The organism is Leptothoe sp. ISB3NOV94-8A (assembly GCF_043421595.1).
Taxonomy (GTDB): Bacteria; Cyanobacteriota; Cyanobacteriia; order Phormidesmidales; family Phormidesmidaceae; genus Leptothoe; species Leptothoe turfae.
Genome location: NZ_JAXSQW010000001.1, coordinates 5,939,797 through 5,997,467, shown reverse-complemented (window position 1 = coordinate 5,997,467; position 57,671 = coordinate 5,939,797). Strand labels below are relative to the sequence as shown.

The window sequence follows — 57,671 nt, the reverse complement described above, 5'->3', positions numbered from 1 at the left end:
GCGCCTAATACAGGATATTGAGCATTTTGCCTATCTTTCGAAGGGCAAACATCAGCGCGCCCTTACAACAGATCAACAACAACTAAAAAGATTCTTCTTCTTGAGGTTGCAAGTTGGCACAAAGCCACAGTTTCTAAAAAATTATGCATTGTTTTTGAGGATCTTTACTATGCTAAAAATGCGACAGTTTCAGACAACAACTGCTTTATTACTGATGCTGGGCATGGGTGCAGGAACACTCTCACCCCTCGTCACACCAGCTCCAGTTGTCGCCCAAACTCAAACCCAGTTTACTGATGTTTCGTCTAACTATTGGGCCAGCCAGTTTATTATGAGCCTAGCGGAAAGAGATATTATCGCAGGTTTCCCCGATGGCACCTTTCGCCCTGATGAACCAGTAACCCGTGCCCAGTATGCTGCCATGGTACGCAAGGCATTTAACCTCACCAACATTCGTAGCAGCACTAACTTTGTGGATGTACCCGCTAACTATTGGGCCACAGCCGCCATTGACAATGCCTATCGCATGGGCTTTTTATCTGGCTATCCCAACAATGTGTTTCAACCCAACCAAAATATTCCCCGTGCCCAGGTATTGGTTTCATTAGCGAACGGCCTTAACTACGAGGCCACAACCGTCGCCAGCGCAGACGTTTACCGTGATTCTCGGTCCATCCCCAGCTATGCCACAGCTAGCATTGCCGCTGCAACTGAACAGAGACTCGTCGTTAACTATCCTGACATCGAAGTCTTACGCCCCAATCAAACCGCTACACGGGCAGATGTCGCAGCCTTTATTTATCAAGCGTTAGCCAGCCGTAACCAGGTAGCAACAGTACAGTCTCCTTATATTGTTCAAACAAGAACAACGACAACGACTTCCCAGTCATCGGTTGCAGCAGGCACGACGATTTCAGTTGACCACGCTGATGGTGACAAGATTGTCATATTACCGGATGAGACATTACCTCTCACACTTCAGGTCGCTGAAGCTGTCACCAATCGTCAAGGTCAAATACTCATTCCCCGTAATAGCCAAATTATTGGCGAGTTGCGTCCTGCGAGTGCGGGGAGTCAGCGAGGTTCTCAGTTTATGGCACAAACGTTGGTGCTAGATAATGGTCGTCGGCTTGACCTCCAGGCACAATCTCGGATTATCACGACAACTGAAACTATTCGTCGGGGAGCCAGCGTTGGTGAGATATTTGCTGGAGCTGTATTAGGTTCTGGCGCATCCACTGCCGTTGCCTCCGTCACAGGTGATGATGAGCCCCAAACTTGGGAGGTATTAACGGGTACTGTTGCTGGAGCAATCGGTGGTTTGATCTTAGGACGTGAACGCGTAGAGGTAATTTCGATTAATCCTGACAATGACCTGATGTTAACCGTTAGTCAGACATTAGCATTATCAGAATAAAGGTATTCTGATCCACTGTAGGGGCAATCGGGGATTCCGAAACAATCCCTCGTGGTTGCCCTCCAGCATTGACAGGCTTCTAATTGTAAACCCGTAGGTTGGGTTGTCACAAAACCTAGCGTATCGCCTTAACACCAAAACCTCATAAACCCAACATATATCGTCTCAAGAGATTTCGGTTAATTGCGATAGTGTTGCAGGGCTGGCACAAGGCGCAGCCCCTACGAGTTAACCATTATAAACCCGTAGGTTGGGTTGTCACAAAACCTAGCGTATCGCCTTAACACCAAAACCTCATAAACCCAACATATATCGTCTCAAGAGATTTCGGTTAATTGCGATAGTGTTGCAGGGCTGGCACAAGGCGCAGCCCCTACGAGTTAACCATTGTGCCTTTGATATCAGAATCTCTCAGAATAATACAAATACATGAAAGGGTAGGTTGAGTTGCCACAAAACTATCATCATTATTCATATCGCTTTGACTAAAGCTGTCAGGATAATGGCGACTGTCGTTGACATAGGGCAAATGCTTTGCAGGATCTTAACTCACTATATTCAACAATTTTTCTTGATGTCAGTCCGCATATTGACTGAATTAGCTGAGGACTGATAGCCTACAAAGCTAATAGCTACGGAACACCTCTGTCAGCTATTTCGCACCCAAAAATTTAGCTACGCGAGATGGCGGTGCGCCAACACCCCCACCCCGCTAACCCCTCCAACTGCACAACCAGTTGGTGAGCTGTGAGCATTTTACAGCCACCCTGAGACGTTGCAGGGTGGCTAACTTTTTGGGCGCTTTCCTGACCCTTACGAAAATACAAGGAAAACGCCCCATGACTGCGCCAACCAAACTGCCTGCCGACCTATCCATCGCCCTACCCACTGGCGAAACTATCCGCCATATTCTCCTGGGCAGCTCCGGCGGCATCCGCCAAACCATCCACCTGTTACATAACCTGAAGTACGTCGAGCAAAGCCAGTGGAGTCCCCTGATAGAAACTCCCGACAATCGGCTAATCCTTACCCCTGAACCAGGCGACGTCATCAGCATCCTCGTCAAACGCCTGTAAGCGAGAAAATCGCCTGATGCCTTCGACTCTGCTCAGCCACCAGGCATTCACTGAGCGAAGCCAGACGGTCACTGAGCGAAACCAGACGGTCACTGAGCGAAGCCGAAGTGACCGTTCCAACGAAACCCAGCCCGATGCACTGTTGAGGATTGAGCAAAGGGGCCAATCCATTATCAGTTATGATGATTAGGTCGAAGGAGCGCCAGAGCTGATCGTCGAAATAGCTGTCAGCAGTGCTTCCCTGGATCTAGGGGCCAAGCTCCATGTCTATCGCCGCAACCAGGTGCAAGAGTATCTGGTCTGGCGAGTACATGACTATGAGTTCGATTGGTTCAAACTACAAGACAACCAATACGTTCAGTTCAACGCTGACAGTCAAGATATTCTGCGCTCTCACATTTTCCCCGGTCTTTGGCTAGACCGCACAGCACTCCTCAATAAAGATTTAGTAACAGTATTACAGGTACTAAAACAAGGCCTAAACACCTCGGAGCGGCAGTCATTTAAACCTTAGGCTGGGTTAAACCAACATCCCCCCTGCCTTTAAATTAAATTCTCATCAATCCAGATTACGTCTGCGCATCGCAGCCAGTCCCATACCCATTAGCCCTAGCAGTAATGCAGGTGTGGGCACATCTGCCGCACCATCCGGAGACACCTCAAGATTGATAACAGCATAAAAAGTGTCTGAATCGGAGTTAATTTTTCCGGCCTCTACCCAGCAATTCCAAATTCCAATGTACGGACAGGAGTGGTATGTAAGAGAGACTCCTGTTGAGGATGTCAGTCACGATGAGAATCAAGAGGTATTTCGAAAGGGACCCGTCGGCTTGGTATCATCGAGCATGAACTCAATCAATGCGTTCCAACTCTCAAACCAGAGGTACTTGGTCAAGGCGACAATATCTTGAAAAAAGCCTTTTCGGGTACCTCGAATCTGTCGAATTCGTTGATAGCGTTCGTCTACATATCCCAAGATGGTATGAAACAGGAATGCTAACAGATTTAGGGTCAATAAGAACGAGGCTAGATGCTGTTGCCCATGGCCAAAATTGTGCTCTAAATGATAGCCCTTCGTTTTGAGGACATTGTGGTTTTCGTTTTCAGTTTTCCAACGACTGCGAGCCGCCTCAACTACAGCAATGACCTGCTGCGGGGTATTGAGCTCTAGTGGAGTGATCCAACTGTTGTGATAGAGTCGCTTGCCGTCTCGTTGTCGAGTGACGGTGACCTCACACCAATTCAGTACCCGGTCCGACGGGGTGCCACCTAATGGAACATCGGTTAAATATCGGTACCGATAGTGGACGTTCTCCTTACCCTGAGTTCGCGTTTTCTCGATGGTTTTGACCTGACCCTTGGCCGCATTGAACTCAATCCAATCGTAGAGCACTGGATGCGACTCCGGTAAACACACGAAGATGAAACTCATTCCCTGAGCTAGGACTGTTTCACACATCGGTAGACGACTGTATAGATCATCGCCGAGCAAAATCACATCTCGCTGAGCGAACATCTGTCCATGAGTCGCTATCCAACGCTTAGCTGCAGCCTGCTCACAATCTTGCTTCTCATGACCATCTTGAGGATAAATAAATTCAGGGGACAACGAAATCACCGATGATTGGCTCGGCGACACCACCACTGGCAAGATAGCTTTATGACTGTAGGTGACCTGGCCATTGCGATGCGTCTGGATTGAACAACACGGACAACTTACCTCATGCGAACTGTAGTATTGGGTTCCATCTAGGGTGACCAATAGATGCTTGCCAAGTACCTCAAACCCACGCAGATATCCCTGTTTCTCTAAATCCTGATAATTCAAGATGAACACACCCGATAGCCCCCTCGCAGGAAGCGGGTCGAGAATATTACGAATTTGTTCGACACTCGGAATGTTGGTCAAGCCAAATAGACTCTGGGCATTGTCTTGACCATGACGGCTTTGCAACTGTCGTTGGTACTCTAAGAATGACGGGCTTTGCATGAAAAACGCACTAAATGCTCCTAAGACCGCATCTTGAAGGCTATAACGAGTCGCGTTACTAGGCTGACGTCCATCCTTCATCATTCCTATGCATGAGGTCAGACTTCCGAGCACACTGTCGAATCCGAGCACACTTGAGACCATGACGACTATCTTGCCAAGGGCAAGACCCATTCGAATGAATTGACTGTATCGGATAGGGGCACGCTGTGCACAACTCGATTGCTAGCTCCAGGACACAGACACCTGTTCTTAAGTCGGAATTTGGAATTGCTGCCTCTACCAGACGTCTCTCATTATTAATGTAGGTAGTAAAATCAATACTCCCATTTATATCCACATCAAACGCAAAAGAGGGGCCAAAAAAACCATCAGGCACTCCCAACTCGTTGTTGCCATCAGCAAAAGCCTCACCAGCCGCCGATGCTACTGCCTGCGCTAAATCCTCATCACCGAACCACGGGACTAAATTCTCAAAATCTTCCCTTGCACGCAAATCATCAAACGTAGTTTCCTCTACCGTTAACTCATAGATCGAGTCTTCTGACGTAATAGACAGAGCAGACACAGGAGCAGCAGCTAAAACGACAGCAGAGACAGAAGCAATACCCAAAGAACATGTGATAGAAGCAGCAATTTTGTTCATTCTCACAATAGGATCTAGAAAAACAGCAAAATCAGCTGGATCGACACACTTATCGCTATACACTATATAAAAATTGTTTCTAGAGGAAAACGTAACCTAGAACATTAAATATTAGAAAGTTCACTCTTTTATCAAGACTTTAAAAAGATAGCGGACAACGGTGAACAGTCATTGGCCTGACTATACGAAGCCAAAATACACAGTCAGGCGAAAAACTCAGAACAGGGCCTGAAGCAAGCCCCAAAAAAGGTGGGCATGCCCACCTTTCGAATGTCGGAATTTAATCGCTCATCAAATTGCAACTTTGGCCTTAAAAACCAGTCGCTCATTCTCTACGTCAACCACAACGGTGTCGCCACCTTTATAATCTCCCCGAAGAATGCTCTTTGCGATCGCAGTTTCCAACTCACGCTGGATTGCCCGTTTCAGAGGCCTTGCCCCATAAACCGGGTCATACCCCACATCCGCCAAGAAATCTAAGGCTGATTCTGACAACGATAGTCCAATCTTCTGATCCGCCAACCGTTTCTCCAGCGCCTGCACCTGTAGCTTAATAATCTCTCGCAACTGAGACTTCTGCAAACTGTGGAAGATAATCATCTCATCCACCCGATTTAGAAACTCAGGACGGAAGTTTGAGCGCAGGGCATCCATTACACGGGTTCTCATTTCCTCGTAACGACTATCATCCCCCGCCACATCTAGAATAAACTGGGAGCCAATGTTGCTAGTCATAATGATCACCGAATTCTTAAAGTCCACAGTGCGACCTTGAGAATCTGTCACGCGGCCATCATCGAGAATCTGCAACATAATGTTGAACACATCTGGATGCGCCTTCTCAATCTCATCAAATAGAATCACTGAATAGGGACGGCGGCGCAATGCTTCCGTTAGCTGACCACCTTCGTCATAGCCCACGTATCCTGGAGGTGCACCGATCAAGCGAGATACCGCATGTTTCTCCATGTACTCTGACATGTCGATGCGAACAATCGCTTCCTCTGTATCAAACAGATAGCTTGCCAGGGCTTTAGCTAACTCGGTTTTACCCACACCAGTAGGGCCAAGGAAGATAAAGCTTGCTGTGGGCCGATTCGGGTCTGCCAGACCCGCTCGTGATCGCTGAATTGCATCTGCAACAGCGGTAACCGCTTCCTCTTGTCCAATCACTCGTTTATGGAGTTCATCCTCCAGCAGCAACAGCTTTTGCATCTCTGACTGCACCAGTTTACTGATGGGAATTCCCGTCCACTTAGAGATAATCTCGGCAATGTCTTCTTCAGACACTTCTTCTCGCAACAAAGTACGACCGCTAGCCTGAGATTCAGCTAACTGTTTTTCGGCTTGGGAGACTTTTTCTTGAAGTTCGTTGAGCTTGCCATATTTTAGTTCAGCGGCTCGATTATAGTCATAGTCTCGCTCTGCCTGCGCAATCTCAATATTGACACGATCAATCTCTTCTTTAATGACTTGAATTTGATCAATTCCATCTTTCTCAGACTGCCATTGAGCGTTAAGCGTACTTTGTTCTTCTTTAAGATTTGCGAGTTCTCTCTCTAAACGTTCTAGGCGTTCAATGGAACCAGCATCGGTCTCATTTTTGAGAGACAGACGCTCCATCTCTAGCTGCAGGATCTTGCGGTCGACTTCATCCAACTCTTCTGGCTTGGAGGTAATCTCCATTTTGAGCTTGGCCGCTGCTTCATCGACTAAGTCAATGGCTTTGTCGGGTAAAAAGCGATCGCTAATGTAGCGAGTTGATAACGTAGCCGCTGCCACCAATGCATTGTCCGCGATGGTGACACCATGGTGCAGCTCATAGCGTTCCTTTAAACCCCGCAGAATAGAAATAGTGTCAGGAACAGTCGGCTGATCAATATAAACCTGTTGGAAACGACGCTCCAGCGCAGCATCTTTTTCGATGTACTGGCGATATTCATCCAGTGTCGTCGCCCCAATACAACGTAGCTCACCCCGAGCCAGCATCGGCTTGAGTAGGTTGCCTGCATCCATGGCTCCTTGAGTTGCGCCAGCACCCACCACGGTATGGATTTCATCGATAAACAGAATGATCTGTCCCTGGGAGTCGGTCACCTCCTTAAGTACGGCTTTGAGACGCTCTTCAAATTCACCACGATATTTGGCCCCGGCAATTAGCGCACCCATATCCAGGGCTATCAGTTTGCGATCGCGTAGCGACTGGGGTACGTCATTATTAATAATTCGCTGAGCCATTCCTTCGGCAATGGCCGTCTTACCCACCCCTGGTTCACCAATAAGGACAGGATTATTTTTTGTACGGCGAGACAAAATTTGAATGGTCCGACGAATTTCATCATCTCGACCAATGACTGGATCGAGACGACCCTCGCGGGCATACTCAGTCAGGTCACGGCCATATTTCTCTAGCGCTTCGTATTTACCTTCAGGGTTTTGATCGGTCACCTTTTGATGGCCTCGTACTTGTTTAACAGCATTTTTGAGCTGCTTGGCGTTGATACCCGCCTCCCGCAGCAAAGATTTACCAAAGCGGGCGTCCTCAGGATAGGCCAGCAGTAAATGTTCAATGGAAATGTAATCGTCGTCAAACTCTTTGCGAAACACGTCTGCATTGTCCAGCAAAGTATTTAGCGAACGCCCTAAATATATGTTGTCGCTTTGCCCCGTTACCTGGGGTTGTTTACGTAAAAATGCCTCAGTTGCACTGCGCAATGCATCGATGGAAGCTCCGGCTTTTTGGAAAATGCGACTGGCTAATCCATCTTGCTCTAGTAAAGCCAGCATTAAATGCTCGGTCTCAATTTGTTGATGCTGCCACTGCTTAGCCAGATCGGTAGTAGCTGCGATCGCAGCCCATGCCTGCTCCGTAAACTGATTTGGATTAGATGGTTGCATAGCCAAGCCTCCTCGTATGCGCCTATTTGCATTCTAGGCAAAGGGTCAAATACCTGATGATCGGTGTTCCCCCAGTGAGTAGGTAGGTATTGCCGCCCATGCTAAGAATTTGCACACTTCGTTCGTAGCGGCCAATGGCAAGCGGGTATGTTACAAATAGGTGCTGAGGGGTAAAAACGTAAGGTTTCTACGATTGTTACTTGATATATAAGTAGAAATCTGTATTTTGAAGAAGTGTTTTGATTAGCTAGACGTTTTGCCAAACCTTCCCCGACGAGAGACTGGTCAGCTGCATTCTACGCTGCGTCAGACGTTGTATACGACCTATTGTGCACAGCAACCGCTGCGACGATTGTCGCGAACCTTCTCGCCGCTCGAATTTATTCGATTTTTAAGCTATATCAATCTGCACACCGTTCGTGCTGTTGTACACGCCACCCTCAGGCGACGGTTACCAAGTTTAGCGTCAGAAATGGCCTACAACGCTATGCTGGGCCTTTTCCCCGGCATTTTAGCCATGCTGACAGCCATTGGTTTAGTTAATTCATTAGAGAATACATTTAATCGCCTGGCCATGCGGTTAAGTGAAATCGCACCAGGCGCTGTTAATGAACTGATCCAAAACTTTGCCGATGAAGTTACCGCTGGTGGTAACCGAGGATTATTTTCCTTGAGTTTTGCGATCGCCTTATGGGCGTCTTCAGGAGCCATCAGCGCCGCCATGCGTGCCCTGGATGAAATCCACCAGATTCCCGTTGAGCAGCGTCGTCCCTTTTGGAAAGCCAGGCTCTTATCCATTGGCTTGACCATTGGCACCATCCTATTGCTCATGACCGCATCCTACCTGGTGTTTCTTAGCGATGGCGTTATCCAACTGCTAGCTGATATTGGGGCAGAGCAAAGCGGTGAAAACGTCAGAGAGTGGGTACTCACCATTTGGCGACTTTTTACATGGCCTTTAGCGTTAGGCATTGTTTCATCTGCATTTGCCTTTGTCTATCGTTTTGGCCCCAGCCGTTGGACCCGTGGTAAACCCCTCATGCCTGGTGCAGTGCTGGCAGCCCTATCCTGGGCCATTTTATCCGCAGCATTCCGCATGTATGTAGCCCAATTTGGTAACTACAACAAGGTTTATGGTGCCATTGGTACGGTGATTGTCCTGCTGCTCTGGTTATTCCTCACATCACTGGTCATGCTCATTGGCGACCAGCTCAATGTTATCGTCGGCGAACTGATGATCCACAGCCCACGGATGCCATTGATCAGACGCAGACGCCATCCGCCATCATCAACGCCCGGTTACCGCACCTCGAATCAGCTGCCTAGCCTGGGCAAGTCAACCATTAATAAAGATCGACATCGGTAACGCCCTACGGGGGTTTATATTCTGCATTCTTAGGCCAAAATCTCCACCGTGTCCCCCACAGCCAACGTCCCTTCACCGTTGGCAATCAGGTTCTGACCAAACCAAATCGCATGATCCCAACGACGATAGGTAGCCAGGGTCTTCAATGGCTCCTTGCCCTGTTCTCCTGTGGACTGCTCCACACCAGGAATAGAACAGCGGGAACAGGATTTAGCCACATCAAACAAAATGTCGCCAATTTTGATTTGCTTCCAGGTATCTTCAGCAAATGGCTCACAGCCCCTGACCACCAAGTTAGGCCGAAATCGATTCATCGGCACTGGCTGCTCTAGACGGCCATTCAAATCCGCCAACGAGGCTTCGGAAATCAGCAAAAACGGATACGCATCTGAAAAACTATTCGGCGTCTCAAACCGTCCATGGTCCACGGGGCGATGGGTGCTATCTGGCATGTAAACAAGCTGAGCATCCACGCCTAAGAAATGATGGAGCCATTGAGCCGCTTTATCTCCCATGGACCAGGCAGTACAAGCATCACCCCACACATTCACATGCAGCAGCTGGGCCGTAGCTGGCACCGCTGGGAGCTCTAGTGAGGAATCCGGTACTCCAGCAATGCTGAGATGTAGCGTCTCATCAACAGTCACTTGAATCAGCGCCATTTTAGGGAGTTTACGTTGAGTCAGGAATTTGCCATTGCGATCGCACACCATCCAGCGTCGGTCATGCAACAGCCCCCGGCTAGTCACCTGAGCCTGATGCAAACCAATACCTGCCGCCGACTTAACTGGATATGTGGTCAAGCCACTCAGTTCGATCAAAGACATCGCAATGCTCCTAAAAGACGGTTATCCGATCGGCGACTCCCCTAGTTCAATCGCCGCGAAATTATCTATAACTAAGGATAGGGCGTTGGTATAGATATCGCCGCTTTAGACGGTGGAGCCTGCCCAAATCACCCCAATCCCCGTAGACAACCATGGACAAGCTCTACCGAATGGAAGACGCTCAGCGGATCTTGCAACTTGCGATCGAACAAGAGACCGAATCGGGTGAACTCTCCCATCAACAGTTGGTAGAAATTGCGGAAGAACTCAACATCAGCCCAGCCGCGCTGCAAACGGCTGAACAAGAGTGGAAAATCATGAAGGGGGAGGCCGAAGATCACCGCCTGTTTCAACGTCAGCGCATACAACGTTTGCAGAGTCAGGCCATCCGCTATAGCATCGTCATTATCTTTTTAGTCGTAATAGACTTTCTCACTCCAGGCGGCACATTTTTAGGTCACCTTGGCTTTTCGCTCTACGTTGCATTATTTTGGGGACTGGGTTTATCCCTCAAAGCCTGGCGGACATTACAAACGTCAGGCGAACGCTACGAACGTGATTTAAACCGGTGGCGACGCAAACGCAGCATGCAACAAACAATTAACGGTGTCGTCAACCGCTTTTTAGGATCTGTTTAGTGACGTTTTTTTAAGATGTTATAAAGTCTTGCGAAAACATCTGGCAGCCCACAACAACTGTTACAAGCCTTACAACCAGGGTTTATCAAGAGTCACTATCGCAACAATATGATTTCGCATGACCTTAAGCACACCAATAGTCAGGCCAATTTTTATGAATTTTCCTTATAGATAGCAAGATAGTTTGCACTTTATGGTCAATCCTGCAATGATACGAAACACAAGGCTGGTTGTGTGTCCTTGATTTTCACTCAATAGCTGCGGGTGTGATTTTTTATGCTCATACTTGCAGCTGTCCAATTTAGGCCTTTTTTTGGTCATCATTCCTGATGGAAGAACTTCCAGCTAACCGAGCGGCTAGCAAATCGTCACCCCAACGCCGATTTATTCAAGTTTGCCAGTACCGCAGTTGCACTCGCTTCAATTCAGCAGCTGTACTCAAGACTTTAAAGCAATATGCAGGTCCCGATTTGATGGTGGCAGCCAGTTCTTGTCTCGGCCAATGCGGTTCAGGACCTAACGTCAGAGTGGCTCCTGATAATGTTTGGTACTGCCGTGTTCATCCCCATGACGTCAATGACATTCTGGAGCAGCATATCCAACAGGGTAAACCCGTCAAGCGTTTGCTCCATCCTCGATTTCATCCCGATTACAACCATCTGCTAGAAAAGCTCAAATCTCAGACTTAGATGAGGCACACATTATTAGCTCCGAGCATATAACCCGAGCATATAAATAGTAAATGTCTGACCCATAGAGCTGGCACCCCAGTTCGGCATGGTAGAAATAATCATAAATATATAATTATCCATTCCCCAGTGGAGAACCGGAGTATACTATAAGGGTTGCAGCTATGCCGCCCCGTGGAACTCTCTTGCAAAAGTGAATACGCCCTGCTTGCACTGCTAGAACTCAGCTTGCACTATGAAAAGAGCGAGCCTCTGCAAATTCGTCAAATTGCAGCTCAACAAAATATTCCTGATCGATATTTAGAGCAACTTTTAGCCACATTACGCCGCGCAGGTTTTGTAAAAAGTCAACGCGGTGCCAAAGGAGGCTATTTATTAGCACAGGCTCCGTGGAATGTATTGCTATTGGACGTTGTAAATTGTATCGAAGGTCTAGAAAAGAAGGACAATGCAAGCGATGCTGTATTGACAACAGAGCGGCAGGTTGTCCGGAGCTTGTGGCAAGCAGTGCAGGAAGCGGCTAGAGAAGTGCTATCTGCTCACACTTTGCAAGATTTGGTAGAGCAACGCAACGCCAAACATCAGGTTGATTTGATGTATTACATTTAGCGCATTGGGAAATAGCTGGCCATGCGGATCGCCCAAAATATTACTGAACTGGTGGGTCGAACACCGCTAGTAAAGCTCAATCGCATTCCTCAAAGTGAGGAATGTGTGGCTCAAATTGTTCTCAAACTTGAAGGCATGAACCCGTCGGCTTCGGTTAAGGACAGAATTGGCGTCAATATGATCGCCGCTGCCGAGGCCGCAGGCAAAATTCAACCTGGTAAAACCACGTTAGTGGAACCAACTTCTGGGAATACTGGCATCGCTTTAGCCATGGTATCGGCAGCTAAAGGCTATCGTTTGATTTTGACCATGCCAGAAACCATGAGCGCCGAGCGTCGGTCCATGTTACGTGCCTACGGTGCCGAGCTAGAACTGACCCCAGGCAATGAGGGGATGGCAGGGTGTATTCAGCGGGCCCAGCAGTTGGTAGCATCAACACCAAATGCTTACATGCTGCAACAGTTTCGCAACCCGGCCAATCCAGATATGCACCGCAACACGACAGCGGAAGAAATCTGGCAAGATACCGAGGGGCAGGCAGATTTTTTAGTCGCTGGCGTGGGCACTGGTGGCACGATTACCGGAGTCAGTGAAGTCCTTAAGCAACGCAAACTTGAGTTTCAAACCATCGCCGTAGAACCCGCCAACAGTCAAGTACTAACTGGCGGTCAGCCGGGTCCCCATAAGATTCAAGGTATCGGTGCCGGTTTTGTGCCCGAAGTATTGCAAGTAGAACTCATTGACGAAGTTATTCCCGTGACGGATGACGAAGCGATTTCTTTTGGTCGTCGTCTTGCCAAAGAAGAAGGAATTTTGTCTGGTATTTCCAGTGGTGCAGCACTCTGTGCGGCTATCAAAGTAGGTCGCCGACCTGAAAATGCAGGCAAATTGATCGTCGTGATTCAGCCTAGCTTTGGTGAACGCTACCTCAGCACTCCCTTATTCCAGGATCCTACCCTGACAGCCTCCCTAGTTAGCGCACGCTAAGCTCACCAGAACAACAACCTCAACCCACTCGACAACGGCCCCATAGGTATCCCCTGTATGTCCCCCTAATCTGCGATTGAGCCAGTCTGCCACCAACCCAGCACTGCTTAATCCAGCTGCGATCGCAACAACACCATAACGCCAGGAAATACCTCCCGCAACAACACCTAAACCGGTCAATAGCACCAGTCCTATCGCCCAGGGTAGAGCGTACCAACAGGATGGTAGTGCTTGCTTATGAAATGCCCCCTTACCCCTGGGTTTTAGATAGGAATAAGTAGCAATAGCCCACTGCTGACCCCACCGTCCCCAGGCAGCCGATGCCATCAGGGCAAACCATCGCCCCTGAGTAATCGCTGCTAAGGCAACTGTTTTGAGCAGCAGAATTGCGATCGCAACCATCACTCCAAATGCCCCGGAACAGCTATCGGCCATCACGTCTAACCGTCGGTTATCCTGCACTGCAAGGCCATCGGCGGTATCCATGGCACCATCTAAATGCAATCCTCCGGTCAGTCGGACCCCTACCAAAATGAGCACAGCACTACGGAGCAAAAGCGGCATCCCAAGGCTGAGCACAGCATCAAGCACCGTCAAAAGCCCCCCCAATCCAAGACCAATAACAGGAACGATGCGGGCGACCTGCCCTAACTCTGCTGGCCATTGCCGAGGTAACGGCACACTCGTGTAAAACAACAAAGCTCCATTTAACAAAGCCCATTGTTGCTGTCCAGCTCGGGCAAAAGCTTTAATCCACTGCTCCATAAATTTCCTTCAAAAGCTTGTCATCAAATAACTTGAGCAGTCAGCAACGTACTCTGACCACACGATTAATCTGAGACGTAAGAATTAACGTTCAGTATTCTGGCTGAAGGCAGTACGAAAAATTGCTGAAATAATGTGAAGTTAAAAGGATACAAACAAACAGAAAGATTATTTTTGTCTTGGACGTTCCAAATAATCAGATTTCATCTATCTTGAGTATAGATTGTTAAAAACTTCGGTGTTTCACGGGCCCACTGCTGACTATAAGTGCCCATCTACCGACCCTGTTATGAGCTATCAACCTTCAACAACTTCCTTACCAGCCCCATGTCTTGTCGATGTAGGCATCGTAGTCAACCCAAAGGACATGGTGCGAATCTTGCAGCATCTAGGACGTGTTCGGTATATCCATCAACAAGAAGAACAAGTTCTCAGAGAAGGCGAGGGTTATGTCGTCGAAGTCTTTAGCGATCCTCAACAAGCAACGCTGGTGGCCAACAGAAGTCTCTATCTCAACGTCGCTAGCTTTGACTACTTGGAGATGGGGCAGCTAGCGGATAACCAACCTTATTTTGATTTAATCCAGGACAACCGTTGCCTTCGCATTTTGCCCCAATCAAATCCTCTCACAGAGCAGAATAGCTGCAACATTAATGACGCTACGCTAGAAGCTATGCTGGCTGAGGCATTAACAGCTCGGTGGGATGCTTGTCTAGACGATGACAGCAATAACTTTACGAGTTAGTCACTTGTATCCATTAGCTTAAATCTAGTAACGTTGCCAACAGTATTACTTGAGGACAACACTAACTGTTGGGTACTGACCATTTTTCATTCGAACATCAAGCCTCCTGCTGCCACACTAAGGCGAGAGCAGGAATTTTTCATACACCCCATGGCCCAGTCCACACGCCACGTTTTATGCCAGTGGGCACCTTAGCAAATGTTAAGACCATAACGCCATCACAGCTCAAAGATACTGGCGCACAAATGGTGCTGTCCAATACTTACCACCTACACCTACAACCTGGTGAAGATTTAGTGGCTGAGGCCGGTGGGCTACACAAGTTTATGGGCTGGTCTGGCCCTATGTTGACCGACTCAGGGGGTTTCCAGGTCTTTAGCTTGAGCAAAATCCGTACAATTTCTGAAGAGGGGGTCACCTTCCGCTCACCCCGCGATGGTCGTGTTATTTATATGCCGCCGGAGGAATCCATCCGCATCCAAAATCAGTTGGGAGCTGATGTGATTATGGCCTTTGACGAATGTCCCCCCTATCCCGCCCATCGAGAGGCAGTCGAAGCAGCCACCCAACGTACTTATCGCTGGCTGACGCGCTGTATAGAGGCACATCAACGCAACGATCAGGCTCTGTTTGGCATTGTACAAGGCGGTGTTCATCTAGATTTACGCCAAGCCGCTGCAGAACAGCTAGTGGAGTTAGACTTACCCGGCTATGCCATCGGCGGTGTCAGCGTCGGTGAACCGCCTGAGCTCATAGAAAAAATCGTTCAAGCCACCACGCCGCTACTGCCACCCGATAAACCTCGATATCTCATGGGTGTCGGCACCTACCGAGAAATGGCTCAAGCAATTGCCGCTGGCATGGATCTATTTGACTGTGTCATTCCAACTCGTTTAGCTCGCCATGGAGCAGCCTTGGTTCAAGGTGAACGATGGAATTTAAAGAATCAAAAGTTTCGTCGGGACCTCACTCCCCTGGACTCAACGTGCACCTGCTACACCTGCAAGAATTTTACGCGGGCTTATCTTTGCCATTTGATCCATGCCCACGAACTTCTGGCATATACGCTGTTATCTATTCATAACATCACTGAGCTAATTCGATTTACCCAGGCCATTCGTAAAGCAATTTTACAAAATCAGTTTGTGGCAAAGTTTCAACAGTGGCTAGAACCCTCTACTTCTAGTAGCTAGACAAAATATGAACAAACCTTAGCATGCACCACAGCATGTTAAGATGTGAGTCAATTATTAAGCAAACTGTCGCCAACGTAGAGAGGTTTTCATGGACGCGGTCCTACTGTTAGCTAAACTCCCCGAAGCATATCAAGCATTTGCTCCCCTGGTAGATATTTTGCCTATTCTACCTATATTTTTCTTGCTACTAGCTTTCGTTTGGCAGGCATCTGTTGGTTTTCGTTAAGTCACATTCCTTAAGTAATTAACCCCAGTGTCAAGTGCCTTTCGGTTGGTTAATCAGGATGTGATCATATTGTTGCGATCGCAATTCCACTTATATTAATCGACCTCTCGTCAATTCAGTTTTCTCAAATTCTCAATGTTTTTTAATAAAGAGGGAGCGGTCTATGGACTGCTCCCTCTTTATTTTTAATATTGCCCCCAAACAACGTATGCCTGAAGTCCGCAGCTCTATAGTCTATTGCAAGGCTAAAGTGTCATATGAGTATATTTGTGCTGCTTCACATTGTCTTCAGCAGTCACATTGTTAGTCGAATTTAAGATTCGCTTCTTCTCACTAGAGAAATTTACATCCGAAAATGATTGACCATAGGGCATCTTCGCCTGAATATCGTCTCTCGTTTGATAGGTTCTTGCAGCCGCTAATGCCCGCTCTACAAAATCCTCACAAAATTGAACATTTTTTGGATCAACGGGTAAATGAGTTACGATTGGCTGCTTATCTTTTACTAGCTCACCCAGCTGCAAACTGTAGAGGGTCCTATAGGACGTGGGCACCCCTTTAACAAGCGCTTCAAAATAAGCAGAGGGAACAGGCTCTAAAATTTTTACCGGCACCACATCACCGTCTTGCTTCATAAAACAGTGAGCTAAACCAACAATCACGTAGTCATTGTCTGATAGCACTGTCGACGGAGAAGAGAGAGTCATAGTAGCTCAAAACGATTTTTGCTAGCTTTACCGCTTCCAATCGTAACTGTCTCAAGGAAGTAGCAAAGAATTCCGCTGAAATCCGTTATAAAACCCCACGAGCTGTAATGTTTGGCAACTGTCAGGGGATTCGGTGTACGTAAAAACACCTATTAACTTTGTGATTTTACGAGCAATGCTCCGTTATTTCCCGGTTGGGTCAGAAACAACAGCCATGCAACGATTCAGTTAGTGGTGTTGTCAGGCATGAACAACGCGCTATTACCTCGGTTAGTGGCTAACTCTATCCATTAGCCTGAAACGATAGGGAGTGCAATTAACATGCTGCTATCTAGACCCCCATCATCTGCCAACAGCCTTTCAGTTAGCCATACAAGGAAAAACACCCACAAGTTACTGCATCAAGCCATACAGCAGCAGGATTATTCCACGGCAATTCATCTATTGAGCTATCTGATTGCTCAGGAGCCTCAAACCTCAAAGCACTATAGCAACCGGGGCCTAATGCACTATCACAGAGGAAAGTGGCCTCAAGCAATACGCGATTACAACCAGGCGCTTCAGATTAATCCCAACGATGATCGGATTTATGCGTATCGTGCCCGGTGCAATATCGCACTAGAGCATTGGGATGCAGCCATTACCGACTACGACTTCGCTATCGATATCAACCCACATAACACTCAAGCAAGGCTCCATCAGGGTGTACTGTTCAGAGCCCTCCAGATGTATGACGATGCCATCGTTTGCTTCGATTTAGCACTATTTTTAGGTCAATTAAACGCTCACATCTACGCAGAGCGAGGACGTACTTATCAATTAATTGGCCATTGGAACTGTGCCTTTGGAGACTATCAAAAGGCTCTGGAACTCCTGTGTAAAGCTCCTAGCTCACCCTTAAAATCTCAAATACAAGCCTGGATTTCAGAATTACTGCCTAGTCAATAGAAATAGTTTGAGGACCTTTGCCAGAATTATCATCATCATCTGCCTGGTCTGCAACACTGGCTCCCTGATCCACCAACCAGCTTTTGACTGGATCATCATTCAAGTTGAGCTTTAGAAGACCAGATGCAAATCCGCCAACAAAGGCCATAGGATTTCCCAAGAGTTCTTGCACAAGAGGTGTGAGCTCATCAAGAAACATAGAATTAATAGATCGTCACAAAAATTACCTTAGTTATCCTAACGCGGCTCAGGAAAAATCGGGTGTAAGGTAGAGGCAAATCTCTTAGGTCTTTAGCGTAGCCCTCGACGCCCATTGGGGTAGATCGTAGACCAGTTTGTTTTAGCTGCCGCTAACTGACTCTCAGTTAGATTAGCGCCTGTTAAATCAGCACCACACAAGTTGACCCCTTTGAGGTTAGCGCCTGCCAAATTACTACGACTCAAGTTAGCCCCACGCAGATCGCTATTCTCCAAATTTACTGCTCCCATATAAGCATTGGAAAGCTTGGCATTTTTCAAATTACATTGACGCAAGTCAGCCTTGCTCAAGTTGGTATTCGTGAGGTCAGCCCCTTGTAAATTACAGTACCTCAGCTGCGCACCAGCAAAACTCGCACCGCTAAGGATCATGCGTTGTAAATTGAGCTGAGCCAAAGGCTGCAACGAAAAATCACGATGACCTCGACTATAAGCCCTTTGCACCGCTTCAGGCGTAATTTTCTTGCCATGCCCAGAAAAGGGACCCGATTGGCTTGAACTACTAGACAACAAATTACCGGAAGGGCGACGGGGTGCAACTGGAGATGGTTTTGTATTTTGGCGTCGTTCTTTGCGCGCCCGAATAGCTGCCGCCATCCGAGCGGATGGGGAAACTACAGATTGGGAATCATCTAACCCCAATACTGTAGCCGTATCGTCACTATTGAAGGTCGGCTGACTCACAGGCCCGACATCTTTAGGTGCAGTGGTAGGAATCGCCATATTTTGCGCCAGGCTATCTAAATATGGCTCTAAATCAAGATCTCGCAAAATGGCATCAGCTGAACTATAGCGATGGCGCACTGAAATTTCCAGCATTTTGCTCAAAACATTTGCGAAGTGATCGCTCACTTTTACATGCTGCTGCCAAAGAATCTCCCCAGACTGGGGATCATAGGACATCTCCTTCGGCGACTTTGCCGTTAGCAGATAGAGACAGGTAACCCCAATTGCATAGATATCACTGGCATATACCGGTCTCATTGCCATTTGCTCAGGCGGTGCATAACCTGGAGTACCTACAGCATAAGCAGTTAAGGCTGTATGCCCCGACTCTTCATTCGCCTTAACCGGGTTCACCTTATCTTTGACGGCACCAAAATCAATCAGTACTAAACGCTTATCGGCATCCCGACGAATCAGGTTAGCTGGTTTAATGTCACGATGAATGACTTGGTTACGATGAATGTACTGCATGACTGGCAACACTTCACTTAGAAATTGTTTGGTACCAGCTTCGCTAAACGCCCCATTGGTTTTTACCTCTTTCTGAAGTGTGAAACCATGGATATATTCCTGCACTAAGAAGAAATCTGTGCGGGCTTCAAAGTAATCTAGCAGACGTGGCAGTTGAGGATGATTGCCAATTTTGCCAAGGATTTTAGCTTCACGCGCAAATAGATCGCGGGCCATCTGCATCACATGGGGAGCTTCTGCAGTGGGTCGCAATTGCTTAATTACACAAGGCGGACAGCCAGGTAAGCCCTCATCATGGGCCAGAAATGTAGTGCCAAAACCACCCTTACCTAACGCGCCGCTGACACGATAGCGATCGCGTAATAGTAAATCTGCCCCACATGCAAGACACTGTCTTGCCGTGGACGGATTTTTAGGGCTAGGACACTCTGAATTGATGCAGTAGGTCATGTAGCTTTAGCCACCCTGCTCACATGATATGAATGGGGCTATGGTTTAACTATGGCACGACATCTCAAAACACTGGGCAGGGAACGACCCTTTACCACTGAATCCATAGAGAATGAAATCGATTGGAATTTGCTCCAGTAATTTCTAATTACTTCGCATTTCTCAACCATCAGCCATGAGTAAGAGAATAACCAAGATTCTTTTAATAGCTTAATTTTATTCCTTACCCATTTAAAGAATTCCCTTGGCTTTGCCCACATGGAGATTAGATCAGTATTAAAGCAATATTGCTTATCAAATAATCACAATGTATTTGTTTATTATCTTTATTATCTTATCCAACTGTTAATGGTGCCAGTGTCAATTTAAGAATTGGTGTCTTAAGGATAAAGCGTTGAGCCTATTTTAGGGAATTGATATGAGAGAATATTCAGACTCGCGCAACACAATTAAACAGGCGGCTTAAATCGGGGCTTCAACGGTAAAATGATTTCGGTCTATTGCCATTACCGTTTAACCCAGTTTCCATGCGCATTTCTGTCAACTGGCTCAAAGAATTTGTCGATCCTAAGCTAACACCTGAAGCCATTGGCGACGCTCTAACAATGGCAGGGTTTGAAGTAGAAGATATTGAAGAACGCCGTAGCTGGGCTGATGGTGTAGTTGTTGGCAGGGTAACTGACCGCCAGCCTCACCCAGACGCTGATAAGCTGAGCGTTTGTACCGTGGATATCGGTGAAGTTGAACCGTCCACCATTGTCTGTGGCGCAGCCAATGTGCGGGCCGATATTTTGGTCCCTGTGGCTAAGGTGAATACTTATTTACCCCAGGTAGACCTAAAAATTAAGTCACGTAAGGTACGCGGCATCCTTTCCTCAGGCATGATTTGTTCTTTAGCCGAGCTGGGTTTGGCCAAGGACTCAGCAGGCATCCATGTCTTTGGGGAATCCACCTTGGAATTGGGGCAAGATGTACGCCCATTGTTAGGTTTAGATGACACTGTCCTTGATTTATCGTCAACGGCCAATCGGGCCGATGCACTCAGCATGGTGGGCATTGCCCGTGAAGTTGCTGCCATTACTGGCGCAGAGCTCAAGCTGCCCATTCAAGAGGTGGCTGTGCCGACGACTGCGAAGAGTCAGATTGAGATCGCACTTTCAGATCCCAAAGCCTGCCCCATTTACATCGGCACAGTATTAGAGCAGGTGAAAATTGGCCCATCCCCCACCTGGCTCAAGCAACGCTTGGAAGCTTCGGGTACTCGCTCCATCAACAATGTGGTGGATATTACCAACTATGTACTTTTGGAATGGGGCCAGCCCCTCCATGCCTTTGATCTTGATCGTCTGACGCAAGGAAAACAAACAACGATTAGCGTCCGCTTTGGCAAACCTGACGAAACCCTCAAAACTCTGGATGGCCAAGATCGACCGCTGAAAGACCAGACCTTAGCCATTACCGCCAATGATGAGCCCGTAGCGCTTGCTGGTGTCATGGGTGGCGAAGACTCTGAAGTTTACGACGGCACTCAAAACGTTTTTCTTGAGGCCGCATTCTTTGATGCGGCTGTGATTCGACGTTCAGCTCGGAGTCAGGGGTTGCGCACAGAAGCATCAGCTCGCTATGAGCGAGGTGTCAATCCAGCTGAACTAGAGCTGGCTGCTGGCCGAGCGATTCAGCTCATGGTGGAGCTAACGGATGCTAAGGCAACCCACCTACAGGACGAACGCACCGAGATCGGCAAAATCACGCCCACTCGCACAGTGGGCTTAAGGCTGGAGCGAGTACGGCAAATCCTGGGCAATTACATCGCCGAAGATAGCACTGTCACCCCCCTCAACGCTGCTGATGTGGAAGATACGTTGGCTCGTTTAGGCTGCGGTCTGACGAACGATGGTGATGGTGCCTGGATCGTCACCGTCCCTGCCTATCGCTATCGTGACCTGGAACGGGAAATTGACTTGATCGAAGAAGTGGCCCGCTTATTTGGCTACAACCGCTTTGGCAACACCTTGCCCCAGCAGACATCCCGTGGTCGACTCTCCCCTGAAGCAGCCTTGGCACGTCAGCTAAGGGCCGCCTTCCGGGGAGCTGGCTTGACTGAAGTGCTGCACTATTCACTAACGAATCCAGCCCCTCAGCGCGTAGTGCTTGAAAATCCCCTATTTACAGAATATTCTGCTCTACGCTCCGATTTACTCTCCGGTTTGATCGATGGGTTTCAATCCAACCTGGAGAAGGGCAATGGTCCTCTCAATGCCTTTGAGATTGGCCATGTATTTGCTAATGAAGATGGTCAGCTTAACGAATATGAGCGCATAGGCGGCATTCTGGGTGGCAACGCGGCTGAAGGTCAGTGGAGTGGCACAACAGCGCCTATGACCTGGTATGAAGCCAAAGGAATCCTGGAGACTGTATTCCAGCAGGTCGGTCTGGCTGTCGATTACCGACCTGATAGCGAGGATGAGAGATTACATCCTGGCCGCACCGCGTCTCTATGGGTACGGGGTCGTACGCGTTTGGGCACCTTTGGTCAGCTCCATCCCCGGCTACGTCAAGAGCGGGATTTGCCAGAAGAAGTTTACGTATTTGAGCTGAACTGGGATGCGATCGCCACATGTCTCGTCAGCGACCGCTTCCGTGCGCCTAAGTTCAAGAGCTTCTCCCCCTATCCTGGGTCCGACCGTGACATTGCCTTCTATGCACCCACTAACGTATCCGTAGCCGACCTAGAGAAGCTCATTTCTCGCACGGGGGGTCAGCTCTTGGAAACAGTCACCCTGTTTGATGAGTACAAGGGCCAGGGAGTGCCTGAGGGTCAGCGGAGTTTAGCATTTCGTATGCTGTACCGAGCTAGCGATCGCACCCTAACCGACCAGGATATTGACCCCCTACAGGACAAAATCCGCGCCGCATTGGAGAAAAAGTTCAAAGTTACTCTACGTAGCTAGAGGATTTTGTAGCGGTTTGTAGAGGTGCTGCATGCAGACCTCTACAAATTCCTATCCTGCGGATGGTGGTGGTGCCTCCTCATCCTTCTTTTTCTTCGATGGTCCGTTGAAATAGACCTCCAATACTTCTTTCACCATGGGGGCAGCAAAAGCACCACCACCACCACCGGAATGCTCACCAAACGCGACAACCAAAACCTCAGGGTTTTCAAAGGGGGCATAGGCCCCAAACCAGGTGTGGTTTTCAAAGGGAGGTGCTTCTGCCGTACCGCTTTTACCCGCTGGTGTTGGAATTGTAGGAACGTTTAATCGGGTACCTGTACCGCTGGTAACTACCTTGCGCAAACCATCTTGAATCACCTTGATAGTCTCAGGCTGCATGCCAACGGACGTTTTCCACTGTTTGGATTCAGCACCATCTAATAATAAATGAGGGGTGACCCGATAACCGCCATTGGCTGCGATCGCAAACATCACCGCCGTTTGTAGCGGTGTTACCTGCATATAGCCTTGGCCGATGGTCATGTTAATGGTGTCCCCTAGATACCATGGCTCTTCAAGCATTTCCTGTTTCCAGGCCTCGTCAGGCACCAACCCAGCAGCCTCCTCAGATCCTAGTTCAATGCCAGTTTTCTCTCCCAAACCATACTTGCGCATCCACTCGATGATGGGTTCATGCCCCATCCTCATCCCCACTTGATAGAAAAAGGTATCGCTGCTCCACTGCATGGCTCCAACAAATCCCAGGGGACCAAATCCAGCATTGTTCCAGTCCCAAAATAAAATACCCCCCGCATTGATATTGGGGAAGGTGGGTAAAACGGTATTGGCCGCAAATGACCCCGATTCAATTGCAGCAGCAGTGGTAATGATTTTAAAGGTACTAGCGGGTGGATAAGCCTGTAGAGAACGATTCAAAAATGGATTGCCACGGCTGTTCAGTTGCTCCCATTGGGCTTGGGTAATCCGGGTAGAAAAAATATTGGGATCAAAGGTAGGTCGACTAACCATGGCCAAGATCGCTCCATCATTGGGATCCATAGCAATAATGGCTCCAACGTTATCACCTAAAGCCTTTTCAGCAGATTTCTGTAGCTCCAAATCCAATGTCAGGCGAATATTTTGACCCGATTGCGGCGGTTTTTCCCCCAAAATACTGAGAACATTACCAGCACTATCGACCTCAACCTGCTGACCACCCCAAACGCCACGCAACATTGACTCAAAGGATTTTTCAGAACCCATTTTGCCAATGATATCCCCAAGGCGATAGTCGCGCCCATCCGCCACCATTTGGTCAAATTCTGCTTCGTCAATCTCCCCTGTATAGCCAATGACATGGGCGGCCAGGTCACCATTGGGATAGCTTCGGATCGCTTCTGCCTCCACTCGCACACCCGGTAGTTCCGATGCATATTCGGCCAGGGCGGTGGTCTGAGCCGGACTCAGGCCACGGGCGATCGCAATGGACTGAGTCGACTCATATCCAGCCGATGCAATCCGTTGCTGAATCTCCTCTTTTGGGATTTCCAATAACTGAGCTAGACGTTCTACCACTCGATCACGTTGATCCACCGGTAGTGCAATGGGCCAAATAGAAACCGAGTGAGAAAGACGACTACCCGCCAAAATTTTGCCTTTGCGGTCAAACATCGTGCCCCGAGCCGGTCGTCTTGGCAGCAGCAAAATCCGATTTTCTTCGGCCAGCTCACGATTGCGTTCGCCTTCCACCAATTGCAAATAAAACAGCCGGCTACCAATGCCTCCCAGCATCACCAACGACACAAAAAGCATCATGATCACTGACTGGTATTGGCGACCAACAGTACGTCCTCCCTTTTTTTCAACCTTGGCAGAGGGGTATTGAAGAAAGACCATGATTGACTATGCTGAAAAATTTTAGCGACGGGGCAAAATTATAGAAACAGGCCAGCGGCGAATGGAGAGAGGCATGGGGGTAGATACCATCAAGCCATACTCCTCAAATTACAGGTTCCATCCACCAATTCAGTGATTAATAGATTTACATACCTAAGCTAAAACTGCGTCCAAATAGATAGCTTAAGCTTTGAACAGTGTAGCTCCTAAGGCAAAATCCCAGCAGAATGAAAATGCTCAACATCACAGCAACCCAGCATCTGGCAACACGTTATGGTTTGGGTACCATTGCCCCCACATCTCATCACTCCCTGAATATTGCCCCTACCAATTAATTGGGATTTTGGGCTACTGACCGTAAAATAATTCAAATGGACAATCATGAGGGTTGCATCCTATGGCTCAAACGATCTCTCCGCCAGCAGACACACTAGCGGCGGCATTGGATGTAGAACTCAAAGACGTCGTCAAAATCTTTGGGGATGAGACGGCAGTTCAAGGCCTTAATTTACAGATCCGACAGGGAGAGTTCTTTAGCATCCTCGGACCATCGGGATGTGGAAAAACCACTACACTCCGTATGATTGCTGGGTTTGAGACACTCACCTCCGGCGAGTTAACAATTCAAGGGCAATGTATGAATGGCGTACCTGCCCACCGCCGTTCAGTCAATACTGTATTTCAGAGCTACGCTTTGTTTAATCACATGAGCGTATGGGACAACGTAGCATTTGGCCTCAAAATCAAAAAAACTGCCAAGTCTGAGCTGCGCCACCAGGTAGGGGAGGCCCTCAACTTGGTGCAAATGGAAAGCTTTGCCAGACGGTTTCCCAATCAGTTATCTGGAGGCCAAAAACAGCGGGTGGCTTTGGCCCGTGCCCTTGTGAATCGCCCCGCAGTGATGCTTCTGGATGAGCCATTGGGAGCTTTGGATTTAAAGCTGCGCAAACAGATGCAAGTTGAACTTTCGAACCTGCACCAACGTTTGGGGATTACCTTCATCATGGTGACCCACGACCAAGAAGAAGCACTTTCCCTATCTGATCGCATTGCGGTGATGAAAGATGGCTGCATCGAACAGGTGGGCTCGCCCAATGAAATCTATGAACACCCCACAACCGCATTTGTCGCTGACTTTATCGGTGATACCAATTTACTCTCAGGACAAATTCAAAACCAGCCGCTAACGCTGGTCACCGCCAACGGTCTTCAGGTAGCTCTTTCCCCCTCATCTACAGACTTGAAGCAGCTTAACGGTAGCAGCTCAGTGGATATTAGTATTCGCCCTGAAAAAATTCACCTGAGAGCTAAAACTGAGACAGCAAAACCTATCAACCATGACAACTGTTATGCAGGTGAAGTTAAACACACCCTATACACAGGTCCCCATATTCATTGCATTATTGAATTAGCTACAGGTGAACAGTTGCGCGTGCTGCAACCAAACCATATGACGTATCAACCAGGAACTCCAGTCCATGTATCTTGGGCTGCCCCTGACTGCCAGGTCCTTATAGACCATAGCCCCACATAATCAAGGTTATCGATAACTCAGCTACTCCTGATTTCAAAACCAAGTCGTTCCTACTCCCTGATAACGATCGACATGAACAAATTCCGATTTCCCAATAGCCTAAGGTCAGGAAGTGGTTCTAAAGTATTCATGGTGTCTGCTTAGAGGAGAGAAAGACTGTGCCCCGCCGACTATCCCGCAATTCATCTTTGTTTTCGCGTACGTCTCGTCGCCGTTTTTTGCAAGGCTCTGTAGCAGCCCTAGCTGGAGTCGGTCTGTCGAACTGTCGCCGCACCATCGGCGAGACCACCGAAACACCCCCCAGTGCTGATACGACTGATTCAGCCCCAGCCTCTGGCACACTACACATTTATACGTGGGCTGATTATACAGACGATGAACTCGCTGCACAGTTCACTGAAGCCACTGGAATAGAAGTCAAAATCGACGTCTATGATTCCAATGAAACCATGTTGGCTAAGATGCAGGCCGGTGGTGGAGCGAACTACAGTTTGCTTTATCCGTCAGACTACATGGTCACTGAGATGATCGGTCTAGGTATGCTCACCGAATTGGATAAGTCTCGACTCGTAGGCTTAGACAAAATGCGGGAGAAGTGGAAGAGCCCTGTATACGATGAAGACAATACTCACAGCATTCCTTACAGCTGGGGCACCACAGGTCTGCTTTATAACTCTGAAGTCCTGACTACAGCACCTACAGATTGGGATTATCTCTGGGATAACAGTGACGTCCTATCGCGCAAAATGACCATGCTTGACGATGTGCGCGAAACCATGGGGGCAGTTCTTAGCTCCTTGGGATATTCCTATAACGCCACTGACCCTGCCCAACTAGAAGAGGCCTACCAGAAACTGCTTGAGCTCAAGCCTTCTCTGGCATCATTCAAGTCATTTGGCTGGCAAGACGAACTACTGAGCGGTGACTTATTACTGTCCATGGTGTATTCAGTAGAAGGTATCCCAGTCAGTCTTGAAAACCCCAATTTCAAGTACGTGATTCCAGAAAGTGGCTCCTCGGTTTGGACAGACACCATTGTGATTCCCACATCTGCGCCTAATGTGGAGGCGGCATATGAGTGGATTAATTTCAACCTACAGCCCCAGGTTTCAAAAGATACGGTAGAGCGTTTGTTCTTTGCCACGCCTAATGGAGAAGCGATGACGATGCTCTCCCAAGAGCTTCTGGACAATAAAAATTTATTCCCTCCCGAGGATATCCTAGCCAAGTGCGAAGGCATTGCTCCGGTTGGTGAAGCTAACGCCCTTTACGACGAGTACTGGACTAAAGTTACCAGCGCCTAAAGTAATGGATAGAGGTATTGGACCAACAGCGGCCTTACCAAAAGCCCTGAATATGGCCACCATTGGACAGAAGCTCAGGGCTAGTGTAAGGCCGTTAGGATTATTAGGACCAGCAGGGATATGGCTGTTGCTGTTAATTGTGCTGCCAACCTTGTTGATTGGAGAGTTGAGCCTGGTACCCGGCCTGAGACCAGGCGAGGCAATTGAAGGTTATGGCCTACTCAACTATCTCAGAATTTTAGAACCTACTTATCTACAGGTTTTACAGCGCTCAGCTACATTTGCAATGGGCACCACATTATTGTGCTTACTCCTGGGCTTTCCAGTGGCCTACTGGCTAGCCCTCATGGCACCTAAGCGATGGCGGAACTTGCTATTGGTGCTATTTATTTTGCCCCTTTGGACATCATCATTGCTGCGCACCTATGCATGGATCACGCTACTCAGACGATCTGGGGTGATTAACCTGGTCTTGAGCACCCTGGGATTACCAACTCAAGACTTGATGAATACACCTTGGGCCGTGTATATCGGCATGACCTATAGTTTTCTGCCCTATATGGTGCTAATTTTATATGCCTCTCTGGAGCGGTTAGATTTGCAGCTCCTGGAAGCAGCTGCCGACCTAGGCGCAAATCCGCGCATAGCGTTTTGGCGCGTCACTGTGCCTCAAACCATGCCAGGAATTGCGGCTGGCTGCTTGCTGGTGTTTGTTACCAGCCTGGGTGATTTTGTGGTGCCCACTCTGCTGGGAGGTCCCAACAGTATGACTATCTCCCGATTGATCTATAACCAGTTTTTGGGAGTAGCTCGTAATTGGGGATTTGGTTCTGCACTGAGTATGGTGTTGATCTTGATGGTGAGCTTAGCGATCGCACTTTTACTCAAATATGGCGATCGCAACCCTGAGCTTTATTCATGAAACCTGCTGCCTCTACCCATCAGAAAACTGAACGCAAGCTCCCGTCATGGCAGGCCATGCTGACCCTGGCCATGTACAGCTTTATGTACATCCCCATTATTATTTTGGGAGTGTACAGCTTTAATGAGTCGCGGTATGGCGCTATTTGGAAGGGGTTTAGCCTCACCTGGTATCGCAAGTTGCTAGGTGATGAGCGGCTGTTTTTTGCCCTGGGCGATAGTCTCAAAATTGCCCTGTGCGCTGTTGCGGTCTCTTCGGTGCTCGGCACGTTAATGGCCGTGGGGTTATCGAAGTATCGATTTCCAGGTAAATCGCTGTATACCGGCATTTCCTATTTGCCGCTAATTATTCCAGATATTGCGATCGCAGTCGCTACACTGGTCTTCTTAGCATCTGTAGCCATCCCACTGAGTTTATGGACAGCCATAGCCGCCCACATGGTGTTCTGTTTGGCCTACATTGCCATCGTTGTATCTAGCCGCCTCAAGGGATTAGATCCCAACCTAGAAGAAGCTGCCTTAGATCTAGGTGCCACCCCTACCCAAGCCCTAATCAAAGTCTTAATCCCGCAGCTAACACCAGCCATTTTGTCAGGGTGTTTGCTAGCCTTTGTTCTAAGCATGGACGACCTACTGATTTCTAGCTTCACTGCAGGTGGGGCAAATCCGCTACCAATTGAAATTTTCAGTCGTGTCAAAACTGGTATTAAACCTGACATCAATGCCTTGAGCGTGTTACTCATTCTCGTCTCAGGTTTGATTGCCGCACTCTCAGAGTATTTTCGCTGCAAAAGTGATAATGCCTAAAAATCTTCTGAATATACTTTTATTTAACTTGAATTAAATCACCTAAAAGCGTGCCAAGGATCACAGGTTTAGACACTAAAAATCACGGTGAAAACCTTGCCCAGAGAGCATATTAGGAGTAGATATAAAAGTTCTCTTCAAAGACTTTATAACTCACTAATTTCTGTTTCCTGTAGTTGTCCTTAGAGCCAATGCCATGCTAAACCACAAAGCTACGACCCAGTCCCTAGAGGGTCTCATGCAAACAATCCTCAATCGTCGCCGAATCAATCGCGAAACTCAACAGGCACTGATGGCATCACTGCTCGGCAAAGCACAACTCAACAGCCATGAACAGGCACAGGTACAAAAAATCTTTGAGGCGATCAGCCAAGGTCGCCTACGAGTGATTGACTAAACTCAGACCTAGACTTGATCGCTTTCCTGACTCTCTACATCCTTAGCTTCCACATCGGGTATAAAGTCAGGACGTGCCGCATCTTCCCAACCTGGGGGACGCTTGGAGTTGTACCAAGCGAGCGAGCCAATTACAACAGCAGCAATAAAGCCAACTACGTAAACTAATTGAAAGTAATACATGGGGATGCCCGATGCGCCTACTTCCCCGAACAAAAATGCCATAAACCAGCCTAACCTCTTCTAAGATGCTTAAATTATATAAACGCGCAAAAAACGCAACGCATCTAAGCAATTATTTACATTTTACATTTTACTCCGCAGACGCTCCTGAATCCACTGGACTTGGCGCTGGCGCAACTGGAGCTGGGGCCGGGGCCGCCGGGGCTGGGGCCGGAGCCGCCGGGGCCGCTGGAGCCGAGGGTTCTGGAGTTGGGGCCGGAGCAACAGGAGCAGGCTCTGGCGCAATCGGCGCGGGGGCAGCCACTGGCTCAGGGTCAGATGACGTAACCGCTGGAACAGCCGGGGCCGGGGCCGGGGCCGGAGCAACAGGAGCAGGTGCTGGGGCCGGACGACTGCTACGACCCACTTCCGGTTGTCTTCTTGGAGCTGCAGGCTCGGAAGATGCCGCTGCTGGGGCTGAATTTTCGACAGGTTCAGGTTCTGAACGCTGTGGAGGGGAAGCTTGGGGCTCAGGTTCACTCGAAGAACGGCTGCCTGCCTTGTCTGCCACAACTTTCCTTGGTTTTATGGGTTTTGCCTCAATTGACCCCTTCCGACCTGACAAACGGGGTAGTTCTGGGAATTTTTCCACTGGCAGATCTTCAATGAATTGAGAAACAAACTGCCGCCAGGCGTAAGCCGCTGTACTACTTGCCCCGCGAGTGGGGCTACTATCATCATTACCAAACCAAACACCCACCACCAGCTGAGGCGTAAAACCGATAAACCACAGATCTCGATTTTTCTCAGAGGTTCCTGTTTTTCCTGCTATTTGTCGACCACTAATATAGGCGTTGCTACCAGTGCCACCGTCAACTACACTGCGCATCATCCAGGTCATGATGGCGGCGGAGGTTTCATCAATGGCCGCCTTAGGCTCATCGACAAACTCATACAGCACTTCGCCAGTACGGTTGGTAATTCGCTTAATGCCGTGGGCCTCCACATATTTGCCATTGGCAGCTAATGTACCGTAAGCATTTGTAAGCTCCAGCAAATTCACCTCTGAAGACCCTAAGGCCAAGGAATAAGCGGGCAATAAATCTGATTTAATGCCCATCCGTTTAGCTAAAGCAATCACGGGTTCAAAGCCAACTTCCACCAGAACCTTAACGGCCACAATGTTAATGGAGGATGCTAACGCCCTACGGAGTTCAACGTTACCGCTAAAGCGATCGCCGTAGTTTTTAGGCTCATAACCATCGACAACATAGCGGGCGTCAACATAGCCCTTATAGGGAGACATGCCGCTTGCGATCGCAGCACTATAAACAAATGCCTTAAACGTAGAACCAGGCTGGCGCTGAGCTTGAGTAACCCGATTAAACTGACTGTCCTCGAAGTCAGTGCCCCCCACCATTGCATGAACCTGACCAGTCTTAGGATTCAGCGCAACAATTGACCCTTGCTCAAAGCGCTGCCAGCCACTATACTCTTCCAAGACTTCTTCCAGTGTGGTTTCAGCCGCCCGCTGCCATTTAGGGTTCAAGCTAGTTTCCACCACTAGACCACCTGCCTCAATCTCGTCTTGAGAAATCAGCTGAGGCAATTGCTTCTGCACATAAATAGTGAAGTAGGGAAACTCACTATAGAGAAACTTAGGCTCGTTGGGCGTAGTCGTTACCTCACTCTCATAAGCTGTATCGGCCTGGGCCTGAGAAATCACTCCATTTTCCAGCATCCGACTAATGACTTTATCCCGCTGCTGACGGGCCGCCGCTTCATCCACCAGCGGCGAGTAAAAGCTGGGAGCAGGAGCCATGCCCGCAATCAGAGCAATTTCCGAAACCGTCAGCTCTTCAACCGTCTTACCAAAATAAATCCAGGCAGCATCGGCCACGCCGTAGGCACCTGCCCCTAAATACACCAGATTTAGGTAGCGCTCTAGGATTTTCTCTTTGCCTAATTCTTGCTCTAATTTATTGGCAAGTAAGGCTTCTCGAAACTTTCGCTGAAAGCTCCGGTCTTGGTCCAAAAATATGATCCGGGCGACCTGCTGCGTAATTGTGCTGGCCCCTTCTAACAACTGCCGATTACGCAGGTTAGAGTTAATGGCCCGAGCAATACCCTTGTAGTCAATGCCATTGTGCTCGTAAAACCGACGATCTTCAGAGGCAATAAACCCCTGGACTAACGTATCTGGAATATCGTCAAACTCCAGATATTCCTGGGTCGCCGGACCAATTTTTTGAAGAACACTACCATCATCGGCCTTAATGGTGATGGTACCCGTACGCTCAAAGGTCAAAGCATCGGACACATTGGGCAAATTGGCATCGGCTTCTTGCCAAAATCGATAGCCACGGGCTGCTGGCCCAGCTATACCAGCTCCTGCCAACAGCGCCAGCCAAAACAAAACGCTCTTATAGAGAGGCTTAGGCCGTTTCTGTTTAACAACTTTAGTAGCACCTACAGAAGCTGTTTTAAACCGATCATTTTTGACTTTGCCAATCCAATTAGCCACGTTAAAGAAACCCTACCTAACCCATTTTCAAAAATGGTTACCTTGTTAGCACCCGTTGGTTCGCTTTGCGATGAGAATTTGCACCTGAAACTAACAAAACCTGGTTGACATATCTTGACACACCTCCAAAAAGGCTATCAGAATCTGACCTAACTCACCAAATAATCAGTGTGACCAAGCGCCAAACCCAAAATCAGCATACCAATTACTAAAAATGGCTGAGCACTTGCCTGATATTTCACGTCATTAGCCAACGGATCCCGCAGAAAATACATGTCTTGAAAGGTTATTTGCGGAATAATCATCAAGATTAAAAGCACTGCATAGAGATTCTTGTGAATAGCGATCAGGTAAGTGGCCATTCCGGCTTGGAAAATATCGATCATTAGGACACAGATCCAAGCGGCAGTCCCCACACCAAACATCACTGGTAAAGACTTAAGGCCCAGAGCCTCGTCACCCTCAACACTCTTAAAGTCATTGACAACAGCAATCCCTAGACCAGCCATGCTGTAGAGCAATGTCAGCACAACGACAGTGGGATTAAGCTGACCAAACAGAGCATGCCCCGCCCACCATGGCAAAGCAATGTAGCTAGCACCTAAGGCATAGTTACCAAGCCAACCATTCTGCTTGAGCTTAAGCGGTGGAGCAGAGTAGATGTATGACACAAATGAACCGCCTATTGCCAGCGCTGTCAAAATCGGAAAATCATGACTTGCCCAACGGTCCAAACCGTAGGCGACTGCTATTCCCCCCAGCAACAACACCCAAATTTGCAGCTGCACCTGCCCGAGGGCAATTGCCCCAGAGGGGATAGGACGATAAGGCTCGTTAATGGCATCTAGCTCTCGATCGTAATAATCATTGATGGTCTGGGTATACCCTGTCAGCAGAGGTCCTGCCATCAACATGCAGGCTAAGGATGCCAACACATGGTCCACACTCCAGACAAAATGCCCTGATGAGGCCGCACCACAAAGGACGCCCCAAATCAGAGGAATCCAGGTGATTGGCTTCATTAACTGCAGACGAATTTTCCAAATAGACGTTTCACCATCGGCGGCACCTTTCATCCCCAATAGCTGACGAGCCTTGGAACCTTCTGATGCTGCCGATACCTGGTCATCGGCGCTGGACGTTACTGGAGAAGAATTGTCAGCCATAGCTTCGAAGGTATTAGCAGTGGTATTAACAAAGAAATGATCAAAACCTTACCCAAAGGTCAAGATGAGATAGCCAGATTGAAACTTAGCTCCAGTCACCGAACGACCGTTCAAAGACTTCGGCAGGCTTAAGTTCCGACGCTGGTCCCCAGCTTCAATGGTGACTTCTGGGCCATATTGAGTGAGCTGAATCTGTTTTTTATCAAAGCTTGGTAAAAACAGACGGACGGTATTACTAGATAAATCAATCTCTACAGGGGCTGGCACTGAAGGAGCCGCCATATAATCTGGCAAAGAATTCATCAAAGGCTGCCAGTCGCTGGACTGAGGCAACGTATGGACCGGCAAAGGCTCAAAATCTTGACTAGTATCAGCACGATTCAGCAAGACTCCACCCACAGTCATTTCTATTTGCTGAGCGGCCCCCCAAAGGTAGCGAGCAGTTGCGATCGCAACCTGCTCACCGGTAGATACCAGATAAGCTCGCACTCGCATCGGGTCTTTAACGGCAGCAATGCCCTTAACTACCAGATTTGTACTTTCCGACACTTGGGGCTGGTCAAATAAATCACCAGACATACCACCGCTAAGCACTGCACCAGCAATGGGCTGCACAAAGGGCATTACTGATTTAGAGAATTGTGATTCCTGGAATACTTGCTTGAATCGTCGGAAGTACCAGTCTATGCCCGCTGGCATCCCCCACATTCGTAGACTCGCCTGATTTCCTGGGCCATCATGGACGATGACATCATAGTCGCTGCTGGCATCGTATTCCCGCAGCGCATTGAGGGTAAGCGCCTGGTCCATCCCTGGCAACAAACTCAGCTCTTGACCATATACGGCTTTGAAAAAGGGATCCCTTAGATATTGGGCTTCAAGCTTTTTTAACTGCTCCCAATTTTGTCCCAGGAGCTGTGTAAATTGCAGCTGAACCACCGATAAAGTCGGAGACACTGGCTTAGGGGCAGCTGTAACAGCATGGCCTAAAAGCAGACCAAACCCTGGCCCAGCATCTTCAGTGACCAGCAACACACGCTGACCCTGGGTCGATAGTTTTTTGGCGGTTGCGATCGCAGATGTTGAGCGACCACTGCCTCCCTTGCCTAAAAACGTAAGAATTAGCGCCATCAGTGATAAATACAGAACTAGCGGATGATCTGAACAACTCTAATTAGGGGCACCTAGAAATAGGTGCCCCTATGTAATAGTCAAACAGACATGCTCAATAACGGCTTAGGTCGTTTGCTTCAGTTCATCTTCAAAAAACCAGCTAGAAAACTGATCTGAAAACTCAACGACAACGCCCACACCACTGCCATCAACCATTTTGAACTGAGTAATCGTGCCCTCTTGCCCTAGACGCTTGGCAACGTTATCAGACACCCGATCTCGTACGCGTACAACTTTTACCTTTTGTCCGATATCCAAAGCCATACTCCAAGATTCTCCTCTCTGGGTAAGATTGACAAATATTAAGAATTAAAACTAATCCTCAGTCTATCAGTGTCTTGCTCTTTGTAAGCTATCCTGAAGAACTGTTGCTGGAGCCATGCCAGCGAGCGCTCTATTTATTTTTTGTCTACTTTACGGAAGCACCTATGCTGGCTAAGCGAATTTTGCCCTGTCTTGACGTCAAAGCGGGTCGCGTTGTGAAAGGCATTAATTTCGTAGAGCTGAAGGATGCAGGCGATCCAGTTGAGCTCGCTCAAGCCTATAACGCAGCAGGAGCCGACGAGCTAGTCTTTCTGGACATTACAGCCACCCATGAAGATCGCAACATCATTTTTGATGTCGTCTATCGGACGGCAGAGCAGGTCTTTATTCCTCTGACCGTCGGGGGTGGCGTTAATTCGGTTGAAACCATCAAGGCCCTTTTACGAGCTGGAGCAGATAAGGTCAGCATCAACTCTGCCGCTGTTCGTAATCCTGACTTTATTCAAACAGCCAGCGATCGCTTTGGTAGTCAGTGCATTGTGGTTGCCATTGATGCCAAACGCCGCTCTGATAACTCAGGGTGGGATGTCTTTGTGCGGGGTGGTCGAGAAAATACTGGGCTAGATGCGATCGCATGGGCTCAAGATGTTGTCGCCCGAGGTGCTGGTGAACTGCTGGTGACAAGTATGGATGCTGACGGCACTAAAGCCGGATACGACCTAGATCTGACCCGCACCATCGCTGAAGTAGTGAGCGTTCCAGTGATCGCATCAGGGGGGGCTGGAACCTGTGAACATATTCATGAAGCACTAACCAGCGGTCAAGCAGAAGCGGCCCTACTGGCATCCCTGCTACATTACGGTGAGCTTACAGTCGCAGAAATTAAAACTCATTTAGCAGAAAAAAACGTAACCATCAGGCCCTAAGACCAGATTCGAGTCCTCAAAAACCTTACACATCAGATACTTCAACCAATTCTTTCGGACTTATAAAATATTGCCGTTAGACAAGGCGCTTTTATGATAACTCTGTTACAATATGTAAAAGATAATAGTAAATCTTTAAGGCCTACTTACTTCTTAATCGATGACTCTTCTCATAATAGCCATCGTTACCGGTTTAGTTTTTTGGGCCCTACGTCTCATGGATAGGGCTTTAGTCAGCCAAGAGTTCTCTCTCATGCTGGCAGGTTTTTTGGTGGCGTCTGCTGCCGCCGCCATGGTCGGTGTTTACTTTCTTATGAGCGATTACATGGTGTACATGCACCAGAGTGAGCTTTTATTGAAAGACCAATATCCGTCTGGTTTCCTAGTATTGGATGAACAGATATCGTCCTTAGATGCTGAGCTGTACTCACTTGATGTAGCAAGCTTACCTAAGTAGCAGCCTTAATACTGTTACTTGAATAGTTCTGACCAGGTAGCTGGCCCAACGACACCATCTACCTCTAAGCCGACTCGACGTTGAAACTCCTGTACTGCTTCCTCTGTGAGAAAACCAAACACACCATCAATAGGCCCTTGGTAAAGATTGAGGTCAGCCAAACGATTTTGTAAACGGCTAACATCAACTCCAGAATCATCTAGCTGCAAAATTGGCACATTGCCTGCCGTCGCAACGATGGTGTCTTCAGCCAATGAATCGTCATTGCTATCATCATCTGACACGGTTGCTGTCTCGTCAGTTGCGTCTGCGGAAACCTGCGGTGCGATAGGCTCTGTCAAATTTTCTGGTGTGGGCAATAACCGACGCCATGTTAAAGGTCCGACCAATCCATCCGCAGCCAATCCCGCATCGACTTGAAATTGACGAACAGCTTCCAGGGTCATCTGTTCATAGGTACCATCTACAGCACCGGAATAGTAGCCCATTAGCGCTAACATCGCCTGCACTCTTTTGACGTCAGAACCTGTACTGCCCGGTCCTAAAACTGAACCTGCTTGTTTGAGGGAAGTAGTTCCGGCAGCATTCAATTCATCGCTTTGCTCTGGGGATGAACCCTCTATTTCCGCCAATACAACTGTTGACATCAATCCCGCAACAGCTGCTGACAAACAAAGATTAGAGATCGTAAATAAACCCCAACGTTTCATGTGAAGAGCTCACCATAATGTGTGGCATGGGCATAGACCAATCAAGTTTAACGCCCAGTCAAAGTTAAACAATACGATGGCACAGCATGCTGATTGCGTCCAGATAAATTGATATTTCTAGGTATTAGACATAAGCCCTGTAACGTTATTGGGTTCATTACAATCTGCTCAGTCTTACTCCAGAGAAACTATGCCGACTATATCAATCGCCGCTAAATTTCACGGGAGTCTGATGGGAGCCTATCTAGGCCATAGCTATGGGGCTGGTTATCGAGGCCCGTGGCTGCCTCTCCATGAGAGCCCCCTATATCAATCATGGCTGCACGGTACACAGCAAAACCTATTGCAGCCAACGCCCACAGATGCTAATCCGCTCCTAGGGCTACCCTGGTTGTTACATCATCACGATAACAGCGATGCCCGTCATCGTTGGCTAGCGCAAATCATAGAGTCAGGCCATCACACCGAGGCTATAAGTGTGACTGAGACTATGGCAACTCTTGGCATATTGGGTGACTGCTTAGCATGGCTCATGCACTACAATCCAGTCACTCAACACTCACCTCCATTGCTGAGTCAGCACCTCAGCCAACAGCTATCCGACTATCCAGCCAGTCTTATACCCCAAGCCCAGCACATCATCGAGTGCTTAGATCCCCCGTCACCCACACTCAATCTTGAAGCGCTGGATCCTCAGCCCTCAGCGATCATGGTATTAGCCATCCAACAATCCCTAAGTTACCGAGAAAATTTGGCCTTAGCGATCGCACACCCAGACATCGTCACACCAATACCAGCAATGATTGGCTGTTTACTTGGCGCTTGGGGCGGTATGTCGGTTATTCCAACCAGGTGGATACTGACAATCCCTCCTGAGCAAAGGCATTCCCTTGAGCAAATTGCTAGCAAACTCTATCGCCATTGGGCTGGTATTGCTAATATTTCAGCCAACTGCGAAGTATTCCCCCTAGATTTATAGGCTCTGCCCCCTCTCTTAAAATAGAGCTAGCTATAATAGCTGCATGGGTATGCTAAGCATCTTCCAACACAGTTGCCCATTAAAGCTGAGGATGAAAAGAGTGGTACGCTTAGGCGACTGCTTATTCAAAGTTAGTAACACTGACCGACTCAGATTGGCACAGTGTTGTTTAGGGTGCATGTTCAGCACTGAATCGTAGGATTCAAATGCGTTCTTTTAGACAATGTATGGGTAATTATTAGCTCAACAGAATCTATCAGAATATGGCCAACGTTCTAGTTAATGAGCCCTAATAAACCAAAGCGTTGACTGTTGATTGTTTGAGACATCTAGGGTACTTCCAGGGGCAATTTATTGCCCTCCATCACCTTTATCAGGTGTCTAACGCTATTAGGCCACTAAATCAGCGGTGTTTCACACCTGTAGCTCATAATGGCAGCCTTGGTTGTTGAGGCCTTTCATGCAGTCGGTGACATTCATGGTCAAAGCAGTTTGGCAACGTTTGCGTACTTCGGTTGGCTGGTGCAAAACTCAGTTACCTCAAGTTTCGACGTCTTTGCGTCAAAGATCTAATACATCAATCCGTCAGTCTACCAAGTCAGGCAATGATTCGACGGGGCGTTACGTTATTTCCCGTCACAATCCCTTCAACCAAACTCAAATTGCCATTGTATTCACAGTGTTGCTGCTGACAGCCATACTGGGTCAGCGATTTTATAACCAACCGGCATTGACTGTAAGCACTATCGCTGCCGACACCTTCATAGCGCCCTACAACGCGACTTTGCCAGACATGATCACCACTGAGGCCAACCGCCAAGCGGCCCGCAGTGGCTCTATTATTGTTTTGCAGGTTGATCAAGCAAAGACAAAAGCGATTCTAGAAGAAGCCAACGGCATCTTGAGCCAGGGTAGTACGTTACGGCAGCAGGCTGGTGATATCCCTTATATTTCAACAGCTCAGTTATCAACTAGAACCCAGCAACATCTACGCCAAACCACGCCAGAGGAGTGGACGGAAATTTGGAGTTTGACTCAGATTTCCACACTGACAAGCAGTGTCTTACAACAGGGAACCAATGGCGCACTACAAGGACGTCTCAATAATTTAGAAACTAATCAGCATATTGCCCTCGACGAGCTATTACGCCTAAGAGACCGCACCTCTCCCCAGTCCATGGCAGCTGTACGGAGTCAGGTGGATGCTAATCGACAACAGTTAGCAGCCACTAAACCCAAACTACAGAGTCTGACGACTCGTGATGGTGGTCAGCCATTAGACACCAGACTTTTTGATTTAAGTGAGCCCAGTTGGCAAGCTGTTCAAACCACCAGCCGCTTAGTCTTAAATCGAATGCTGACCCAAGGTATTCATGAAGGTACACCGATCGCACTATGGCAGCAGGCCATCGAGACTCAGCTCCAAGGGACCTTAGATTTGGCAGATTCCACTATTCTTAATCGCGATGAGCTGCTAGCCCAAGAAACCATCGCCAAGGAAATCACCGCCAAGATCATTAGCTCTGTTTTACGCCCTAATCTGATTGAGGATCAAGAACAAACGCGTTTACGGGCTGAACAGGTGGAAAATGAGGTCCAAACAGTAACTGTATCTATTGAGCAGGGTGACGCGATTGTCGAAAAAGGAGAGGCCATCACCCAAGGAGATTTTGTCTTGCTGGATCATTTTAATATGACCCAGCGACGCATTAACTGGTTAGGTTTTGCTGGCTTTGGTGGATTAGTGAGTGTCGGTGTTGGCTTATTGCTATGGATCGACCATTGGCAAGCAGGGGGGCTACGGCAGCGCGATCATCTATTGGTGCTGTGTCTCATTGTCAGCGTCGCTGTGTTAATGGCCCTGAGAATACCTGGCTTAGGGTTACCAGCTGTTGGCCTATTACTGGGTAGCTTTTATGGCTACATTTTGGGAGCAGTCACCATTGTCCTATTGGTGATTCTATTACCAGTAGGGGGCTCAGTCGCCTTTTTATCTCTATTTTCAGCAGCCTGCGCAGCGTTGGTAGGGGCATGGATTGCACCACGGTTGCGATCGCGAGAAGAATTTGCCCTACTAGGTGGTGTGGTCGGTCTCACCCAAGGTGTCATTCACCTAGTCTTGACCCTCATGTTCAACAGTGTTGCCGCCTCCCTTTGGTACACCGTCATTCGTGATTCAGCTCTGTTTGGGGTCTACGGTATCGCCTGGAGTATTGTTGCTCTGGGGGTAAGCCCCTATCTAGAGTCAGTATTTGATGTGGTCACCCCCATCCGTCTGGCTGAATTATCCAACCCCAATCGTCCTCTCCTCAAACGTCTAGCGGCGGATGCCCCTGGCACATTTCAACACACCATGTTTGTGGCTAATTTGGCAGAGGCTGCTGCCCGTGCCTTGGGTCACAATGTTGAGCTTGTCCGCGCAGGGACGCTTTATCACGACATTGGCAAGATGCATGATCCTTTAGGATTCATTGAAAACCAGATGGGAGGACCTAACAAACATGATTTGATCGACGATCCATGGGTCAGCGCTGACATTATCAAAAAGCACGTAACAAAAGGGTTAGTCATGGCTCGTAAACATCGACTCCCCAAGGCGATTCAGGCCTTTATTCCTGAGCATCAGGGAGCCATGCTGATCAGCTACTTCTACTATCAGGCCCAGGAAATTGCCAAGGAAAATCCTGAGATGGAGATCCGCGAAGAAGACTTTCGCTATGATGGCCCGATTCCCCAATCTCCTGAAACCGGCATTGTCATGCTGGCAGATTCATGTGAAGCGGCATTGCGATCGCTCAACAAAGAAGCCTGCGCCGAAGAAGCCTACGCCATGGTGAATAAAATTCTTCGCGCTCGCTGGAAAGATAAACAGTTAATTGACTCTTGCCTCACCCGGAAAGACATGGACATCATCGCCAATGTATTTGTGCAAGTGTGGCAGCAGTTCAACCACAAACGCATCGCCTATCCCAAAGGTGCACTAACCGCAAGGTAAGGCTGGCTAGGAAATGGTATAAGCCCTTAGAGCTCTTGACTCACCTGCATCTGACGCCTCAACCGTTGCCCCAAAATGCCGTACTTAGGGGCAAACACCATGGCTAAACCAAACAGAACAGTCATTAGAACAACAATGCTGCCGCCCGTCGAAACATCCAGGTGATAGCTCAGATAGGTGCCTAAAACACAGGAAAGCACACTGGTAGCAACTGAGATAGCTAGCATATGGTCAAACCTATCGGTCAGTAGATAGGCTGTGGCTCCTGGCGTCACTAGCAGGGCAACCACCAAAACAATGCCTGCTGTTTGCAAGGCTGTCACAATAGTCAGCGCTAGCACCGACAGCAGCGTGTAGTACATTAGCTGAGTGTTGAGACCAATGGCTTTGGCATGGTTAGGGTCAAAACAAAACAGCAGCAAATCCTTACGGCGCAGCAGAATGATCACTAATGTGACGATACCTGCTATTAAGGTTTGCACGATATCTGACCGGGAAATCCCCAACACATTGCCAAACAAAATATGAAACAGGTCTACATTGCTCGGGATTCTGGTGGCTAATACCAGCCCAAAGGCAAAGAAACCAGTGAAAATCACGCCAATGACGGCATCTTCCTTAAGTCGCGTTTGGGATTTTACATAGCCGATGAGCACCGTGGCCCCAAACCCAAAGATAAAAGCCCCCAAGGCAAAGGGTAATCCTATGGCATAGGCAACTACTACACCTGGTACTACTGCATGGGAAACCGCATCACCCATTAGAGACCAGCCATTGAGGGTGATGTAGCAAGACAAGACGGCACACACGACACCGACAAAGGCACTGACCCACAGGGCTTTAACCATAAAGCCAGCCTGGAGTGGCTCGCTGACCCACTGCCAAAGGGGGCTTAAGACTGCTCCACTGATAGCCCATAGATTACTCATAGCGTTGTCTCGATAAATTTACCTTGGATAAACTGCTCAATGGCAAACCGCCAAAGGTCATGGACAGGTTTTCTTCGGTGAAGGTATCGGCGGTGGTGCCTTCGGCCAGAACAGTATGGTTAAGCAGAATGGTGCGATCGCAAAACGTAGAAATTGACGCCAAATCATGGGTAGACACTAAAATCGTGTGTCCCTCTTCACGTAATTGCAGCAGTAGATTGACAATCCGCTTTTCCGTCTTCACATCTACCCCAGTGAACGGTTCATCAAGCAAAATCACTGGGCTATTTTGCGCCATCGCCCGCGCCAAAAATGCTCGTTTTTTCTGTCCCCCCGACAATTCGCCAATCTGCCGCTGACGAAAATCAGCCATACCCACACGGTCTAAACTCTCCGCCACCTGTCGACGATCCTCACGCCCAGGAATGCGCAACATATTCATGTAGCCATAACGCCCCATCATCACCACCTCCGACACACTCACCGGAAAATTCCAGTCCACGTCGTCTGATTGGGGGACATAGGCCATGAGCTGACGCTTTTGCGCCATTTTTACGGAAAGGCCGTCAATGTGTACTCGTCCTTGATTAGGGTTGAGAAACCCCATGATGGTTTTGAACAGCGTAGATTTGCCCCCACCGTTGGGACCAACCAAGCCCGTAATCGTGCCAGGGTAGACATAACAGCTAGCGTTGTACAAAGCCAGGTGGGCATTGCTGTAGGTAACACTAATGTTCTCGACAGTGATGCCAAAAGTATCTGATCGCATCGTTGGCTAAGGAGTAAAGGACAGAGTAGGGTGGGCAATACCCACCAAAACCTATTGCATGTGAATCATATTGATGGGGCAATGCCCACTCTAGAAATTTCCTGGGATGAGAAAGCTATTGGCCCATAGCCAAAACATTATGGTGATAGCAGTCCTTCGCTAATCACCTGCACGTCATATGCCAACAGATCTAAAAACGTAGGTACAGGACCATCAGCCGTAGACAGCGAGTCAACATATAAGTTGCCACCGAACTTAGCCCCGGTGGCCCGTGCCACCTCTCGTTGCCCCTCATCACTAACGGTGCTTTCACAAAAAACGGTTGGAATATCGTTAGCTTGAACGTCTTCAATCACCCCTTGAATTTGCTTAGGGGTAGATTGCTGTTCGGCATTTATGGGCCAGAGATAGACTTCTTGTAGACCATAGTCGCGGGCTAGATAAGAAAACGCACCTTCACAACTCACCAGATAACGCTGGTCAACCGGCACCTGAGCTAAATTGGCCTGTAGCTTTTCATCAATAGCTTGCAGCTGTTCACTGTAAGCGGCAGCATTGGCGTTGTAGATTGCCTCGTTTTCAGGGTCAAGCTCTACAAACGCCTGGCGAATATTTTCCACATATATCAGTGCGTTTTGAGGAGACATCCATGCATGGGGATTTGGTTTATCGGCATAAGGACCTTCCGAAATAGCAATCGGTTCAATCCCTTCCGTCAAAATCACCGATGGCACATCCTGCACATTGCCCAAAAACTGCTCAAGCCAGCGCTCCAGATTCATGCCGTTATAAAAAATGAGATCAGCATCCTGGGCTTTGGTTAAATCACTCGGTATCGGCTCATACCCATGGATTTCTGCGCCAATACGGGTGATAGATTCCACCCGCAGCTCATCCCCAGCTACATTCTGAGCCATATCTGCCAAGATTGTGAACGTTGTCAGTACAACTTTTTGGTCGTCAGCAGTCGTGTTCTCAGATGTTGGAGACTCCTGACCACAGGCGGTTAAACTCAACAAGACCGCAATACTAGATGCCCAAAACACTCTGGATGATAGAGACTTAAATTGATGTCCCCACTGTTTATTGTTCATGATCCATTACTGGTGGGATTGACCCAAGTTCTTATTTCATAATTACTTCACTTTTCATAATTGTCTCATAATCAAAGGACGCTGTGGAGATGTGAAGCTTAAAATCCGATTAGACTTTTGCAGCCGTCTGGTCTAGAGCTAGGGTTTTAACCAGGAAGACTCTTCCATGCATCGAATCCGCCTTGTTCACGTCGCGAGACAAGGCGGCGGCTGTAGATTTTCCAGTGAAATTTATTGGGACATTGCATTTCAGCAACTGCTACTAGCCGACAAGCATGGGCAATAATCAAGTGCAGCATCTATCAGATGCCAAGATAGCTTTCAATAGAGTTTTGCAAAATTTCTACCAGCTCTGCATCCATAAACTGATATTCATCTGGAATATCAAGTACATGGATAGTCTTGTGGCTCATCAATCGAGGAAATTCAGCCTTGAGTCTATCTTTGTGCTTTTGCTCCATGGCAAAAATCGTATCTGCCCATTGGATATCCTTGGCTGAAACTGTTTTACGGGCTCTAGGGCTAGTACCCGCTGATCGGACATAAATACCTGGCTGTTTTGACCAAACCTTCTCAGCAGTAGGGCTACGCCATTGATTACGACTACAGATGAACAAAATATTCATGTCATCTAGGTCAGGAGAACGGGGTCATGATTGGTGCTATGAGCTCAAGGTGTAGACATGTTTGCAGCAGTTTTAGAGTGCGATCGCAATGCCAGTGTCTTCGGTACAACCACCTGAAATTCACTGCCCTGACCCAATACAGAATTGCAGCGCAACTCACCACCATGCTGGTCTACAACAATTTGATGACTGATAGCTAAACCCATCCCAGTTCCATAACCAACAGGCTTGGTCGTGAAAAAGGGATCAAAAATTTGCTGCTGTAAGGCCTTCGGAATACCTGTGCCATTATCAGCAATAGTGATCACAACATACTCTGGCTGATCCTCGGTTGTAATCGTAATTGTGCCTGACCCGTGCGTCTCCAAAGCATCAATAGCATTATTGAATAGGCTCAAAAAGACCTGGTTTAACGCCCCTGCATAGCATTGAATTTTAGAGACATTACCATAGCGCTTATCCACCAAAATCTTGGGACGTCTAGCAGTCATATTTAAACGATGTGCCAGCATCATCAACGTATTATCCAATCCCCTATGGATATCGACAGTTTTCACATCTGATTCACCAAAGCGGGCAAATTGTCTCAAGGACTGCACAATTTCTCGAATGCGTTCTGTACCAGTTGTGATGGAGCCAATTAATTTTGGAAAATCTTTCCTGATGTAGGCGATATCTGCATCCTCGACATCTTTTTGCATGTCAGGTGGCAGTTCAATTACCTGTGATTGGTAGTGGCTAATCACCAGTAACAAATCTTCCACATACGCTATGGCATGTTCAAGGTTGCCATAAATAAAACCGACGGGATTATTGATCTCATGGGCAATACCAGCCACTAACTGCCCTAACCCTGCCATTTTCTCACTTTGCAATAGCTGAGCCTGAGCCTGCTTCAGTTCGTTTAGTGCTTTTTCCAGTTGACCGGCAGTTCTACGGGCCTCTAATTCGGACGCCATCAGAGCCGCTTCTGATTCCTTACGCTCGGTGACATCCCTCACCATGATGGTCAAAAAGTTGGCGGACCTTAATTGAGAATCAGTGACCAAAACTTCAATGGGGAATCGTCGGCCCTGATTGTGTATGCCAATCGCCATGTAGGCCTCACCTGTACGGCAACCCTGTTGCAAAAACTGTTGCAGGGATTGAAAAGCGGCATCTTGGGACTGCACCAAATCTGTCTCAATCAAAGTAGTTAGGGATTGCCCAATCATCTGTAACCAGTGGCCACCAAAAATTTTTTCAACAGCCGGATTCGTGCTCTGAAGGATCAAGGTCTCAGGATCAACCGTCAAAATGCCATCCGCTGCAGTCATGATAATTGCATTTGTTCTGGCGGTAGATCGGTCTAGCGCATCAACCACCTGGTTATACCAACGGCTAATTTGACCAATTTCTGTCAACGCACTGACTGTCACCCGTCGCTGTAAATTACCGGTTTTCGCATGGGTTTGCATAGTTTCAAATAAGTTCTGAAACTCATTACGCGCACCATGCTCTGACACATTTAAGCCAATGTACTCCTGCTTCAGGGATACCCGTAGCGACGCATACCGATTAAGCAGTAATAAGACTAGCAACGTTACCGTGAATGACCATAGTCCACAAGCCAAAATGCCTGAGCACTGAGCAATAAATTGCTCCCAGCGGTTCAGCCCAGTGTCTAATCGCCCTAAATCACCCAATAATGCAACGGCTAATGTTCCCCAAACACCTGGGCCAAGATGAACAGGAATGACCCCGACTGCATCGTCAATGCGCAGTTTGTCTAGGAGGGCGTCAACGCCTAACATCACCAATCCACCCATGCCGCCAATCAGCACCGCACTGCTCAAAGACACAGCATGACAACTAGCCGTAATCGATACTAGGCCCGCAAGAGAGCCATTCATCACGGCCTTAAACGGCAAATGGTTCTTTTGCACCATGAGAGACCATGTCAAAGGAGCAGTCAATCCCGCCGCCCCTGCTAACAAGGTATTTACCAAAATTCTTGGGACCTGATCATTGAAAGCAAGGGTACTGCCGCCATTAAATCCAAACCAGCCAAACCACATCAGTAGCGCGCCTAAAAAAGCTAAGGGCAGATCTGAACTGGGGGCTTGTTGATCAAAGTTTTGTCGAGAAAAGCGACCAAGACGCGGACCGATGACCAAAACTGCAGCTAGGGCAACCCACCCACCTAAACTATGGACAATCGTAGAACCTGCAAAATCGACAAAGCCTTTTTTGCTTAACCAACCAATTGCAACTGATTGATCTAAACCACCCCAGACCCAATGACCAAATACTGGATACACCAACCCGGATATCAGTACAGCGCTGAATAGATACCCTCGAAATGTCATGCGCTCAGCCACTGCTCCTGAGACGATAGTGACAGCAGTGCTACAAAACATTGCCTGAAATAGAAAGAAAATGAGAGGCCAACTATCCGCTTGGTTAAACTCAGGCAAAAAGTCACTAAAACCCCACCAGCCATACATAGAGGTGCCAAACATCAAGCCGTAGCCAAAGGCCCAAAACATCATGATTGATAGGCCAACATCCGCAATATTTTTAATGGCAACGTTGATGTTGTTTTTGCGACGGGTGGAACCAGCCTCTACACATAAAAAACCCGCTTGCATCAGAAACACTAGGCTAGCGCTCATAACCACCCACAGTGCATCTAATGAAAGCGACATAGTTCTGAAAAGCTAACTATATAGGTACAAACTTCTCTATGGCAGCCCGATCGTCCGGAGACTAACTAGCTTTGAATCCTGATGGGTGAATGCTGATGTGGAGTATCCGATGGATTTAGGTGAGACCACAACACCTCCTTGCTCTCACACCAAGGAGAAGGCAAAACTATTTGATATCAAATAACTCTCAACTGAACACTTCAATACTCGTCAACTCTAGCTCCACAAGCAGACTATAGTCACCGCTTATATGAATAAACTTTTACATTGGAAGCAAGACATACTTGCCAGATAAGGAGCAGGGTAAATGCTTAATTCACAATCGATATGGCGTGCCCCTATCGCCAAACTACCCCATAGACCACGTCCCAGTTGAAACCGGTCGCTTCGTTACCGAAAAAACTACAGTTCTGGCCGTGGACACGCTTTAATTAAAAAGCTGCATTGGCGACAAGTGTTTTGAGTTCTGACAGACCCACCCTGCTAATCATCGACGGCCACTCCCTGGCGTTTCGGTCTTACTACGCCCACGCCAAAAGTCGCGATGGAGGATTACGCACATCCAAAGGCATTCCCACTAGCGTTTGCTTTGGCTTTCTCAAGTCCATGAGCGACATGATGGTGGTGGAAAAACCTGACTATGCAGCCGTCGCATTTGACTTAGCTGAGCCCACCTTTCGCCACAAAGCTGCTGATAGCTACAAAGAAGGGCGGCCAGAAACACCAGAAGACTTTATCGAAGATGTAGAAAACCTCAAGCAGCTGTTGACAAGCTTTAAGCTGCCGATTCTCACAGCCCCAGGATTTGAGGCGGATGACGTCATTGGCACGTTAGCAACCAAAGCCGAGAAAGAAGGTTATGCAGTCAGAATTTTGAGCGGCGACCAGGATCTATTTCAGCTGATCGACGATAACGAGCACATTAAGGTACTGCATCTGGGCAGTACCTTTGGCCGCACCAATGGTCTGGCCAAGGAATATGGCATTAAGGAAGTTGAGGGAAAACTTGGCATTAAGCCTAACCAGGTAATCGACTACAAAGCCCTCTGTGGCGATACCTCGGATAATATTCCTGGAGTGCGAGGCATTGGTAAAAAAACTGCCGTCAAGCTGCTGACAGAACACGAAAACTTGGAACGTGTCTATGACGCAGTGCCTGACATGAAGGGTGCAGTCAAGAAAAAGCTGGAAACTGGCAAAGAGGACGCAGACAAGTCCAAATATCTCGCAACTATCGTCACTGATGTTGAACTAGATGTCGATCTAGCGGATTGCAAATTAGAAGGGTTTGACGAAGGCAAGGTCATCCCTCTACTGAAAAATCTGGAGTTTCAGCATTTCATTAATCGTCTGAACAAGTTACAGGAGGCATTTGGCGGCGAGGTTACAGCCACATCAACAAAGGTCTCTACACCGATTGATGATGAGGAAACATCTTTTTTCACCGCAGAAGAAACTGATACCGCTACCGATGTGGAAGAGGTGGACATTAAGCCACAGATTGTTACTACAGCGGAACAGTTGCAGGCTCTGGTGGCTGAATTAGAAACTCAAACAGATAAAGCTCGGCCCGTGGCTTGGGATACGGAAACGACGGCGATTGAGCCGCTGGATGCTGAGCTGGTAGGGATTGGCTGCTGCTGGGGAGATGGACCAGAGGATTTGGCCTATGTGCCAGTCGGTCATGGTTCAGGAGAGCAGCTACAGTTAGCACATGTCTTAGCTGCACTCAAGCCAATTTTAGAAAGTGCCGACTATCCAAAATCTCTACAAAATGCCAAGTATGACCGAGCGGTGCTCAAAGGTCAGGGGATTGAGCTAACAGGTGTGGTGTTTGATACCATGCTTGCCAGCTATGTACTGAATCCAGAAAGCAGTCACAATTTGACAGATATGTCGCTGCGCTATTTGAATGTGGCAGCACAAAGTTATAGCGACTTAGTACCAAAAGGTAAAACCATTGCAGATATTGCGATTGATCAGGTAGCAACTTACTGCGGTGGGGATGTGCACACCACCTATCGGTTAGTGCCGATTTTGCAAGATGAATTAAAGCAGGTGGATGCGATCGCAACCCTATTTCGCGACATCGAAGTCCCCCTCGAAGCCGTCCTTGCCGACATGGAAGCCACCGGTATCCGCATTGACGAACCTTACCTGAAACACTTCTCAGAGCAGCTCGAAGCCGACCTTTACGAGTTGCAAATCAAAGCCTACGACTACGCGGGCGAAGAGTTTAACCTTAGCTCTCCCAAGCAGCTCAGCGTCTTGCTATTTGAAACCCTAGGGTTGAACAAAAAGAAAACCCGTAAAACCAAAACTGGCTACTCCACAGACGCATCTACTCTTGAGAAACTTCAGGGCGATCATCCAGTGGTGGACTGTATCGTCAGCCATCGCACATTATCCAAACTGAAATCCACCTACGTGGACGCCTTACCCAAGCTAGTGCGAGCTGATACAGGCCGTGTCCACACTGACTTTAACCAGGCCGTCACTGCCACCGGTCGCCTGTCCTCATCGAATCCGAACCTGCAAAATATACCCGTTCGCACCGCCTTTAGTCGCCAAATTCGTCAGGCATTCTTGCCTCAAGAAGGGTGGCTACTAGCCGCTGCCGACTACTCCCAAATCGAACTAAGAATTCTCACCCACCTCAGCGGAGAGTCAGTCTTGGTCGATGCCTATCGCACCGGACAAGATGTCCATAGCCTCACCGCGCAACTACTCTTGGATAAAGAAGAAATCACTTCAGACGAACGCCGCATGGGTAAAATCATCAACTTCGGCGTTATTTACGGCATGGGTGCTGTGCGTTTTGCTCGCGAAATGGGTGTGAGCCGTACGGAGGCCAAGGCCTTTATCGATAAATTTAACGAGCGCTACTCGCGGGTCTTTGAGTACTTGCAACAAATGCAGCGTGAGGCCATTGCCCATGGTTATGTGGAAACCATCTTAGGTCGCCGCAGATATTTCAACTTTTCGAGCAATAGCTTGCGGCCACTGAAAGGCAGATCTCCAGATGAAATTGAACTCAATAAGCTCAAACCGGGTGGCTATGATGCAGGCCTATTACGGGCAGCTGCCAATGCCCCAATTCAGGGTTCTAGTGCTGACATTATCAAAATCGCGATGATTCAGCTGCATGAAGTCCTCAAGGAATATCAGGCCAGACTTTTACTACAGGTCCATGACGAATTGATTTTTGAAATTCCCCCCGATGAATGGCCGGAACTAGAGGAAAAAATCACCCGAACAATGGAATCCGTTGTGAAATTATCGGTACCCTTAAAGGTGGAAATCAACGCTGGCAAAAATTGGATGGACGCGAAATAATCCGCACATCCATTACGTCACGTAGGGGCCATCCCTTTTGGCTGTCCTCGCTCGCTAACGCCATTAACCAATATCCAAAATCCATAGGCCATCATAAATCCCACAGGCATGTTGATTAATCACCATCGTAGGGGCCATCCTTTGTGGTTGCCCTCGATCGCTAACGCTATTGACCAACATGCAAAACCAATAGCGCCATTATTTTCATGGGAATTTTGGGTTTTCGGTTGATAGCGAAACGTAGCCCAGGGCAGCCACAAGGGCGTGCCCCTACGGAATATCTAATTCAATGGGGGGATTCAGCGTACCCAAACCCATTTAATTCAATTTCAATACCGCCATAAATGCTTCCTGTGGCACATCCACCGTACCGATGGCCTTTAGGCGCTTCTTACCTTTGGCCTGTTTCTTCAACAGTTTCTTCTTACGGGAGATGTCACCGCCGTAACACTTAGACAATACATCCTTGCGCAGGGCTGGAATACTGGCACTGGCAATGATGCGACTACCAATGGCTGCCTGAATTGGGATCTTAAACTGGTGTCTGGGAATTAGCTCTTTGAGCTTTTCTGCCAGCGCCTTACCCACATAGTACGCTTGGTCACGGTGCACAATGGCCGCCAGCGGATCAACCTTATCGCCATTGATCATCACATCCAGCTTCACCAGATAATTCACACGATAATCAATCAGTTGGTACTCCATGCTGGCGTAACCGCGAGACCGAGATTTCATCTGGTCGAAGAAGTCAGTCACCACTTCAGCTAAGGGGATTTCATACACCAGCGTAGTACGCCCTTCTGTTAGATACTTCATATCCTTAAAGTCGCCCCGTCGGGTCTGGCACAGGTCCATCAGTGTTCCGACAAACTCTTCAGGAGTAAAAATTTCTACTTTGACATAGGGCTCTTCAATTTTTTCCCGCTCTTGGGGCTCCGGCAGTTCACAAGGGTTGTCAATATTTAGCACCGCGCCATCGATCGTCGTGACTCGATAAACCACCGATGGAGCTGTGGTAATCAAATCCAGGTTATATTCCCGCTCCAGCCGCTCCTGCACAATTTCCATGTGCAAGAGTCCTAAGAAACCACAGCGGAAACCAAAGCCCATGGCACTGGAGGTTTCGGGCTCGTACTGTAGGGCAGCATCGCTGAGAGTTAACTTTTCTAAGGCATCGCGCAGATCTTCGTAGCGATCAGAGTCAGTGGGAAAAAGTCCACAGAATACCATGGGATTAGCTTCTACGTAACCCGGTAAAGGTTCTTCGGCTTTCTTTTTAACTAGGGTAATGGTGTCGCCAACTCGGGCATCAGCCACGGCTTTAATAGAAGCAGATATATACCCCACTTCACCAGCATGGAGTTCATCAACTTCGATTTGATGGGGAGCGAGTACGCCCAGCTCATCGATTTCGTATTCCTTACCGGAGGCCATCAGACGGATGCGATCGCGACGACTTAACGTTCCATCCACCACTCGGAAATACACAATCACCCCGCGATAGCTGTCGTAATAGCTATCAAAAATCAGCGCCCGCAGCGGCTTCTCCGTATTATCTTCAGGCTCGGGGACGGTCTCTACAATAGATTCCAAAATCTCAGTGATGCCTAGCCCCTCTTTAGCCGACGCCAGAATAGCATTGCTACAGTCCAGACCAATGATATCTTCAATTTCTTTCTTGACCCGATCCGGTTCTGCACCGGGCAGATCTACTTTATTCAGAACGGGAATAATTTCTAGATCGTTTTCCAGGGCCAGATAGACATTGGCCAACGTCTGTGCCTCCACACCCTGGGAGGCATCCACCACCAGTAGCGCCCCTTCACATGCAGCTAAAGCGCGGGAGACCTCGTAGGAAAAATCAACGTGCCCTGGCGTATCAATCAGGTTAAGCACATATTCGTCGCCACCCTCAGCCTGATAGTTCATACGAGCCGCCTGGAGCTTGATGGTAATGCCCCGCTCCCGTTCTAGGTCCATGGTGTCGAGGACCTGAGCCTTCATATCCCGCTCGCTAATGGTTTTGGTTTCCTGTAGCAACCGATCAGCCAGGGTAGATTTTCCATGATCGATGTGAGCAATAATCGAAAAATTTCGGATGCGAGAGACGGGTGCGTCGGTCATGGAAAGAAGAAACTCAAACTAGAGAGCAAGAAGCACTTAGCTTATCTTAATGCTTTGTTCCAATACTTTGTTCATCCATAAACCTACCCACCAATATCCATAAGCTTATCCATAAGCTTTTTCAGGGTGAGCGTTTGCTTGGATGATTCAGGCAGTACCTTATTCAAGCAATCAAGTAATAAAGCTTTATTGCTTTTGCATGGGATCCTTGCAGGGAAAACATTAAGGGATGACCATTTGATGAATCCCATGACAAGATAAAGATTAATCGGGGCGTCTTACCAACGAACAGTGCTGAATCAGTCGAAGCGTTTTTTTGACTTGCGGCACCCATTACCCTGTGATCAGAGAATTTTGAGGTCTGTCATACTGCTGACGAGCGATCTCAGCTTAGATGTTTCTGATCCAGACAGGGAAAACTCGTAAGCAGTTAAGTATAGGGCTAGAGATTTCTGACGGACTATGAGATCGCAATTGATAGTTGACCCTGAACCTATGGCAGTTCCCGCCACAGTTGATAATTCTTCCCTCCAAGTTATTCACGATCCCGACGGGCGGATTGTTGCTATCAATTGGCCTCAAGCCCTTCACGCTGCACCTGATCGCTATCTACACGAATCCATTGATCAGCTTTTTGGCCCTGTCGCCATAGCCCCTTACCTACAACGCGTTAAACAGGTGTTGGACGATGGGCAAAACCAGACATTTCAATGCATTGTCCGCTGTGGCCCTCACCCAGTAGGCCTAGATTTTAAGCTAAGCCTAGTCGATTGGCACGATGCCCCCGGTCAACGATATATCAAAGGGGAAGGTTCTATCCTCACTGTCGCGGATACGGCTCAGATGCCTCAGCATGTAAGCACCATGGGTATTGCGGTAGATCCCTGTTCCAATAATGCCCAAGCAGGTCTATTAGCTAATATTTCTAACTACCACGGTGTTCTGACCAATATCGCGTCTAATATCCGCAAAACTCTAGAACTCGAAACTATTTGGCAGCAAACCGTAGATGGTCTAGGTACCCTTTTAGACCTGCATCGCTGTCTCGTCTGCGACTACTCAGTGGCAATGCAGACCTTAAATGTAGTTGCTGAGTTTCATCAACCCGAATTAGATCCTTGTTTGGGGCAAACTTTTGAACTCGCTAACAAGGCAGATTTTCGCTGCACCATTAACACTCTCAAACCCGTACTGTCAGATTTTGATCGGAAAGATAACGACGCTGGTCCATATACCGTTTTAACTGTAGCCACCTGCTATCGAGACGAACCCAACAGCGTTTTACTGTTGCAAATGCCACCAGAGCGCCCCTGGCACCCACTAGAAATCGAACTGGTTAATGAGCTCACAGACCAAGTAGGAACAGCCATTGCTCACGCAAAACTCTTTGAGGCAAGTCGTACGCTCGCAGACGATCTTCAAAGGGCTAACGAAAAACTAATCGATAAAAATGATGAGCTTGAAGAAGCAAGACGCTATGCCGAGGAAGCCTCGCGACTTAAAAGTGAGTTCCTGGCCAATACATCCCACGAATTGCGCACCCCGCTGAATGGCATGATTGGCTTTCTGCGATTGGTGCTGGATGGCATGGCCGACGATCCAGAAGAGCAAGAAGAGTTTATCGAAGAAGCCCATAAATCAGCCCTCCATCTCCTCAACTTAATTAACGATGTCCTCGACATCGCTAAAATTGAGGCAGGCAAAATGGAAATTGATTTGACCGCCATTAGCCTGCAAGAGCTCTTCTCCGATGTGGAGAATTTCACCCGCCCTCAGGCGGAACAGCGAGGCCTCTATTTCGATATGAAGCTGCCTGCCACGCTAGATGAAATCAAGCTATACGGAAACTACCAGCGGATCTTGCAAGTCCTCCTCAATCTGATTGGCAATGCCATCAAATTTACACCTGAGGGAGGGGTAACCATCAGCGCTGAAGTCAAACCCCAGAGCATACGCTTCCAAGGTCGGGTCTGGCCTGGACATATCAAAATTAGTGTTGAGGATACCGGGATCGGTGTTTCCTTAGAAAAACAAAATCGTCTGTTCCAAACCTTTAGTCAGGTAGATGGAGAGCGCACCCGTCAGTATGGTGGCACTGGTCTTGGGCTGGCAATTTCCCAACGGCTGATCGAAGCAATGGGGGGCAAGGTGCAATTTATTAGCATGGGCGAAGGTCTCGGTTCCACTGTTACTTTCACGGCAATTTTGTATCAGGAACCTGTGATTATGGCCGAGCTAGAAGGAAAGCACATGGCTTAGGTACAAATCTTGGATAGTGGTTTGTACGGCAAAATAATAACTTCAGAGGTACTTTGGCCGTTCTTGCTGGGCGACAGTGAGCCTTTGTTTGAGCACATCCCATTCCTCGGCGTCGATGAGATTGATCACGGTATCTAACTGATGCCGGTATTGCTGTAAGGATTGGAGTAAAGCTGCCCGGTTGAATTGGGCCATCATAGCGCCCAATTCAGGATTACCGCCGCCGACGCGACTGGTATCGCAAAAACCACTACTGGCTAATTGCTGGGCCAGAACTTTGACCTGGAAATCCGACTCACTGAGACAGGTGTGGAGCAGACTAGAACTGACCATTACGGGTAAATGGGAGATGGCCGCCACAGCACGATCATGAGCTGCTGGTGTGGATGTATAGATTTTGGAACCAAGCTGGGTAGCGATCGCAACCACCTGATCCAGTGCGACTTGTTTTGTGGTTTCAATTGGCGTCACCACATAGGGGCGATCGCGAAATAATCCCGCTTCAGCTGCAGCTAATCCTGACTCCGCCTTACCTGCCATGGGATGCCCCCCAACAAAATTAGGCCATGCTGTAGTCGCTGCAGCTACAACCTCCCCCTTCACAGACCCAACATCAGTCACAATTGTTGATTCTGGCAAATGCTCCACCAGTTGATGCACGGTTGGCACGATTAGGGCCATAGGCGTACAAATAAAAACAAGGTCAGCCTTAGCCATCAGGGCCAGATCGCATCCTGATTGATCCACCATGCCTTGCTCAACCGCTACCGCTGTAGTTGCTGGTCGCCGAGCCACTCCATAAACGGTATAGCCCAGACGTTTACAATCAATGGCTAAACAACCACCAATCAGCCCTAAGCCAACAATCCCAATGATTAAATCTGGCTGTGAAGTTTGCGCTGAGATAGAGGTCAGTGACATGGTGGAAGATCAAAAATTGTGTCAATAATTCAAAGGGACATCTGTCCAGAGGCTATGAGCTGGTCGGCGATAAACCAAACGCCCCAAGGGAGTATGTCACAATGAGACACACAACTGAGTCATTTTTTAAGGATTTAGCTGAATTATCGAGGCATAGCGAGAGTTGCAGCAAAGGTGATTGAGGCAGAAGTTCATCAGCTACTCCGAGAGTTTTTACGCCAGCAGGGGCACATTCAATGGCCCCACCATTTAACGATGGCACGGTTAGTAGCTAGAGCCCTCAGATTAGGTCGCAGTGCTCTTCTGCAAATCGGTAGCACTGCGGCGTATCGAGGCCGTTATCGCCTGAGTTATCTGATGCCAGCCTTAGTGTGGCCTGGACCAATTGTCTTGGTTGTCCCCCAAGCAATCCAGCAGCAACTAGTCCAAGATGAGATTCCCACATTGCTGCAAACGCTCCCTACCGTTAAATCCATCCAGGTAGGTGAACGTTGGCCTGGTGAAACGTTTCAAGGCATTTTAATTACAACGCCGAGTGCCTGGCTGTCCGGCCAACTAAGTGCCTTAGAAAAATCCAATTCATCAACGACAGCAGCACCCGCTTTCCCCAAAAATATCCTCACCTTGATCGATGGGATTGATCCGCTAGTGAACTGGGTACGTCATGAGCTAACTTGCCGCCTCGACGATGGCGACTGGCATCAGCTAGGGCTGGCCTACCCCTCTCAGCAAACACCTATTCGAGATCTGCGGGTCAAACTAACCCATCTCGCCTTTCAACATCCAGCGAACCCCTACAGCTGTTATCTCGCCGACGCGGAGGAACATGCGCTGCTTGAGGATCTATACAATCAGCTGACCGAAACCCCTTTAGGTTTAGAGGCATTGCCACCTACATGGCAGAAATTTCGCCAGCAATTAACCCAAGAAGACAGCATGACATGGCTACAGCTGAATCGTGGTTCGGGCCAGTTAGCCTTGCATTGTGCGCCAGTGCACCTGGCAGATATCATGCAACCGCTTTGGGAACGACAGCCCGTCATTTTAATCGGTGCTGCTGTAGATGAAGAAAACCGTGCTGAAAATTATCGACAACGGCTGGGGTTAGAGGATCTCACTTGCCTAAAATTCACCCCAGATCGACAGCGGGATGGGATTCAGCTCTATGCTCCTGACCGCCTGCCCATGCCTAATAGCAATCAGTTCCCCAGTGCTATTTTGCAGGAGATTCGCAACCTGCTGCAGCTGCCAGAAACCCGCACTCAACCCACGGTTATTTTGGTAGGTGATAATCCCCTCAAAGCTCAAATTGGCTCAATTTTAGCAGCGGAATATGGCTCTCGCGTCCAGGTTGAAAAAACCGACGGGCCGTCTAACGGCATCCTGGTAACAGGTTGGGAATTTTGGCAGGACCATCGGCTACGGTGCTTGCCCCCTGGGTTACTGATTATCACCACACTACCCATCCCATCCCTTGAAAATCCGTTAGTTGCGGGTCAAGTGGCCTACTACAAACGTCTGCGCCAGGATTGGTTCCGACTGTTTCTATTACCCTCAGCACTGCAAACTCTGCAGCTTGCGATCGCACCCATCAGTGCACAACAGGGCAAAGTAGCCCTGCTAGACAATCGAGTCAATCATCGTAGTTATGGGCGCACCATTCTCAAAACCTTGAACCCAATTGCCCAAAGCACTTACCTAGACCCAAGCTGGTTAGCACCGGTAAACCAAGCGCTATAATCGAATAATAAAATTTGCAGATTTAATAGGGCAACATGGGCGAAGCAAAGCGTCGGCAGTCAAAACTCGGTGAAGATTACGGGAAAGCCGAACGCATTTTTCCATGGCTGCCCATTACAAAAAAGCAATCCCAAGCCTTCGTAACCTGGAGTACTCGTGGGGCATGGGCAGGAATTATTCTCATGATTCTTCTCTGGCTCACTGTTAGATTTATCGGCCCAGCTTTTGGCTGGTGGGCCTTAGCTGAATGAGATTGCTACCAGATTGACAATGAAAACATTCATATTTTTAGCAAAACCGTTACAAAGAAGACCTCATTTCTGGACAGATAGACCTATGGTAGCTATGGTGTGGCTAATGTCATAGTTTGATGACCAAATACCATAAAGTTAGTATTGGGCATT

Annotated in this window: 48 protein-coding genes and 1 pseudogene; 26 read left to right on the top strand and 23 right to left on the bottom strand. The window is 48.3% G+C overall.

All coding sequences use genetic code 11. The annotated features are described in order from the left end of the window. Positions 1-169 precede the first annotated feature (169 nt). From SPB21_RS25750 to SPB21_RS25740, 3 genes and pseudogenes are all read left to right on the top strand, one after another. Entirely contained in the window at positions 170-1,417 is a 1,248-nt protein-coding gene (locus SPB21_RS25750) for an S-layer homology domain-containing protein (RefSeq protein WP_499868009.1), read from the top strand. Positions 1,418-2,256: 839 nt separating this feature from the next. After that, positions 2,257-2,493, top strand: a complete 237-nt coding sequence (locus SPB21_RS25745; RefSeq protein ID WP_163700065.1) for a hypothetical protein — start codon at positions 2,257-2,259, stop codon at positions 2,491-2,493. A 103-nt stretch (positions 2,494-2,596) separates the two neighbouring features. Then, positions 2,597-3,007: pseudogene (locus SPB21_RS25740) on the top strand (Uma2 family endonuclease); the annotation flags it as partial. 45 nt (positions 3,008-3,052) lie between these two features. Here SPB21_RS25740 and SPB21_RS25735 read toward each other — a convergent pair. From SPB21_RS25735 to clpB, 4 genes are all read right to left on the bottom strand, one after another. Continuing rightward, complete coding sequence (locus tag SPB21_RS25735) at positions 3,053-3,151, bottom strand: PTPA-CTERM sorting domain-containing protein (RefSeq protein WP_499868008.1); 99 nt, start codon at positions 3,149-3,151, stop codon at positions 3,053-3,055. 141 nt (positions 3,152-3,292) lie between these two features. Continuing rightward, positions 3,293-4,567, bottom strand: coding sequence for an ISNCY family transposase (locus SPB21_RS25730; protein WP_250564713.1), 1,275 nt, complete (start codon positions 4,565-4,567; stop codon positions 3,293-3,295). Beyond that, positions 4,542-5,129: a hypothetical protein gene (locus SPB21_RS25725; RefSeq protein ID WP_499868007.1), complete on the bottom strand. Its 588-nt coding sequence runs from the start codon at positions 5,127-5,129 to the stop codon at positions 4,542-4,544. Before SPB21_RS25725 ends, SPB21_RS25730 begins: the two co-directional genes overlap by 26 nt. 291 nt (positions 5,130-5,420) lie before the next feature. Then, positions 5,421-8,027 (bottom strand): ATP-dependent chaperone ClpB, encoded by a 2,607-nt coding sequence (gene clpB, locus SPB21_RS25720; RefSeq protein WP_499868006.1) that lies wholly within the window; start codon positions 8,025-8,027, stop codon positions 5,421-5,423. Between the two features lie 256 nt (positions 8,028-8,283). Here clpB and SPB21_RS25715 point away from each other — a divergent pair, with 256 nt between their 5' ends. After that, positions 8,284-9,393 carry a YihY/virulence factor BrkB family protein gene (locus SPB21_RS25715; RefSeq protein ID WP_163661098.1) on the top strand — a complete coding sequence of 370 codons (1,110 nt, stop codon included), beginning with the start codon at positions 8,284-8,286 and terminating at the stop codon, positions 9,391-9,393. A gap of 29 nt (positions 9,394-9,422) precedes the next feature. On the opposite strand, the gene SPB21_RS25710 is transcribed toward SPB21_RS25715, so the two are convergent. Continuing rightward, a complete protein-coding gene (locus tag SPB21_RS25710) occupies positions 9,423-10,220 on the bottom strand; it encodes an MOSC domain-containing protein (RefSeq protein ID WP_250565845.1) in 798 nt (265 codons plus the stop codon). 152 nt (positions 10,221-10,372) lie between these two features. Between SPB21_RS25710 and SPB21_RS25705 the strand changes: the two genes are divergently transcribed. The 4 genes from SPB21_RS25705 (at position 10,373) to cysK (ending at position 13,143) form a co-directional block, all read left to right on the top strand. Beyond that, the gene (locus SPB21_RS25705; protein ID WP_163661100.1) at positions 10,373-10,858 is read left to right on the top strand and encodes a 2TM domain-containing protein; all 486 of its coding nucleotides are present in this window, start codon (positions 10,373-10,375) and stop codon (positions 10,856-10,858) included. A 329-nt stretch (positions 10,859-11,187) separates the two neighbouring features. Continuing rightward, positions 11,188-11,547 carry a (2Fe-2S) ferredoxin domain-containing protein gene (locus SPB21_RS25700; protein WP_163700058.1) on the top strand — a complete coding sequence of 120 codons (360 nt, stop codon included), beginning with the start codon at positions 11,188-11,190 and terminating at the stop codon, positions 11,545-11,547. Between the two features lie 174 nt (positions 11,548-11,721). Further along, positions 11,722-12,156, top strand: coding sequence for an RrF2 family transcriptional regulator (locus tag SPB21_RS25695; RefSeq protein ID WP_006517310.1), 435 nt, complete (start codon positions 11,722-11,724; stop codon positions 12,154-12,156). A 21-nt stretch (positions 12,157-12,177) separates the two neighbouring features. Continuing rightward, positions 12,178-13,143 carry a cysteine synthase A gene (cysK, locus tag SPB21_RS25690; protein WP_499868005.1) on the top strand — a complete coding sequence of 322 codons (966 nt, stop codon included), beginning with the start codon at positions 12,178-12,180 and terminating at the stop codon, positions 13,141-13,143. Here cysK and cobS read toward each other — a convergent pair. Then, on the bottom strand, positions 13,126-13,908 hold the full coding sequence (gene cobS / locus SPB21_RS25685; RefSeq protein ID WP_163661103.1) for an adenosylcobinamide-GDP ribazoletransferase: 783 nt from the start codon (positions 13,906-13,908) through the stop codon (positions 13,126-13,128). The two genes, cysK and cobS, sit on opposite strands and share 18 nt — an antisense overlap. A gap of 289 nt (positions 13,909-14,197) precedes the next feature. Here cobS and SPB21_RS25680 point away from each other — a divergent pair, with 289 nt between their 5' ends. The 3 genes from SPB21_RS25680 (at position 14,198) to SPB21_RS25670 (ending at position 16,075) form a co-directional block, all read left to right on the top strand. Further along, complete coding sequence (locus tag SPB21_RS25680) at positions 14,198-14,653, top strand: hypothetical protein (protein ID WP_163700054.1); 456 nt, start codon at positions 14,198-14,200, stop codon at positions 14,651-14,653. Positions 14,654-14,721: 68 nt separating this feature from the next. Continuing rightward, positions 14,722-15,846 (top strand): tRNA guanosine(34) transglycosylase Tgt, encoded by a 1,125-nt coding sequence (gene tgt / locus SPB21_RS25675; RefSeq protein WP_163700052.1) that lies wholly within the window; start codon positions 14,722-14,724, stop codon positions 15,844-15,846. A 91-nt stretch (positions 15,847-15,937) separates the two neighbouring features. Further along, positions 15,938-16,075 (top strand): photosystem II reaction center protein K, encoded by a 138-nt coding sequence (locus tag SPB21_RS25670; protein WP_006517305.1) that lies wholly within the window; start codon positions 15,938-15,940, stop codon positions 16,073-16,075. A 245-nt stretch (positions 16,076-16,320) separates the two neighbouring features. Here SPB21_RS25670 and SPB21_RS25665 read toward each other — a convergent pair whose 3' ends face one another. Next, complete coding sequence (locus SPB21_RS25665) at positions 16,321-16,782, bottom strand: hypothetical protein (protein ID WP_499868004.1); 462 nt, start codon at positions 16,780-16,782, stop codon at positions 16,321-16,323. A 321-nt stretch (positions 16,783-17,103) separates the two neighbouring features. Here SPB21_RS25665 and SPB21_RS25660 point away from each other — a divergent pair, with 321 nt between their 5' ends. Continuing rightward, on the top strand, positions 17,104-17,730 hold the full coding sequence (locus SPB21_RS25660; RefSeq protein WP_163700048.1) for a tetratricopeptide repeat protein: 627 nt from the start codon (positions 17,104-17,106) through the stop codon (positions 17,728-17,730). Here SPB21_RS25660 and SPB21_RS25655 read toward each other — a convergent pair. After that, on the bottom strand, positions 17,720-17,929 hold the full coding sequence (locus SPB21_RS25655; RefSeq protein ID WP_006517302.1) for a ssl0294 family protein: 210 nt from the start codon (positions 17,927-17,929) through the stop codon (positions 17,720-17,722). The genes SPB21_RS25660 and SPB21_RS25655 overlap by 11 nt on opposite strands. Before the next feature lie 92 nt (positions 17,930-18,021). After that, complete coding sequence (locus SPB21_RS25650) at positions 18,022-19,635, bottom strand: serine/threonine-protein kinase (protein WP_163661113.1); 1,614 nt, start codon at positions 19,633-19,635, stop codon at positions 18,022-18,024. A 527-nt stretch (positions 19,636-20,162) separates the two neighbouring features. On the opposite strand from SPB21_RS25650, the gene pheT reads away from it, so the two are divergent. Continuing rightward, positions 20,163-22,586: a phenylalanine--tRNA ligase subunit beta gene (gene pheT, locus SPB21_RS25645; RefSeq protein ID WP_163661115.1), complete on the top strand. Its 2,424-nt coding sequence runs from the start codon at positions 20,163-20,165 to the stop codon at positions 22,584-22,586. Between the two features lie 51 nt (positions 22,587-22,637). Here the strand turns inward: pheT and mrdA are convergent, their stop codons facing one another. Continuing rightward, positions 22,638-24,464: a penicillin-binding protein 2 gene (gene mrdA / locus SPB21_RS25640; RefSeq protein WP_499868003.1), complete on the bottom strand. Its 1,827-nt coding sequence runs from the start codon at positions 24,462-24,464 to the stop codon at positions 22,638-22,640. Between the two features lie 397 nt (positions 24,465-24,861). On the opposite strand from mrdA, the gene SPB21_RS25635 reads away from it, so the two are divergent. The 5 genes from SPB21_RS25635 to SPB21_RS25615 all read left to right on the top strand — a co-directional run bounded on the left by SPB21_RS25635 (position 24,862) and on the right by SPB21_RS25615 (position 29,427). After that, positions 24,862-25,998 carry an ABC transporter ATP-binding protein gene (locus SPB21_RS25635; RefSeq protein ID WP_163661119.1) on the top strand — a complete coding sequence of 379 codons (1,137 nt, stop codon included), beginning with the start codon at positions 24,862-24,864 and terminating at the stop codon, positions 25,996-25,998. 158 nt (positions 25,999-26,156) lie between these two features. Then, positions 26,157-27,302 (top strand): extracellular solute-binding protein, encoded by a 1,146-nt coding sequence (locus SPB21_RS25630; protein ID WP_163661121.1) that lies wholly within the window; start codon positions 26,157-26,159, stop codon positions 27,300-27,302. A 52-nt stretch (positions 27,303-27,354) separates the two neighbouring features. Further along, entirely contained in the window at positions 27,355-28,224 is an 870-nt protein-coding gene (locus SPB21_RS25625) for an ABC transporter permease (protein WP_250564824.1), read from the top strand. Continuing rightward, complete coding sequence (locus SPB21_RS25620; RefSeq protein WP_499868002.1) at positions 28,221-29,030, top strand: ABC transporter permease; 810 nt, start codon at positions 28,221-28,223, stop codon at positions 29,028-29,030. Before SPB21_RS25625 ends, SPB21_RS25620 begins: the two co-directional genes overlap by 4 nt. Before the next feature lie 196 nt (positions 29,031-29,226). Further along, positions 29,227-29,427: a hypothetical protein gene (locus tag SPB21_RS25615; RefSeq protein ID WP_163661126.1), complete on the top strand. Its 201-nt coding sequence runs from the start codon at positions 29,227-29,229 to the stop codon at positions 29,425-29,427. Positions 29,428-29,435: 8 nt separating this feature from the next. Here the strand turns inward: SPB21_RS25615 and psb35 are convergent, their stop codons facing one another. The 5 genes from psb35 to petP all read right to left on the bottom strand — a co-directional run bounded on the left by psb35 (position 29,436) and on the right by petP (position 34,709). After that, a complete protein-coding gene (gene psb35 / locus SPB21_RS25610; protein ID WP_499868001.1) occupies positions 29,436-29,651 on the bottom strand; it encodes a photosystem II assembly protein Psb35 in 216 nt (71 codons plus the stop codon). Between the two features lie 88 nt (positions 29,652-29,739). Further along, positions 29,740-32,112 carry a PBP1A family penicillin-binding protein gene (locus tag SPB21_RS25605; RefSeq protein ID WP_163661130.1) on the bottom strand — a complete coding sequence of 791 codons (2,373 nt, stop codon included), beginning with the start codon at positions 32,110-32,112 and terminating at the stop codon, positions 29,740-29,742. A gap of 149 nt (positions 32,113-32,261) precedes the next feature. After that, complete coding sequence (gene chlG, locus SPB21_RS25600; RefSeq protein ID WP_163661132.1) at positions 32,262-33,278, bottom strand: chlorophyll synthase ChlG; 1,017 nt, start codon at positions 33,276-33,278, stop codon at positions 32,262-32,264. Positions 33,279-33,326: 48 nt separating this feature from the next. Continuing rightward, positions 33,327-34,409, bottom strand: a complete 1,083-nt coding sequence (locus SPB21_RS25595) for a Get3/ArsA fold putative tail anchor-mediating ATPase NosAFP (RefSeq protein ID WP_499868000.1) — start codon at positions 34,407-34,409, stop codon at positions 33,327-33,329. Between the two features lie 105 nt (positions 34,410-34,514). Then, positions 34,515-34,709 (bottom strand): cytochrome b6f subunit PetP, encoded by a 195-nt coding sequence (gene petP / locus SPB21_RS25590; RefSeq protein WP_036021259.1) that lies wholly within the window; start codon positions 34,707-34,709, stop codon positions 34,515-34,517. Positions 34,710-34,879: 170 nt separating this feature from the next. On the opposite strand from petP, the gene hisF reads away from it, so the two are divergent. Together hisF and SPB21_RS25580 are read left to right on the top strand one after the other, a co-directional pair. Continuing rightward, positions 34,880-35,641, top strand: coding sequence for an imidazole glycerol phosphate synthase subunit HisF (hisF, locus tag SPB21_RS25585; protein ID WP_163702979.1), 762 nt, complete (start codon positions 34,880-34,882; stop codon positions 35,639-35,641). Between the two features lie 160 nt (positions 35,642-35,801). Next, positions 35,802-36,098 carry a hypothetical protein gene (locus SPB21_RS25580; protein WP_250564732.1) on the top strand — a complete coding sequence of 99 codons (297 nt, stop codon included), beginning with the start codon at positions 35,802-35,804 and terminating at the stop codon, positions 36,096-36,098. A gap of 14 nt (positions 36,099-36,112) precedes the next feature. Here SPB21_RS25580 and SPB21_RS25575 read toward each other — a convergent pair whose 3' ends face one another. After that, the gene (locus tag SPB21_RS25575) at positions 36,113-36,808 is read right to left on the bottom strand and encodes a peptidoglycan-binding domain-containing protein (protein WP_499867999.1); all 696 of its coding nucleotides are present in this window, start codon (positions 36,806-36,808) and stop codon (positions 36,113-36,115) included. A gap of 190 nt (positions 36,809-36,998) precedes the next feature. Between SPB21_RS25575 and SPB21_RS25570 the strand changes: the two genes are divergently transcribed. Together SPB21_RS25570 and SPB21_RS25565 are read left to right on the top strand one after the other, a co-directional pair. Continuing rightward, positions 36,999-37,787 carry an ADP-ribosylglycohydrolase family protein gene (locus SPB21_RS25570; RefSeq protein WP_163661138.1) on the top strand — a complete coding sequence of 263 codons (789 nt, stop codon included), beginning with the start codon at positions 36,999-37,001 and terminating at the stop codon, positions 37,785-37,787. 478 nt (positions 37,788-38,265) lie between these two features. Continuing rightward, complete coding sequence (locus SPB21_RS25565; protein WP_499867998.1) at positions 38,266-40,782, top strand: HD family phosphohydrolase; 2,517 nt, start codon at positions 38,266-38,268, stop codon at positions 40,780-40,782. A gap of 26 nt (positions 40,783-40,808) precedes the next feature. Here SPB21_RS25565 and SPB21_RS25560 read toward each other — a convergent pair whose 3' ends face one another. From SPB21_RS25560 to amt, 5 genes are all read right to left on the bottom strand, one after another. Then, positions 40,809-41,711 (bottom strand): metal ABC transporter permease, encoded by a 903-nt coding sequence (locus SPB21_RS25560; protein WP_284681701.1) that lies wholly within the window; start codon positions 41,709-41,711, stop codon positions 40,809-40,811. Then, a complete protein-coding gene (locus tag SPB21_RS25555; RefSeq protein ID WP_163661143.1) occupies positions 41,704-42,480 on the bottom strand; it encodes a metal ABC transporter ATP-binding protein in 777 nt (258 codons plus the stop codon). The genes SPB21_RS25560 and SPB21_RS25555 overlap by 8 nt, the downstream gene beginning before the upstream one ends. Before the next feature lie 137 nt (positions 42,481-42,617). Then, complete coding sequence (locus tag SPB21_RS25550) at positions 42,618-43,574, bottom strand: metal ABC transporter substrate-binding protein (protein WP_499867997.1); 957 nt, start codon at positions 43,572-43,574, stop codon at positions 42,618-42,620. Positions 43,575-43,876: 302 nt separating this feature from the next. Beyond that, a complete protein-coding gene (locus tag SPB21_RS25545; RefSeq protein ID WP_163661144.1) occupies positions 43,877-44,200 on the bottom strand; it encodes a low molecular weight protein tyrosine phosphatase family protein in 324 nt (107 codons plus the stop codon). A 44-nt stretch (positions 44,201-44,244) separates the two neighbouring features. Beyond that, positions 44,245-46,887, bottom strand: coding sequence for an ammonium transporter (gene amt / locus SPB21_RS25540; RefSeq protein WP_499867996.1), 2,643 nt, complete (start codon positions 46,885-46,887; stop codon positions 44,245-44,247). A gap of 459 nt (positions 46,888-47,346) precedes the next feature. Between amt and polA the strand changes: the two genes are divergently transcribed. Next, positions 47,347-50,223 (top strand): DNA polymerase I, encoded by a 2,877-nt coding sequence (polA, locus tag SPB21_RS25535; protein WP_499867995.1) that lies wholly within the window; start codon positions 47,347-47,349, stop codon positions 50,221-50,223. 318 nt (positions 50,224-50,541) lie between these two features. Here polA and lepA read toward each other — a convergent pair whose 3' ends face one another. Beyond that, a complete protein-coding gene (gene lepA, locus SPB21_RS25530; RefSeq protein ID WP_163661151.1) occupies positions 50,542-52,347 on the bottom strand; it encodes a translation elongation factor 4 in 1,806 nt (601 codons plus the stop codon). 495 nt (positions 52,348-52,842) lie between these two features. Here lepA and SPB21_RS25525 point away from each other — a divergent pair, with 495 nt between their 5' ends. Further along, positions 52,843-54,606: an ATP-binding protein gene (locus SPB21_RS25525; RefSeq protein ID WP_250566019.1), complete on the top strand. Its 1,764-nt coding sequence runs from the start codon at positions 52,843-52,845 to the stop codon at positions 54,604-54,606. Between the two features lie 42 nt (positions 54,607-54,648). Here SPB21_RS25525 and SPB21_RS25520 read toward each other — a convergent pair whose 3' ends face one another. Next, entirely contained in the window at positions 54,649-55,527 is an 879-nt protein-coding gene (locus tag SPB21_RS25520) for a prephenate/arogenate dehydrogenase (RefSeq protein ID WP_499867994.1), read from the bottom strand. Between the two features lie 174 nt (positions 55,528-55,701). On the opposite strand from SPB21_RS25520, the gene SPB21_RS25515 reads away from it, so the two are divergent. Both SPB21_RS25515 and SPB21_RS25510 read left to right on the top strand, forming a co-directional pair. Next, positions 55,702-57,267, top strand: coding sequence for an ATP-dependent DNA helicase (locus tag SPB21_RS25515; RefSeq protein ID WP_163661156.1), 1,566 nt, complete (start codon positions 55,702-55,704; stop codon positions 57,265-57,267). A gap of 35 nt (positions 57,268-57,302) precedes the next feature. Then, positions 57,303-57,518 (top strand): DUF2839 domain-containing protein, encoded by a 216-nt coding sequence (locus SPB21_RS25510; RefSeq protein ID WP_006517270.1) that lies wholly within the window; start codon positions 57,303-57,305, stop codon positions 57,516-57,518. The last annotated feature ends 153 nt before the right edge of the window (positions 57,519-57,671 follow it).

Excerpts from the sequence above, each read along its gene's own strand:
- SPB21_RS25705 (WP_163661100.1), top strand. The coding sequence starts at position 10,373 with ATGGACAAGCTCTACCGAATGGAAGACGCTCAGCGGATCTTGCAACTT.
- SPB21_RS25545 (WP_163661144.1), bottom strand. The coding sequence starts at position 44,200 with ATGAATATTTTGTTCATCTGTAGTCGTAATCAATGGCGTAGCCCTACT.
- SPB21_RS25570 (WP_163661138.1), top strand. The coding sequence starts at position 36,999 with ATGCCGACTATATCAATCGCCGCTAAATTTCACGGGAGTCTGATGGGA.
- SPB21_RS25660 (WP_163700048.1), top strand. The coding sequence starts at position 17,104 with ATGCTGCTATCTAGACCCCCATCATCTGCCAACAGCCTTTCAGTTAGC.
- SPB21_RS25635 (WP_163661119.1), top strand. The coding sequence starts at position 24,862 with ATGGCTCAAACGATCTCTCCGCCAGCAGACACACTAGCGGCGGCATTG.
- SPB21_RS25520 (WP_499867994.1), bottom strand. The coding sequence starts at position 55,527 with ATGTCACTGACCTCTATCTCAGCGCAAACTTCACAGCCAGATTTAATC.
- SPB21_RS25670 (WP_006517305.1), top strand. The coding sequence starts at position 15,938 with ATGGACGCGGTCCTACTGTTAGCTAAACTCCCCGAAGCATATCAAGCA.
- SPB21_RS25575 (WP_499867999.1), bottom strand. The coding sequence starts at position 36,808 with ATGAAACGTTGGGGTTTATTTACGATCTCTAATCTTTGTTTGTCAGCA.
- SPB21_RS25655 (WP_006517302.1), bottom strand. The coding sequence starts at position 17,929 with ATGTTTCTTGATGAGCTCACACCTCTTGTGCAAGAACTCTTGGGAAAT.
- SPB21_RS25625 (WP_250564824.1), top strand. The coding sequence starts at position 27,355 with ATGGCCACCATTGGACAGAAGCTCAGGGCTAGTGTAAGGCCGTTAGGA.
- SPB21_RS25615 (WP_163661126.1), top strand. The coding sequence starts at position 29,227 with ATGCTAAACCACAAAGCTACGACCCAGTCCCTAGAGGGTCTCATGCAA.
- psb35 (WP_499868001.1), bottom strand. The coding sequence starts at position 29,651 with ATGGCATTTTTGTTCGGGGAAGTAGGCGCATCGGGCATCCCCATGTAT.
- clpB (WP_499868006.1), bottom strand. The coding sequence starts at position 8,027 with ATGCAACCATCTAATCCAAATCAGTTTACGGAGCAGGCATGGGCTGCG.
- SPB21_RS25560 (WP_284681701.1), bottom strand. The coding sequence starts at position 41,711 with ATGAGTAATCTATGGGCTATCAGTGGAGCAGTCTTAAGCCCCCTTTGG.
- SPB21_RS25700 (WP_163700058.1), top strand. The coding sequence starts at position 11,188 with ATGGAAGAACTTCCAGCTAACCGAGCGGCTAGCAAATCGTCACCCCAA.
- SPB21_RS25680 (WP_163700054.1), top strand. The coding sequence starts at position 14,198 with ATGAGCTATCAACCTTCAACAACTTCCTTACCAGCCCCATGTCTTGTC.
- hisF (WP_163702979.1), top strand. The coding sequence starts at position 34,880 with ATGCTGGCTAAGCGAATTTTGCCCTGTCTTGACGTCAAAGCGGGTCGC.
- SPB21_RS25555 (WP_163661143.1), bottom strand. The coding sequence starts at position 42,480 with ATGCGATCAGATACTTTTGGCATCACTGTCGAGAACATTAGTGTTACC.
- cobS (WP_163661103.1), bottom strand. The coding sequence starts at position 13,908 with ATGGAGCAGTGGATTAAAGCTTTTGCCCGAGCTGGACAGCAACAATGG.
- SPB21_RS25665 (WP_499868004.1), bottom strand. The coding sequence starts at position 16,782 with ATGACTCTCTCTTCTCCGTCGACAGTGCTATCAGACAATGACTACGTG.
- SPB21_RS25750 (WP_499868009.1), top strand. The coding sequence starts at position 170 with ATGCTAAAAATGCGACAGTTTCAGACAACAACTGCTTTATTACTGATG.
- chlG (WP_163661132.1), bottom strand. The coding sequence starts at position 33,278 with ATGGCTGACAATTCTTCTCCAGTAACGTCCAGCGCCGATGACCAGGTA.
- SPB21_RS25595 (WP_499868000.1), bottom strand. The coding sequence starts at position 34,409 with ATGGCGCTAATTCTTACGTTTTTAGGCAAGGGAGGCAGTGGTCGCTCA.
- SPB21_RS25745 (WP_163700065.1), top strand. The coding sequence starts at position 2,257 with ATGACTGCGCCAACCAAACTGCCTGCCGACCTATCCATCGCCCTACCC.
- SPB21_RS25525 (WP_250566019.1), top strand. The coding sequence starts at position 52,843 with ATGGCAGTTCCCGCCACAGTTGATAATTCTTCCCTCCAAGTTATTCAC.
- SPB21_RS25580 (WP_250564732.1), top strand. The coding sequence starts at position 35,802 with ATGACTCTTCTCATAATAGCCATCGTTACCGGTTTAGTTTTTTGGGCC.
- SPB21_RS25565 (WP_499867998.1), top strand. The coding sequence starts at position 38,266 with ATGGTCAAAGCAGTTTGGCAACGTTTGCGTACTTCGGTTGGCTGGTGC.
- SPB21_RS25550 (WP_499867997.1), bottom strand. The coding sequence starts at position 43,574 with ATGAACAATAAACAGTGGGGACATCAATTTAAGTCTCTATCATCCAGA.
- SPB21_RS25650 (WP_163661113.1), bottom strand. The coding sequence starts at position 19,635 with ATGACCTACTGCATCAATTCAGAGTGTCCTAGCCCTAAAAATCCGTCC.
- cysK (WP_499868005.1), top strand. The coding sequence starts at position 12,178 with ATGCGGATCGCCCAAAATATTACTGAACTGGTGGGTCGAACACCGCTA.
- SPB21_RS25710 (WP_250565845.1), bottom strand. The coding sequence starts at position 10,220 with ATGTCTTTGATCGAACTGAGTGGCTTGACCACATATCCAGTTAAGTCG.
- SPB21_RS25730 (WP_250564713.1), bottom strand. The coding sequence starts at position 4,567 with ATGATGAAGGATGGACGTCAGCCTAGTAACGCGACTCGTTATAGCCTT.
- mrdA (WP_499868003.1), bottom strand. The coding sequence starts at position 24,464 with ATGGTCTTTCTTCAATACCCCTCTGCCAAGGTTGAAAAAAAGGGAGGA.
- SPB21_RS25725 (WP_499868007.1), bottom strand. The coding sequence starts at position 5,129 with ATGAACAAAATTGCTGCTTCTATCACATGTTCTTTGGGTATTGCTTCT.
- SPB21_RS25510 (WP_006517270.1), top strand. The coding sequence starts at position 57,303 with ATGGGCGAAGCAAAGCGTCGGCAGTCAAAACTCGGTGAAGATTACGGG.
- pheT (WP_163661115.1), top strand. The coding sequence starts at position 20,163 with ATGCGCATTTCTGTCAACTGGCTCAAAGAATTTGTCGATCCTAAGCTA.
- lepA (WP_163661151.1), bottom strand. The coding sequence starts at position 52,347 with ATGACCGACGCACCCGTCTCTCGCATCCGAAATTTTTCGATTATTGCT.
- amt (WP_499867996.1), bottom strand. The coding sequence starts at position 46,887 with ATGTCGCTTTCATTAGATGCACTGTGGGTGGTTATGAGCGCTAGCCTA.
- SPB21_RS25620 (WP_499868002.1), top strand. The coding sequence starts at position 28,221 with ATGAAACCTGCTGCCTCTACCCATCAGAAAACTGAACGCAAGCTCCCG.